The organism is Streptosporangium sp. NPDC001681 (assembly GCF_040298085.1).
In the GTDB taxonomy this organism is placed as follows: Bacteria; Actinomycetota; Actinomycetes; order Streptosporangiales; family Streptosporangiaceae; genus Streptosporangium.
The window spans coordinates 1-54,935 of the sequence record NZ_JBEOZN010000031.1 but is presented as its reverse complement, the minus strand read 5'-3'; the positions used below and the strand labels follow the sequence as shown (position 1 = coordinate 54,935).

Below are 54,935 nucleotides of genomic sequence, written 5' to 3'. Positions count from 1 at the left end.
TGGACGAGGCCGCGGTCCTGCGCGCCTTCCACCGGATGGACGGTGCGTCGCTGATCAGCGTCGAGCTTTCGCTCGGCAAGGCCAGGACGGCGTCGTCCACAGGTCGCGCCACCCATCAGTGGGCTGACCTGCTGCGCGACGACAACGACCTCCGCCACCAGGCGACGACCAGCATTCCCGGCCTCGTCCTCTTCGGCGGCGGACTACCGATCAAGGACCACACGGGCGCGTTGATCGGCGGCCTCGGCGTGAGCGGGGCCCGTCAGGACCAGGATCTCCAGCTGGCGAAAGCCGGTCTTGAGGCAATCGAACTTCGTGAACGGAGCAATGTATGACCTCGAACCCGTACGCGGGCGTCGATGTTTCGGGCCAGCGGGTCCTGGTCGTCGGCGCCGCAGCCGGTATCGGCCGGGCAACGGCGGAGTTGCTTGCCGCCCGCGGAGCCCAGGTGATCTGCGCCGACCGCGACGCCCCGCGGGCGGCGGCTACGGCCGCGAACCTGCCTGGCGCGAAGGCGGTGGAATTCGACATCACCGACGACCTGCGTATGCAGGATGAGATCGCGACGCTGCTCAGCGACGGCCAACCCCTGCAAGCCATGGTGAATTGCGCAGGTGTCACCGGTGTCACCGGCGCGCCGAGCCACGAGATCGACGTCAAGGATTTCGACCGCGTTCTCGATGTGAATCTCCGTGGCGCGTTCGTGCTCTCCCAAGCCGTTCTGCCCCACATGACACGGCACGGTTACGGCAGAATCCTGCACGTGGCATCGATCGCCGGCAAGGAAGGCAATGCTGGCATGGTGTCCTACTCGGCATCCAAAGCCGGCCTCATCGGCATGGTCAAGGCGATGGCCAAGGAGTACGCCGAAACTGGCGTGACGATCAACACGATCGCTCCCGCGGTGATCAGGACTCAGATGGTCGACGCCATGCCTGCCAGCCAGGTCGACTACATGACCTCCCGGATCCCGATGCGCCGTTGCGGGACTCTCGACGAGATCGCTGAGGCGATCGCCTGGGCAGTTTCTCCGGCCGCCGGTTTCACGACCGGGTTCGTGTACGACCTCAGCGGTGGACGGGCCGTCTACTGACAGACAACCCGGTCGGTCCCACCACTCCAAGGTCACCGGCGCACGCATCCCCCGCCGGGCGCAATCTCGCAGCAGGTCCGCCCACGACTCCGTGGACTCGCGGTAGCCGTCGGTCAGCGCGATCAGCTCCTTGCGGCCGTCGGCGCGCACCCCGATCATCACCAGCAGGCACAACCGCTGCTCTTCCAGCCGGACGTTGACGTGGATGCCATCGGCCTAGAGGTAGACGTAGTCCGCCTCCGACAGGCCCCGGCCGGCGAAGGCGCGCTGCTCGGCCTTCCACTGCTCGGTCAACCTGGTGATCACCGCCGCGGACAGTGCGGATGCCGAATATTCATCCGCACAGGTCATAGGCATGATGGGCGATCTCGGCCCGGCGGGTGTCCCGAGCGCTGCGCCGGTGAGCGGCCATGATGCTCGGTTGTGGTGCTGCGCTTGGCCTACCGCACGATGATCACTGCCCGCTCGGCCGCAATCTCGTGATGGACCTGCAGGAAGCCGGGAGCACCGCCAGATTCCTGATAGGTGACCGGGACGCGAAGTTCACCGCGGCCTTCGACGCCGTGCCGGCCGATGTGTCCTTTCCCAAGGACGGGAAGATGTCGGCGGGGGTGGCCCGCCAGTGGTGCGAGGCGCTGGGCAAGCGGGCCAACTGCCAGGTCGCGGTCAGCCTGCACGCCGCCTGTGACACCGCGTCCGTGCCGATCTCCTGGCGGCTGTTCCTGCCCAAGGAGTGGGACGAGGACGCCGGACGCCGCTCCAGGGCCGGGATACCGGATGAGGTGAGGCACCGGGAGAAGTGGCGGCTGGCCCTGGATCTGATCGACGAGGCGATCGGCTGGGGCCTGGCCCCGAAGGTGATCGTCGCCGACGCCGGCTACGGCCAGATCACCGCGTTTCGCCACGGCCTGGCCGAGCGCCTGGCCAAAATGCGCTGGCGTATCGAGCACGACTACCGGGAGATGAAACACGGTCTGGGCCTGGACCACTTCGAGGGCCGTACCTGGCGGGGCTGGCATCACCACGCCACCCTGGTCACCGCCGCTCATGCCTTCCTCACGCTCCGGCGCCTGGACCCAAAAGCCCCAGCGCCGGCCTGACCTTCTACCAAGTCCTGGCCGCGCTCCAGGACCTCATCCGCGCATGGACCGGCGCGTGCCCCACCTGCCACCGCGACATACCCGCCGCAGTACGGCCAGAACACCACCCACCCGAACAACCTAACGAAGTACTACTAGCGGGTTCTCAGCCAGGCTACTGCTGTACTTCGTAGCTGTACGGACGACAAAGGGGTCACCTACGCCACCTGTAGGTGGCCTCTGACCTGCACAGGGGCCACGCGATGGGCCGTGACGGCACTGTCCGGACAGGTTCATGCGGTCGGCGGCGCGTTAGAGGGTCTGTGCGACCCTCTGCGTGGTTCCGCCCTCTCAGCCCGGTCACGCCCGAGCTCCCGCGGTAGATAATTCGCGCCGTTTATGCCATTTATTCCTTTCTTGGCAAGGACCGCCTCCTCGATGGACGTCGACTCAGGCCCCCGAGCCACTGAGACCGCTCAGGCCACTCAGGCCACTCAGGCCACGAACGGGTCCTGACCGCTCTCGGCGACCATCGAACGCCCCGCCATCTCCCAGGACTGCATACCGCCGCCGACGTTGATCGCGTCCCGGCCCACGTGGTTGAGCCAGGCGGCGGCGTTGGCGGAACGGCCGCCGACCCGGCAGATCACGTAGACGGGCGCGTCCTTGGGCACCTCGTCGACCCGGGACTGCAGCTCACCCAGCGGGATGTGGACGGCTCCCGGCGCGTGCCCGGCACGCCACTCGTCGTTCTCGCGTACGTCGAGCAGGAACGCGTCATCCGGCACGGCCCGTGCCTCGACCTCAGGAACACTCATGCGCCCATTGTTCCAACTCCCACACCTGATGGGTGCACAAAGCCTCTCGGACGCCCTCATCCGGACTCTCAATTTCCCCTGATAGTGAGCTAATTCACCACAACTGACCGACTGGATCGGCCAACCTTCGGCGCCCCGCGGCCGAAGGACCGGCGAGACCGCCGCCAAGGAGAGCGGAGCCGAAGGCGAGGGAGGTCAGGAGGCCGGGAAAGACGAAAGCCGGCCACGAGAGGACGGGCTCAGGGCACGTCCCAGAAGGCGAGTTCGTGGGCCATTCCCTCGGTGAACAGCTTTCCCGCCCTGCCGGGATCGGGTGCCGCCTCGTCGATCATCACGGCGATGCGCTCGGTCAGCTCGGCGAAGGCCGGGTGGGCGTAGGTGTCGACCCAGGCACGGTATCGCGGCTCGTCGGGCGGGTTCTCGGCCAAGGCCCGGCCGAGCGTGGAGTAACCCCACATGCAGGGGTAGAGCGCGGCCAGGCCGTCGGCGTAGACGGCCGCGGAGTCGAGCAGGAAGGAGGTGTAGGCCGCACAGGCAGGCCCCTTTCGCACCCCGCCGAGATCGGCGCCGAACTCCGCGGACAGTGAACGGTGCAGGTTCAACTCCTCGTGGAACGTGGCGTGGGCCAGATCCACCAGGTCGCCCAGGTGCCCGTCAGGGGCCTGCCAGGCGAGTCGCGAGAAAACCCGGACGTAGTCGAGCAGGAACAGGTAGTCCTGCTCCAGCCAGGACCGGAACACCGGCTCGGGCAGGTCCCCTCGCGCGATGCCGACCACCGTCGGGTGCGCGAGCTGCACCTCGACGAGCGGGCGGCCAATGGCATGCAGTTCCTTGGAAACACTCATAATCCGGGCATTGTGTCAGGTGAGGGCGGCGGCGCCGAAGGAGACGCCGAAGCGCTTGCACCAGATGGTGACGCTCTTCAGGCTGTCGAGGTCGGCCCCCGCGGGGATGGCGTAGTTGGCGTTACCCCGGTTGCCCTTCAGCTCGCCGAGTTCGAGGTGCTTGCCGTCGTCCAGGTTGAACCATCCGGCCCTGCCCTCCTTGACGGGCTGGTCACTCAGCCAGACCCGCAGATCCGGGCCGTCGGAGGTGTCCAGGTCCTCGATCCGCAGGACCCGGCTCCCATCCGGGAGCTCCAGCACCCTCGCCTTGCCCGTGGTCTCGTGCTCGTGGGAGATGAACGTGCCCTTGGCCAGGTTTTTCGGCCCCTCGGGTGCCTTGGCGGGCTCGCTCGCCCCGTCTTCCACCACCGGGGTCGCCTCCGGCCCGGAGGTCACGGCCACGGCCGGCAACGCCTCGTTCACCTCGACCGTGGTGAACAGGCGCCAGGGCTGGAACAGGTAGAGGGCGACGCCGAGCACGACGGTACCGACTGCCAGAACGCCCCACGTGGCGGGGTGTCGGAGCAGTCTTTTGATCCTCATCGAATACCTCCGGCGTGGGGGCCCCGGCTCTGGTCCTCGAGGCCGAGACCGGCCTCGGGATCGACGCTACCGGTGCCGTGGTCGCGCGCCGCTTACGGAGTGCTTACGACCACGGCGGGGGCAGCGGCCCTACTTGGCGAGGACGTCCTTGGGGACGGGCTTGTCCTCGGCCAGCGCGTCGAACAGGCGCAGCGCCTTCTCCCGATCCCACTTGACGACCGCCTGACCGTTGATGGTGGGCAGGGAGCCGACCGGGACGACGGTGGTGACCGGGTTGTCACCCATGGCGAGACCGAGGGAGAGCAGGTCGAAGGCGCCGGTCTCCTCGCCCACGGACACCGAGTCGGCGGCGCTCAGCGCGAGCGGCACGGAGGTGAAGGGGTTGATCAGGACCCCGGGGCTGGCCGCCTTCTTCACCACCGCGGAGAAGAACTGCCGCTGGCGCTGGGTCCGGTCGAAGTCCGGGATGGTGCCGGTGGCACGGGTACGGACGTAGCCGAGGGCCGTCCCGCCGTCCATGAGCTGGAGCCCCTTCTTCAGGTTGATCCCGGCCTTGGGGTCCTTGATGGCCTGCTTGACGTCGATCTCGACCCCGCCGATGGCGTCGACGATGCCCACGAAGCCGCCGAAGCCGATCTCCATGTAGTGGTCGAGCCGCAACCCGGTCACCTTCTCCACGGTCTTGGCGAGCAACTTGGGGCCGCCGTCCTGGAAGGCGTAGGCGGCGTTGAGCTTGTCGCTGCCGTGGCCGTCGATCGGCACGTAGGAGTCACGCGGCAGGCTGACCAGGGTCGGGCGGCCGTCACCGTCGGGGATGTGCAGCAGCATCATCGTGTCGGTCCTGCGGCCCACGGCCTTGCCCGTGGCGAGCTTCTTACGCTGTGCCGCGGTCAGGCCCTCCCGGCTGTCGGAGCCGACCAGCAGCCAGTTGGTGCCGGGGGTGTCGGCGGGCCGGCCCTCGTAGTCGGTGAGCGCCTCGATCCTGGTCAACCGGGAGTTGATCATGAAATATCCGCCGATGGCCACGACCAGCAGCACGACGAGCAGCCCGGCGAGGATCCGCACGATCAGCCTGCCTGGACGCTTCGGGCGCCAGCCCGACAACCGCGGCCCGCCGCCACCCGGGCCGCCGGAGCCGACGCGGGAGCCGTCGGAGGAGGCGTTCAGCGGTCTGACCGGGCTGGAGCCCGACCTGGCCTTGCCGTACACCCGCGAGCCTCCCCGGGGGGGCGGCACCTCCTCACCCGCGGACGCCCCCCGTCGGGTGGACCCCGCCGGCCCGCCCGGCAGGGGGTGGGCGGGCTGCCCGGCCGCTCGCTGCGGCGCGGGCCCCGGCGTGGGCGACCGCAGCGCGCGAGTGCGATCGTCGTCTTCGGGCCAGTCAGCCACGTCGTGTCCCGCCACTTCTTGATCTCATGGTGAAAACGTCATTATCGACGCTACGTCGCGGCTCACGCGCATGCCGCAGGGTCCCCAAGGTTTCCCTATGTAAATGTACTCAGACAGGTTGTTAGCCACCGACAATGCGATCGTCTGCTGATCCGGAAACATCAACCCCTACCCGGATCGTTACGGTAGAGAACTACCTCTGCTCGAAAGGATGATCGTGTCCACTCCGGACTCGTGGAGTACCTGCCCGTGCAAACGCACGGGAACCGCTGAACCGACCGGGAGAGCTACCCGGTGAACACGGCTCTGGGCCTGCTGGCCGTACTTCTGCTCACCCTCGCCACCGGCTATTTCGTCGCCCAGGAGTTCGCCTTCGTCGCGGCGGACCGCGGTGTACTGCGTGAGCAGGCCGACTCGGGCGACGTGGCCGCGGAACGGGCGCTGAAGGTGACAGGACGCCTGTCGTTCATGCTGTCGGGCGCGCAACTCGGCATCACCGTCACCGCGCTGCTCGTCGGTTTCATCGCCGAACCCGCCATCGCCACGGTCATCCGCCCCTGGCTGGAGGCCGCGGGAGTCCCATCGGGCGCCGTGCCCGGCATCGCCGTGGCGCTGGCCGTCGCGGTCGCCACCGTCATCCAGATGGTCCTCGGCGAGCTCGCCCCCAAGAACCTGGGCATCGCCCGTCCCGAGCCGGTGGCGAAGTTCCTCGCCCGCTCGACGTTGATCTACCTGCGGATCGCCGGACCGGTCATCCGGCTGTTCGACTCCGCCGCCACCGGCCTGTTGCGCCGGGTCGGCGTCGAGCCGGTGGAGGAGATCGAGCACGGCGCCAGCCCCGAGGAGCTGTCCCGGATCATCTCCGAGTCCGCCAGCACCGGCGACCTGCCGCCACGGCTGTCGGAGCTGCTTGAGCGCGCGCTGGAATTCGGCGACCGTACCGCCGAGGACGTCATGGTGCCGCGTCCCCGCGTGGTGCTGCTGAGGGAGGAGCGCCCGATCTCCGACCTGATCGACGCCGTCCGCAGGCACGGTCACTCCCGCTACCCGGTGCTCTGCGACCAGAACGGCGACGACGTGGTCGGCGTCACCGGCGTGCGCGAGCTGCTCAAGTCGGGGCTGAGCACCGGGACGCTGGAGAGGATCACCCGTCCCGCGCTCCTGGTGCCCACCTCCCTGCCGCTCCCCGTCGTGCTGGAGCGCATGCGCGCCGCCCGCGACGACCTGGCGTGCGTCATCGACGAGTACGGGGGCCTGGCCGGCGTGGTCACCGTCGAGGACCTCGCCGAGGAACTCGTCGGCGAGCTCGTCGACGAGAACGATCCGGAGCCCGCGGGGGTCGTCGCGGGTGAGGAGGGCACCTGGGACCTGCCGGGCACGCTCAGGCTGGACGAGATCGAGCGGGCCATCGGGCTGCAGCTTCCGGAGAGCGACGACTACGACACCGTCGCGGGCCTCGTGCTCGCCGTCCTCGGCCGGATGGCCGAGCCCGGTGACAGCGTGACCGTCACGCTGACCCTGCGGAACGACCCCCTGGAGAACGACGGCGCCGACGAGAAGGACGCGGTGCTCACCGTGCTGTCGGTGCACCGCAGGGTCCCCGAGTGGGTGCGGCTGTCGCTCGCCGTACCGCAAAAGGACGATCCCGAGGGGGACGCGACGCCGGGAACGGCGGGGAGAGAGGATGATCCGGCGATGACCGCGCCGCAGATGATCGAGCCTGTCCCGGAGACTTCCATGATCGAGCGGAGCGGGGTGAAGCGACGATGAGCACCACCGCCGCCCTGCTACTCGGTGTTGCCCTGCTGATCGGCAACGCCTTCTTCGTCGCCGCCGAGTTCGCGGTGATCTCAGCCCGCAGGCACCGTCTGGAGGAGCTCGCGGGCAAGGGCGGCCGGTTGACCCGGATCGCCGCCCGCGCCGCCGTGCGCGGCGGCAGGGAGCTCTCCCTGATGCTGGCCGGTGCGCAGCTGGGCATCACGCTCTGCTCGCTCGGGCTGGGCATGGTGACCGAGCCTGCCGTCGAGCACCTGCTGGAACCCGTCTTCGGCGCGGTCGGCGTGCCCGAGTCGCTACGGGTCCCCATCTCGCTGATGATCGCACTGGCGATCATCACCTTCCTGCACATGGTGGTCGGCGAGATGGCGCCCAAGTCGTGGGCGCTGACCCATCCCGAGATCGCCGCGATGGGTCTGGCCCTGCCGTTCCGCGGCTTCACCTGGACCGTCAGGCCGGTGCTCGCCTCGCTCAACGGCCTGACCAACGGGATCCTGAAGCTGTTCGGCGTGCATCCCAGGGACGAGCTGGCCACCACCAGGACCCCTGTCCAGCTGGCGATGCTGGTCGGTGAGTCGGGCCGGATGGGACTGCTCGACCGGGACGAGCACGACCTGCTCACCCGGGCCCTGCGAGTCCACCAGCAGCCGGTCGAACGGTTGATGCTGCCGCTGGCCAAGGCCACCTCGGTGCCCGGCGACGCGACGGGCACGCACATCCGCGAGGTGGCCGCGCGCGACGGGCACCTGCGCCTGCTGGTCACCTCCGGCCAGCCGCGCGACGTCCTGGGCGTGGTGCACGTCAGGGACATCCTCGTCCGGCCGGATGCCAGCCCCGCGGAGCTCGCCCGGCCGGTGCCCCGCCTGGACAAGGCCACCACGATCCCCGACGCCGTCTCCGCCCTCCAGGACGCCCACGCGCACCTGGGCCTCGTCACGGACGGCGGCGGCGAGGTGATCGGCATGGTGAGCCTCACGGACCTGCTCGGCGAGATCCTGGGCGTCCGGGTGCTCGCGACCCGCTAGTGCGGCGGCCGGGGCCCCTCACCGGCCTCCTGGGCACTCCGTGCCGAGGTCGTCTCCGAGGCGCCCCGCCGTCGCCCCCGGTGAACACCGGTGGGCGCCGGGGGTGCCGGTGGGCGCCGGTGGGCGCCGCACCTCCGGGACCCCCTCGTCCCGGATCGGCCCGCCGATCCATCGACTCGGCGGGCCGGGGGAGATCCTCCCCCTCGGCCCGTTTTCTCTGTCAGCGTAATAAGTCAACCGGCGAACCCATGCAAGTCATCCGAAAGCGATCAGCAAGCGTGGCCGGGTAGAACGGGAAGGCGTGCCGCACCACCCCAAAAACCACAAGACCCATACGCAAGCCCCGAGACTTCTCTATAACGGAGCAAGCGGCTACCTTGATCGATGATCGACTCGGTCCGCCACGAGACCTCATGGATGGCTCAGATGAATGCGCGGTTTCCCAGGAAACGACAAGACCCCGGTCGCGGTATCCGCGTAACCGGGGTCATGATCTTGTGGGCGAGGAGGGATTTGAACCCTCACGTCCTTTCGGACACACGGACCTGAACCGTGCGCGTCTGCCGTTCCGCCACCCGCCCTTGTTGGGTGCGGTCGAAACATTAGCACGTATCAGCCGGTACCCACGAACCCGGATACGATCCTCCTAGATGCGAAAGCGGAGCAGCTGGGTGCGAGAGAGCGAGGACCGAGCCAACGAGCCCCCAAGCGGCCGCGACCACATAGACGGAGGAGGGGAGGTACCCGGTGGGAGTCCTTCAGCGTTTCGAGCGGAGGCTCGAAGGCTTGGTTGAAGGGGCCTTTGCGCGGGCGTTCAAATCTGACCTTCAGCCGGTAGAGGTCGCCAGTGCGGTCCAACGAGAGATGGACGAGCGGGCGGCGATCGTCGCCCAGGGGCGCACTCTCGTGCCCAACGACTTCGTGGTCGAGCTGTCCACGACCGACAGCGAGCGACTGGAGGTCTACGCGGACAGCATCAGCCACGAGCTGGCCAACCTCGCCAGGGAGTACGCCAAGGAACAGGGATACTCCTTCGTGGGACCGGTCAGGGTCCGCTTCGAGACGGCAGACGACCTCGCGGTCGGTCTGTTCCGCATCCGCTCGGGCGTGATCCGTGGCGCGACGGTCGAGCAGGACGAGATCCGCCAGCCGGTGAGCGACGTGCCCACCGCCAAACCGCACGCGTTCGGAGGCCGCCCCCGCCTGCTGGTGTCCACCCAGGACGACCCGCAGGGCCAGCGGTCCTTCGACCTGACAACCCCGGTGACCCTGCTCGGCAGGGGCACCGACTGTGATCTACGGCTGGTCGACCCGGGTGTGTCCCGGCACCACGCCGAGCTACGGGTGGAGGGTCCCCAGGTCGCGCTCGTCGACCTCGGCTCCACGAACGGCACCTTCGTCAACGGCCAGCCGGTTCGCCGGGTCGAGCTCCAGAACGGCACTCGCGTGACGCTGGGGCGAACGACTCTGGTTTTCCGGCGCGATTAAAGGTAAATAGACGGTCCATGTCCGAGCTCACGCTGCTGCTGATCCGGCTCGCTTTCCTCGCGGTGCTGTGGTTCTTCGTGATTGCCGCGGTCGGCGTGATCCGGACGGACTTGTTCGGATCACGCACGGCCGCCGTCGTCCCCGCGCGCAAGGTTCCCAAGCCGGTGAAGCCCGCGGCCAAATCCAAGAAGGGGGAGCCACGGCAGATGGTCGTCACCGGTGGCCCCCTGCAAGGCACCACCATTACCCTCTCGGAGACGCCCATCACCATCGGCCGGGCGAACGACGCGACGCTGGTAGTCAGCGACGACTACGCCTCCAGTCGGCACGCCCGGCTCTTCCCCCAGGACGGTCAGTGGATCGTGGAAGATCTCGGCTCGACCAACGGCACTTATCTCGACCGCTCAAAAGTCACCCGTCCGACTCCGGTGCCGCTCGGTGTTCCGATCCGCATCGGTAAGACCGTCATCGAATTGCGCAAATGACCATCGCACTCCGTTACGCCGCCCGCTCTGACGTCGGCCTCCTCCGCGAAGGCAACGAGGACTCCGCCTACGCCAGCGGCCGCCTGCTCGCCGTCGCGGACGGCATGGGCGGCCACGCACACGGCGAGGTGGCCAGTTCGGTCGCCATCGCCGCGATGTCCTCACTCGACGTGGACGCCCAGGGAGGTGACCTGCTCAGCACCATCGAGGCAGCGGTACGCGACGCCAACCGCAAGCTGCACGAGATGGTGGGCCGTGATCCCAGCCTCAAGGGCATGGGCACCACCCTCACCGCCATGCTCTGGTCCGGGACGAGGGTCGCCCTGGTCCACGTCGGCGACTCCCGGGCCTACCTGCTGCGCGCGGGAGAGCTCTACCAGATCACGCACGACCACACGCTGGTGCAGTCGCTGGTGGACGACGGCCGGATCACCGCCGAGGAGGCCGCCACCCACCCACAGCGGTCGATCCTGCTCCGGGCGCTCGACGGCAGCGGTGAGGTCGACCCCGACCTGTCCCTGCGCGAGGCCCAGGTCGGCGACCGCTACCTGCTCTGCTCCGACGGCCTGTCCGGGGTGGTGAGCGCGGAGACCCTGCACCACACGCTCTCCACGATCGAGGACCCCGACGGGGTGGTCCGCACCCTCATCGACCTGGCCAACCGGGGCGGTGGTCCGGACAACATCACCTGCGTCCTGGCGGACGTGCTGGAGGTGGACGAGAGCTTCGCCCCGCGCACCGAGGCGGCCGTGGTCGGTGCCGCCGGCTCCGGCATGCCACGGTCACAGCCACCGGACACCCCGGCGGGACGTGCCAGCGCGGTCACCATGCCGCAACCGGTCATCGCCGACGACGATCCCGACGAGCCGATCATCAGGGCCACCGCCAGGCCGGCCAAACGTCGCCGGCTGTGGCCCCTTGTGGCCGCGGCGGGCGGTGTCATCGTCATCGGAAGCGGCCTAGGCTGGTACTTCGGCGGGCAATGGCTGGACGATCAATACTTCGTAGGGGCCAGAGGTAACGAAATCGTGGTTTTCCAAGGCGTGAAGACCAACCTCGGCCCCTTTGAGCTTTTCGAGGTCGCCAAGAGCACCGCAGAATCGATCACGACCCTTGGCGCGTTCCAGCAGGGCCAGGTCCGCGACGGCATCCCCGTCCCCACCGTCGAGGCGGGCCTGAAAAAGATCGAAGAGCTGAAGTCGTCCGCGGCCAAGCCCGACGACAAGGCCGCCGACAAGCCCGACGACAAGGCCGAGCCGACCACGTCGCCGAGTGCCACCGCGTCCTCCACGCCCCCCGTCCCCAGGGCCCCCGAACCCACAAGGTCACAGTGAACACATGAGCACCCCTAGCGCCGAGCCTGTCCCGCTTCCCGCCAAACGGCGGTTGGCCCAGCTGGCGATGCTCGCATTCGCGGTCGCCATCGTGATGCTGGCGTACGCCAATGTGGGGCTGGCGCTCGACAACCAGGTCCCCGCGGGCATGCTCACCTACGGCCTCGGCCTGGGCGGTCTCATGCTGGCCGCCTACCTGGTGCTGGCCAAGTTCGCGCCCTGGGCCGACCCGCTGATCCTGCCGCTGGTGACACTGATCAACGGCCTCGGGTTGGTGATCATCTATCGGCTTGAGGCGGCCGGCATGGACGGAGCCTCGGCCACCAACCAGCTTCTGTGGACCGCCGTCGGGGTCGTCATGTTCTCCGTGACGCTGATCGTGCTGCGCGACCACCGTGCGCTACAGCGCCTGACCTACACCGCGGGTGCTCTCGGCCTGGCCCTGCTGGTCTCGCCGCTGCTGCCGTTCCTCGGTCAGGAGATCAACGGCGCCCGCATCTGGATCGGCATCGCCGGCTTCAGCCTCCAGCCGGCGGAGTTCACCAAGCTCGCCCTGGTCGTCTTCTTCGCCGGTTACCTGGTCGCCAAGCGCGACGTGCTGGCCCTGGCCGGGCGGCGGCTGCTCTTCATCGACCTGCCCCGGGCCCGCGACCTCGGCCCGGTGCTCATCACCTGGGGCCTCAGCCTGGGCGTGCTGATCCTGCAGAAGGACCTCGGCTCCTCGCTGCTGATCTTCGGCACCTTCATCGCGATGCTCTACATCGCCACCCAGCGCACCTCGTGGGTGCTCATCGGCATCCTGCTCTTCGTCGGCGGGGCAGTGCTGGCGGGGCTCATCTTCGATCACGTCGCGGCCCGCTTCGAGGTCTTCCTCAACCCGGAGGACCCGGAGCTGTACGACCGCACGTTCGGCGGCAGCTACCAGCTCATGCAGGGCCTGTTCGGCATGGGCCAGGGCGGCGTTCTGGGCACCGGTCTCGGCCAGGGCCACCCCAACCTGATCCCGCTCTCCTTCTCCGACTTCATCTTCACCGCCGCGGGCGAGGAACTCGGCCTGACCGGGCTGATGGCCCTGCTGATGGTCTACGCCCTGCTGGTGGAGCGCGGCCTGCGCACCTCGATCGCGGCCCGCGAACCGTTCTCCAAGCTGCTGGCGGGCGGCCTGTCGTTCATCCTGGCATGGCAGGTCTTCATCATCGTCGGTGGCGTGACCAACCTGATCCCGCTGACCGGCCTGGTCACCCCGTTCATGTCCCAGGGCGGATCGGCGTTGCTGGCTAACTGGATCCTTATCGCGCTGCTGGTACGCATGTCGGATACGGCGAGGAAGCCTCCGCCCCAGGCCATCCAGGACGAAGGAATGACGCAGGTGTTCCAGCGATGAACGGTCCCCTCAAGCGCGCGGCCCTGGCCTGCCTGCTCATGTTCGGCCTGCTCATGATCAACGTGAACTACCTGCAGGCCGTGCGCGCGGAGGACCTGCGCGCCGACTCGCGCAACACCCGCAACTTCTACGCCCAGTACGAGGTCGAGCGCGGCCGGATCACCGCGGGCGACAAGGTCCTCGCCGAGTCCGTCGACACCGGCGACACCAAGTTCCGCTTCCAGCGGCGCTACCCCGAGGGCAAGCTCTACGCGCCCATCACCGGGTTCTTCGCACCCGAGAGCCAGCGCGACATCGAGCGGACGGAGAACCGCCTGCTCAACGGCACCAGCGCCGACCTGCTGATCCGGCGGAGCATCGACCTGTTCACCGCCAAGCGGAGCAAGGGCGCCAACGTCGACCTGACGATCAACCCCAGAGCGCAGGAGGCCGCCTACAAGGCGCTGGGCGCCAGCGGCAAGAAGGGCGCGCTGGTCGCGATCGAGCCGAAGACCGGGGCGATCCTCGCCATGGTCTCGATCCCCACCTACGACCCCAACCCGCTCTCCAAGCCCGACAAGGCCACCGTCAACGAGGCCTACAACAAGCTGGACAAGGACAAGGACAAGCCGCTGGTCAACCGGGCCATCGAGCGCACCTATCCGCCGGGCTCGACCTTCAAGGTGGTCACCATGGCGGCCTATCTGGAGAGCGACGACACCCTTGGCCCGGAGACCCAGGTCGACGCGCCGCAGGTGCTCGACCTGCCCAACACCACCGCCGACCTGCCCAACTACGGTGGCGCGGCCTGCGGTGCCGGGCGCGTGACGCTCTCGTTCGCGCTGGAGAAGTCCTGCAACACCCCGTTCGGCAAGATCGCCATGGAGCTCGGCTACGACGCGCTGCGCGACCAGGCCGCCAAGTTCGGCATCGGCGGCGAGCCGTTGTCGATCCCGCTGCCGGTCGCGGGGAGCGGGATCGGCCCCGAGGAGGACCTGGCGGCCCTCGCCCAGGCGTCGATCGGCCAGCGCAGCAACCAGATGACCCCGCTGCAGATGGCCATGGTCGCCGCCGGCATCGCCAACAACGGCGTGGTCATGAAGCCGTACCTGGTGAACAAGATCGCGGACGCCGAGGGCGGCGAGATCGAGACCGCCGACCCCGACGAGCTGGACACCGCGATGAGCGAGGACAACGCGCGCAAGCTCCAGGAGATGATGGTCAACGTCGTCAACAAGGGCACGGCGAGCGCGGCGCAGATTCCGGGCGTGACGGTCGCCGGCAAGACCGGCACCGCCGAGACCGCCAGGGGCCAGGCTCCCCACGCGTGGTTCATCTCCTTCGCTCCCGCCGAGGACCCCAAGGTCGCCGTCGCACTGATCGTCGAGTCCGGAAGCGCGGGTGACGACGCCTCAGGTGGCCACACCGCCGCCCCGATCGCCAAGAGCGTGATGGAAGCGGTGCTGGGTAGATGACCGCGTTGCTCGGGGGCCGATACCGCCCGCTGGGGCGTATCGCGTCGGGCGGCATGGGCGAGGTGTGGCGGGCCAGGGACGAGTTGCTCGGCCGCGAGGTCGCGGTGAAGCTGCTCCGTGCGCACGTGGCGGAGGATCCCGCCTTCCGGCAGCGCTTCCGCTCCGAGGCCCGCATCGCGGCCGGGCTGTCCGACCCGGGTATCGCGCAGGTCTTCGACTACGCCGAGAGCGACGGCGTCGCCTACCTGGTGATGGAGCTGGTGCCCGGCGAGTCCCTGGCCGGCATCCTGGCCAGGGACGGCGCGCTGAGCCCCAAGGTCACCCTCGACGTGGTCCATCAGACCGCCAGGGCCCTGCAGGCCGCGCACCGCGCGGGGGTCATCCACCGGGACATCAAGCCCGGCAACCTGCTGGTGACCGAGGCGGGCGTGATAAAGATCACAGACTTCGGCATCGCCAGGGTGCTGGAGGCCGCGCCGGTCACCCAGACGGGAGTCCTGCTCGGCACCGCCCAGTACGTCAGCCCCGAACAGGCGTCCGGCGAACCGCTGACGCCCGCCACCGACATCTACTCCCTCGGGGTGGTCGCCTACGAGTGCCTGGCCGGCCGGGCGCCGTTCCGCGCCGAGACGCAGGTGGCGATCGCTCTCATGCACATCGGCGAGCCCCCGCCGCCGCTCCCGGAGAGCATCCCACCCGCGGTCCGTGACCTGGTCATGGCGTGCCTGTCCAAGGACCCGCTGCGGCGCCCGGCCGGCGCCAGGGAGCTGTCGGAACGGGCGGACGTGCTGCTCGACGCGCTGGCCGCCACCGACGCCACCGGTCTTGGCATGCTCACCGACCCCTCGGGCTGGCGCGCCGAGCCCGCGACCGAGTGGCCGCAGGAGATCACCTCGGCCATGGCCGCACCCGTCGGCCCCGCCGCAGGTGCGGGCGCGGGTTCCGGGGCGGGCTCCGGGGCACACGCCGGTGCGGGCGGAGGTTCCGTGGAGGGCGCCGGCGGGGGTGCCGGGGCGGGCGGGACGCCCCCGGGTACCGGGCCTGCGCCTCATGGGCGCCGTCGCCCGCGCAGGAGAACAGTGATCGTCGCCGTGGTCGCGGCGTGCGCCGCCGCGGTCGGGTTGGGCTCTCTGGCGGCCTACGAGCTGACCGGCCGGCCGGGCGGCAGCGAGCCGGAGAAACCGGTCGTACCGTCGAGCCCGGCTATCGAATCGCCGACGGCCACGCCGAGCCGGAGCGCGTCTCCGGCGAGCAGACCACCTGTCTCGCCGACGAAGACGGTCCGCCCCTCGGTCACGCCGTCGGCTACGGTAAGCACATCGGCCACGCCCACCGCAAGGCCGAGTACGCCACCACCGCCCAGCCCCAGCCCCAGCCCGACGATTCCCACCCCGACGCCCACCACCCCGACGGTGACACCGAGCCCCACACCGAGTACGACTCCCGAACCCGGCGAGACAGACCAGCCGAATGGGGAGACGTGATGCGGCAACGGGTCGATGATGGACACCGGTGGCCCAAGAGCCCACCGGCACCCAAGATGAACGGTAAGGGACAGTGCAGGAAATGACTCAGCCCCGACGCCTCGGCGATCGCTACGAGCTTGACGGCGTCGTCGGGCGTGGCGGCATGGCCGAGGTCTATCGCGCCCGAGACATCCGGCTGGATCGGATCGTCGCCATCAAGACCCTCCGCGCGGACCTGGCCAGGGATCACATCTTCCAGGCGCGGTTCCGCCGGGAGGCTCAGTCCGCCGCGTCGCTGAACCACCCGTCCATCGTCGCGGTCTACGACACCGGCGAGGACGTCTCAGAGGGTGCTCCCGTTCCCTACATCGTGATGGAGTACGTCGACGGCCGCACGCTGCGCGACCTGCTCCGGGCCGACCGGCGGTTGCTGCCCGAGCGTGCCGCCGAACTGGTCGACGGGATCCTTCGGGCGCTGGACTACAGCCACCGTGGCGGCATCGTCCACCGGGACATCAAGCCGGCGAACATCATGATCACTCGCAACGGCGACGTCAAGGTCATGGACTTCGGCATCGCCCGCGCGATGGCCGACTCGGCCGCGACCATGACACAGACCGCCCAGGTGATCGGCACCGCCCAGTACCTCTCGCCGGAGCAGGCCAGGGGCGAGCGGGTCGACGCCCGCAGCGACCTCTACTCCACCGGTTGCGTGCTGTACGAGCTGCTGACCGGACAGCCCCCGTTCACCGGCGACTCGCCCGTCGCGATCGCCTACCAGCATGTGCGCGAGGAGCCGATCCCGCCGTCGCAGATCGACCCCGACATCCCCCAGTGGGCCGACGCCATCGTGCTCAAGGCGATGGCCAAGGACCCGGCGCACCGCTACCAGAGCGCCGGGGAGATGCGGGCCGACATCCAGCGGGCGATGTCCGGCATCCCGACGGACGCCCAGACCATGGCGCTGTCCAACAACTACGGCTCGGCCACCCGGACGATGCAGGCTCCCGGGCCCGGCGGCCCGGCCACCCAGCGCACCACCGCCGTCCCGGCGTACGAGTACGGCGAGGAGGGGGGCGGGCGCACCGGCGAGCGCGGCCGGCGCCGGCAGCAGAGCAGCAACACCGCGGTCAAGACCGCGGCGTGGATCCTCATCCCCCTGCTGGTCATCGGCGCCTTCGTCGGCGTGGGCTACATGTTCCTCAGCTCCCCCGGCACCCCCACCGCCTCGGGCAAGGTGAAGATCCCTCCGCTGGCCTCGCAGACCATGGAGGCGGCGACCAAGGCGCTGACGGACCTCGACCTGAAGGTGAAGACGGTCCAGGCGTTCGACGAGGAGATACCGAAGGGTTCGGTGATCGACACCGAACCGGCGGCCGACACCGAGGTGGACAAGAACACCGAGGTGACGCTCAAGGTCTCCAAGGGCATCGAGAAGGTCGAGGTGCCCTCCGTGCTCAACATGACCGTGGAGGACGCCAAGCAGACCCTTGAGGACGCCGGCTTCCAGGTCAGCCTGCAGAGCAAGCCCTCCAGCCGGAAGCAGGGCATCGTCTTCGAGACCCTGCCCGAGGCGGGCAAGAAGGCCAACAAGGGCAGCACCGTGCGAATCTACGTGCCCAAGGAGGCGGTGGAGGTCCCGAGTGTGGTCAACCTCACCGTCGGGGACGCCAAGAACATGCTCAAGGAGGCGGGCTTCAAGTGGAAGGTCGTCGAGCAGCCGAGTGACCTGCCCAAGGACACCGTGCTGAGCCAGTCTCCCGAGGCGGGCGGCAAGTACCAGCCGGGGACGACGATCACGCTGATCGTGTCGAGCGGGCAGGCGCCCCAGCCGACCGAGCAGCCGACCTACCCGTCCGACGAACCGACCATTCCCGACGAGCCGACGGACGACACGCCCACGCAGCCCGACGACGGCACCATCTTCGACGAGTCGCCGCCCGACGGGACCTGACCCGGAACACATGGCGAGCAGATGAGAAGGCCCCCGCGATCGCGGGGGCCTTCCTCGTTCCCCGTGACCTTCCGGCATCGCCTGTGCGAGAGCCCGGAAACGGGGAAGAGTCCTTCCGCCACTCGGGGGCGATGGCGGAAGGACTCTCACTGGTCAATCGCCCAGGAAGGGCGCCGCGTTACAACAATCTTTCCAGCCAGTTTCCGAGCAGCCGATGACCGTGTTGGGAGATCACCGACTCGGGGTGGAACTGCACACCCTCGACGGGGGCCGTACGGTGGCGCAGGCCCATGATCACGCCGTCACCGGTGGTCGCGGTCACCTCAAGGATCTCAGGAACCGTCTCGGGCAGGACGGCCAGTGAGTGGTAGCGCGTCATGGTCGTCGGCGACGGCAGGCCGGCGAAGACGCCGCGCCCGTCGTGCGTGATCTCACTGGTGCGGCCGTGCACCAGTTCGGGGGCTCGCGAGACGGTCGCGCCGTGGGCGATGGCGATGGCCTGGTGCCCCAGGCAGACGCCGAGTAGCGGGATGCCGTGGGCCTCGCAGTAGCCGACGAGCGGGACGCTCACGCCCGCGTTCTCCGGGGTGCCGGGACCGGGGCTGATCAGAACCCCGTCGAAGCCGGCGGCGTCCTCGACCCTGACCTGGTCACGCGGCCGCACGTCGCAGGTGGCGCCGAGCTCACGGAGGTACTGGACGATGGTGTGAACGAAGCTGTCGTGGTTGTCCACGACCAGGACGCGGCTCATCAGCCCACGCCGGTCGGGTCGAGGGAGATGCGGGGTTCGATCCAGGGGAACACGAAATACCAGAGTACGGCCGCGACCAGGGCGACCAGTACGGCGGCGGTGAACACCCTGACCGCGAGGTTTCCGGGAAGCAGCCGCCAGATCCAGCCGTACACGAGACTCCTTCTCCGGGTTGTCGGGGTTGGTCGCCGGGGCTATTCGGGGCGTCCGAGGCGGTCCTGGCTCTGGTCCAGCGCGCCGAAGACGACGAGCCGCTGGGCGGCCGAGTACTTCGGGTGGCAGGTGGACAGGGTGATCGTCGCCCTGGTGGGCGTCTTTCCCGGCTGGTCGGGGACCGGGGCGATGACGCCGAGCTCGGTGGGGTCGACGACGCGCCTGCCGGTGACCCGGTAGGTGTAGCGGGCCTCGCGGGCGTCGACCACGATGTGGTCGCCCCGCTGGAGCTCGTCGATGCGGCCGAAGGGAGCGGCATAGGTGGTCCGATGGCCCGAAAGAACGAAATTACCGATTTTTCCTGGCATGGCGGTTCCGGGGTAGTGCCCCGGTCCCATCCGCAGCCGGTCCTGGTCGACGCCCTCCACGACGGCGTACCGGTAGTCGTCGCCGAGCCTGGGAATCGACAGCAGCGCGACCGCCCCGCCCAGCCGGACCGGGCCGGGCCCGTGTCCCCGGCCGGCCTTCCCACCCTCGATGAGCTGCCTTTGCAACAGCACCTGCTGCTCCGCGGTGTAGGAGCCGGTGCCCCACAACAGGTAGGCGCAGAAGAGCAGGATGACCAGGCCGGCGGTGATGCTCAGATCGCCCATGACCCTCAACACGGCTCTCACGAAGGGCAAGGCTAGCGACGGGACACCCGCCCGACGGGAACGAATCACGGGTCCGGCAGAACATTTGCCGCAGTATGGTGCCTCACGGAATCGCCATGGCCCACCTGCGCGGACTATCCTTACACGGGACTTCACCCACCAGCGACTACGCTAATCGACATGGCCTGCGCACGGTCCGGATCGCGCAGGGTTGACGCAGGAGAAGAACCCCAGTGCCCAAGCCCAAGACTCGCAAGAAGCCGGTCTACACCCCGCCGCAGACCGCACAGCAGATCAAGATCAGCCCGCGCTGGCTGGCGCCGGTCATGGTGACCTGCTGGATCGTCGGCATCCTGTGGATCGCCGTCTACTACGTGGCGCCCACCGCGCCCGTTCTCGGCGCCCTCCAGAACTGGAACCTGCTGGTCGGGTTCGCCTTCATCATCCTCGGTGTGATCCTGTCCACCCGCTGGCGTTAGCCTTTTCCACAGGCATTATCCACACCCTGGGGAAGCATCAGGGTGTGGATCAACCGTAGATGCCGAGTTCGGCCTGGACGGCGAACGGCGGCAACGCCAGCACCAGCGCGACCAGAACGACCAGCATCGCCGCGCAACCTCCCCACTGGACGGCGCTGCGGCTCCTGGCCGGGGCGAAGGCGAACACCGCCGCGACCAGGGAGCCGGCGATCAGGCCACCGAGGTGTCCCTGCCAGCTGATGCCGGGGATCACGAAGGTGATCACAGCGTTGATGCCGATCAGCCAGAGCACACCCTGGACGTTGTAGCCGAGCTTCCTGCCGAGCACGAACAGCGCGCCGAACATGCCGTAGATCGCGCCCGAGGCACCGACCGCGGCGATGCCGAACAGGTAGACCGCGACGGACCCGCCGATCGCCGCGAGGAGATAGAGCGTCAGGAACCTGGCCGAGCCGAGGCGCCGCTCCAACTCGGGGCCGATGACGTAGAGAGCCCACATGTTGAACACGATGTGGGTCAGGGCCCAGCCGCCACCACCGAGCGGCATGTGCAGGAAGGCCCCGGTGATCAGGCGCCACCACTCACCGTCGTAGGCGACGGCGTAGGAGTTCATCGCGAAGTTGGCCAGCACCCAGTCGGTGCGCACGGTCTCGGCGAAGTAGGCCAGGACGTTGAGAACCAGCAGCGCCCAGGTGACCCGGGGCGTGACGACCGCCCGGCCGCCGAACACCGACTGCGCCTGCCGCATGCCCCTGTTGCCCTCCGCCACGCACTCGGGGCACTGGAAGCCCACCGCGGCCTCGCGCATGCAGTCGGGGCAGATGGGGCGCTCACAGCGCTGGCAGCGGACGTAGGTCTCACGCCCTGGATGCCGGTAGCAGTTGGGGACAACGGTGTCGGGGTCGCTGGACGGCTGGGTGGTCATGGTCTGTGGCTGGCCCCTTCGCGCGTTCTGTTATCCCCAGACTGCCAGCCTATTCACGATCCCGAGTGCCCGTACACACATAAACGGCGGCTGAGCGACGCCGGCCGGAAACGCGAACGGCGGCCTCCACAGGAGGCCGCCGGGCGAGAGATCAGCTCTGCACGCGCTCGATGGTCACCGATTCCAGGACCACGGGCTCGGTGGGACGGTCGCGGGCGTCGGTGTCGGTCTTGGCGATGGCGTCCACGACGTCCTGACCCTCGATCACCTCACCGAAGATGGTGTGCTTGCCGTTCAGGTGCGGCGTGGGCACCACGGTGATGAAGAACTGGGAGCCGTTGGTGCCGCGGCCCATCTGGATGCCCGCGTTCGCCATGGCGAGCAGGTACGGGCGGTTGAAGTAGAGGTCCGGGTGGATCTCGTCGTCGAACTTGTAGCCGGGACCGCCGACACCCTGACCCAGCGGGTCACCACCCTGGATCATGAAGCCCGAGATGACCCGGTGGAAGATGGTGCCGTCGTACAGCTTGGCGGTGGACTTCTGGCCGGTCTCCGGGTGCACCCACTCGCGGGTGCCCTCGGCGAGCTCGACGAAGTTGCGCACGGTCTTGGGCGCGTGGTCCGGGAAGAGCTGGACCTTCACGCTCCCGCGGTTGGTGTTGAGGTTCGCGATCAACTTCTCAGCCATGATCGGACTGCCCCCTTCAGGTTGTGGCAATGCCTATGCAACGTATTGCTTTTGTAGCGCTTTGACGATTTCGGCCGGAGCCGATCCCTCATGCATCCTCCCACGGGCCGTCATGATTGAGCCGTCTTCGAGCGGGAAGGGGTGGCGACGGGGCCCCAACGAATGGGGAGGTTGTTGTGCCTCTAGCACTGTTTGGAAAGCGCCACATGAAGATCGTGGCTCCGGAAAGGCGGCTGCGCCACGCGAAGGCTCAGGCTGTCCTCGTCGTGGATCGGGTCAGCCCGCTGGCCAGCCAGGCCCGCGACGTGGCCGGCCAGGCCTTTGAGATGGCCGATCATGCTCGCAACGTGGCCGGTGAGAAGATCATCGTCGCACGCGGGTGGGCGGCACCGAGGCTTGACGCCGCCGCGCACTCGATCGAGGAACAGCTCGCGCCGAAACTCAGCGCCGCGCTGTCCCAGGCTGCCGCGAGGATTGATCCCAAGCCCACCAAGTCCCGCGGATGGCCGATGGTCCTGCTGGTCACCGGCGTCGCGATCGGAGCGGCGGGCTACGCGCTGTATCGCAAGAACGCCGACCAGTGGGCGGACACCCTGAAGGACAGCACCTCCGACGCGTCCCAATGGGTGGGACACAAGATGGGGGCGACGGCGGGCAAGGCCTCCGACGTGACGGACGACGCCACGTCGAAGGCCGAAGAGATCGGCGGCAGGGCCGACGCCAAGGCGGAGCACACGTCCAAGAAACTGCCCTAGCGGTACGACGTACCCGGGTCGGCCGACCACGGCGTACGTCACCTGTCAGCGGTATGGCCCGCGCCTTCGAAGGCGCGGGCCATACCGCTGTGCGGACCGCGCGCCATTGACCGATTCACCAAGCGCTTGTTAGAACGTGTTCCTGAGACAGAAGGAGCACCCGATGACGCTGTCGCCCCTCGACGACCATCCCGTACACCAGTCACCCGAGGTGATGCGGCACGTCACGACCTCGGACCGTAACTTCTACGACCGGTACTACTTCAACTGTCACGCCGGATCCGACGAGCTGATGCTCATCGTCGGCCTCGGGCAGTATCCCAACCTCGGGGTCACCGACGCGTTCGCCTGCGTACGCCACCGGAACCTGCACCGCGTGGTCCGGGCCTCCCGGGAACTCGGCGACGACCGGATGGACACCCGGGTCGGCCCGTTCCGGGTCGAGGTGATCGAGGGACTCAGGCGGTTGCGGGTGGTGCTCGACCCCACCGAGCACGGCCTCTCCTTCGACCTCAGCTGGGAGGGCACCATCCCGGCCACGCTGGAGCCCCGACACTTCTTACGCCGGCAGGAGCGCGTGCTGTTCGACTCCTCCCGGCTGGCCCAGACCGGCAGGTGGAGTGGGCACATACTGATCGGCGACGAGCGCGTCGAGGTAACCCCGGACCGCTGGCAGGGCACCCGCGACCGCTCGTGGGGCATCCGCCCGGTCGGCGAGCCCGAGCCCCCCGGCATCCAGGCCCGCGACGCCGGTACCTTCTACTGGCTCTACACCCCGATCCAGTTCGACGACCACGCCATCCTGTGCATCGTCCAGGAGGACGAGAAAGGCCGCCGGGTGCTGGAGGAGGCGGTGCGGGTGTGGGGGTTCGGCACCCCGAGGCAGGGCGAGGAGGAGTATCTCGGCCGTCCCGAGTACCGTCCGACGTACGCGGAGGGCACCCGGGACGTACGAGAGGCGACGATCTCCTTCTCTCCGCCGGGTGGCAAGCCCTTCGACGTGCACTGCACCCCGATTCTCCCGGTGCACCTGATGGTGGGCACCGGATATGGCCTGGAATCGGACTGGAGGCACGGCATGTACCAGGGGCCGGAACCGGTGGTCCAGGGCGTCACCCACACCCTTCCGGAGGACGCCGCCATGATGTGGGGCCTGGTCGACGCGGTCGGCCGCTTCGAGTACGACGGCCACGTCGGTTACGGCCTGTACGAGTACTGGGCCCTGGGCCCGCACCCGACCTTCCCCGAGGGCTGAACCGCACCGGCCCCCCAACACGGTACGGCCTCCCGGGACGCTCCCCGATCGTCCCGATCGGCTGCGAGCCGGCCGGAGTCACTCCCGCACGGGTTTCCCCGGCCGGCTCGCAGGTCTTTGGGATCACCCCCGCGGAGCTACTCCTTCTTGGCGCAGGTGACGACGGGGGCGCCCTCGGCGGGCGTGCTCGTGACCTTGAACGCGGCACCTCCGGGCCCCTCGGCCCCCTCGACCTTCTCGGCCTTCCTGGCCCCCTCGACCCTCTCGGCCCCCTCGGAGACGTCATCGAGGATCACGGTCATCGCCACGGCCTCCGGGTCCCCGGGCACCGCAGGCACCGAGGGAGCGGCCATGACCTTGACGTCCTTGCCGGGAGTCACGCCCTCGGGAAGCGGAGGGAGCACCTTCGCGTCCTCCCCTTCCGCCCGGGTGCCCCTGAAGACCTTGACCTGGCCGCTCGGCACCCCGGCCTCGTCGGCCCGTACCAAGGGCGCGGCGGGCGACGATCCGGCCTTCGCCAACTCCTTGATCTCGGCCTCGGTCAGCCGGCGCGTTATCAGGGTCGCCTGGCCGCCACCCTCGCACTGGATCTGCACGGTGCCCTCCTTGGGACCCGGCGTGGGCGTGTCGTCGGCGTTGGCGGCCCCGGTCAGGGTGGCCATCAGTGCCCCCGCGGTCACCACGGCGGCGGCGAGCATGCGGATACGCATGGGTGTTCTCCTTGTCAGGCGGATCTGGAGATCACAGACTCCCGCCCGCTGCCTGAACCCAGCCTGAAGGCAGCAGAAATCATCTTCAGGTTGGCTTTAGGCGGAGTGCGGCACTCTGAGCGGTATGCGTGTGCTGCTGGTTGAGGACGAGAAACGTCTGGCCCATCTGCTGAAGGATGGGCTGGCGGGCGAGGGGTTCGCCGTCGACGTGACGTACGACGGGCGCGACGGGTTGTGGATGGCGACCGAGAACCCGTACGACGTGATCGTGCTGGACGTCATGCTGCCCCGGATGAACGGTTACACCGTCTGCGCCAGGCTCCGCGACGCGGAGAACTGGACGCCGATCCTGATGCTCACCGCCAAGGACGGGGTGCACGACGAGGCCGAGGCCCTGGACACCGGCGCGGACGACTTCCTGTCCAAGCCGTTCTCCTACGTGGTGCTGCTGGCCCGGCTGCGCGCGCTGGTACGCCGGGGCGGCCACGCCAGACCGGTGTCCATCGTGGTCGGCGACCTGACCGTCGATCCCGCGGGGCTCCGCTGCCGCCGCGGGGAGGTGAACATCCCCCTCACCCCCAAGGAGTTCGCGGTGCTGCACGGCCTGGCGCGCAGGCAGGGCGAGGTGGTCTCCAAGAGCGAGCTGCTGGCCCAGGCGTGGGACTTCTCCTACGACGGCGACCCGAACATCGTGGAGGTCTACATCAGCGCGCTCCGCCGCAAGATCGACTCCCCGTTCGGCCGCTCGTCGCTGGTGACGGTGCGCGGCGCCGGCTACCGGTTGGAGGCCTGAGGTGGCGTCGCGTCTGTCGGTGCGGCTCCGGACGACCCTCGCGGCCACCGCCATCGTCGCGGTCGCGCTGGGCGTGGCGGCCGCGGTGCTCGTCGGCGTGCTGACCGGGAGCCTGGCGCGGAGCGCCTCCAACGAGGCCGTCCGCCGTGCCGACGCCACCGCCAAGGTGCTCGCCGGCGGCGTGGCGGTCGCCGGAAAACCCGCCGATGTTGTCAGTCTGGCGAAGACGACTCTCCTCGACCCCGACGTCAAGATCCTCACGTACCCCGCACCGCTGGTTTCCGAGCTTTCGGTCCGAAGCCCGGCCGCCACCGCATCACCCGGGGAAAAACCCCCAGTAGTCGTGCGGGACTTCCAGGGCGGCACCGCGGCCCAGCCCGCCGAGGTGGCGCAATGGGCGCCCGGAGACGACTTCGCCCTGGCCACGATGCCCGTGGACGCCGCCGACGGCGTGCTGGTCGTGCAGGCCAGGGCGTCGCTGGAGCCGACGGGAGACGCGCTGCGGGCACTGTGGGGCCTGCTGCTGCCCGGCATCCCCGCGCTGCTCCTGCTGGTCGCCGTCCTGACCTGGCTCGCCGTCGGCCGGGCACTGGCACCGGTCTCGGCCATCCGTACCGAGATGGCCGACATCACCGCCAGCGACCTGCACCGGCGGGTCCCCGTACCGCGGTCGCGCGACGAGATCGCCCGCCTCGCCGAGACCATGAACCGCACGCTCGACCGCCTCGAACTGGCGGTCAGCCGGCACAAGCGCTTCGTCGCCGACGCCGCCCACGAGCTCCGCAGCCCGCTGGCCATCCTGAGGACGCGCCTTGAGCTGGCACCGCCGGGGCCGCTGGCGGCCGAGGCGCTGACCGACGTGGAACGGATCCAGGTGCTCACCTCCGACCTCCTCCTGCTCGCCCGCCTGGACGCGGCGGAGCCCGTCTGCCACGAGGAGGTGGACCTCGGCCAGGTGACCGCCGAGGAGGCGGCCCGATCGCGGCCCAGGCCGGAGATCAGGGTGACGCTGGAGGTGGCGGCCGACACGGTGGTCCTCGGCTCGGCCGGGCAGTTGCGCCGCCTGGTGGCCAACCTGGTGGACAACGCCGTACGTCACGCGAACTCCGCGGTCACCGTCCGGCTGGCATCCGACGGCGGTGAGGCGGTGCTCGACGTGTGCGACGACGGCCCCGGCATCCCCGCCGAGCACCACGAGGCGGTCTTCGACAGGTTCACCCGGCTGGACGAGGCCAGGGACAGGGACGCGGGCGGATCGGGCCTCGGGCTGGCCATCGCCAGGGACATCGCGGTACGGCACGGTGGCAGCCTGCGCATCGCCGGGGAGGATCGCGGAGCCTGCCTGCAGGCCCGCTTTCCTGTGATATGAACCACACACGCGATCCATTCGTCCCCCCGGGAGGCCCGCCATGCCCACCCCCACCCGTCGATTAATGATCTTCCGAGGCCTCGCGGGCGGCGCCGCCGCCGCGATCGCGTCGGCCGTCGCGTTGGTACGCCCGGCCGAGGCCGCCGAGGAGGCCGGAGAGACCGCCGGCCCCGTGCTCGCCAAGACCAGCAGCATCCCCGTCGGCGGTGGCCGGATCATCAACGGCAGATGGGTGGTCACCCAGCCCGTCAAGGGCACCTTCCGTGCCTTCAGCGCCAAATGCACCCACCAGGGCTGCGCGGTCGCCACCATCCGCGGCGGGATCATCAACTGCCCCTGCCACGGCAGCAGGTTCCGGATCGCCGACGGCTCGGTGGCCAGGGGGCCGGCCACCCGGCCGCTGGCCCGCAGGAAGATCAAGGTCTCCAAGGGCGTCATCCGGCTCGGCTGATCGGCCGGTGCCCCCCTGGATCCCGTACGGGGATGTCTTCGTGACGTCCGCGAGCATCCCGTGCGCCCCAGAGGGGCACACCCGGCGTTCTCCGGCTCTCACCGCGGGAGCCGGTACCGGAAACACCGTGCGCTCAGAGCAGGCGTGTACGGCAGCCCAGTTCATCGCCGATCCGCCGGAGTCCCGCGGTGAAACCGTCGCGCGTGCTCCTGTCGAAGCCCATGAAGAAGCGGTTGGCGAGCGGCACGCCCCACCGTCCCCAGGTCGCGACGTTGCGGACCCGGTGGGTGAGCAGGGCGCCCTCCGAGTGCGGCTCGACGGCGTACTCCCCGCGGTACCACCAGCCGCCCTGGAAGGCGATGGTGTGTTCGCCTACCTCGACGGTCATGGTGTGTATCGGCGTGCTGAGGGTGAACCGCTCCGGGCCGCCCGCCACGACGCCGCCGTGCTCCGCCAGCAGCCAGACGTTGTCCGCGCCGACGGGTCCGGGACGCACGGCCAGCAGCAGCCGCTCCACCCGGCCTACCGGGGCCTCGATCACCCCGGCCGCCTCGAACAGCGGAGTGGACTTCACAGTGAGCTCCCAGGGGTGTTCAGTCGTGCGGCGTCGTCTCCGGAGAGACCGGGCGGTTCTTGGTCCTTCTCCTGCTCTTCGCGCGGATGGGGCGATTCATCGTCCTCGTCGATCCGGACCGGCAGCTCACGGTTGATGCTGCCGGTCCAGGTGATCTCGCCCGACTCCAGCCGGACGAGGAGACCGCGTACCCAGTCGAGCTCGGCGGCGCGCAGGGCGCGTTCGCATTCGAGCTCCAGCAGGAGCACCGGGGGCAGCCCACTCTCGGTGAGCCCTTTCAGACTGGCGTCGGCCGCGACGACCCTCCCTTCGAGGGTGGCCGCCCTGACCCGCAGCGCCCGCTCCACCTCGGCCTTCGGCAGGCACCCCATCAGCGAGATCGCCGCGGTGAAGGTGAGGCTGTCGGGCCCCACCTGCTCAAGCAGCCGCCGCAGCCGGGTGGCGAGCTCCGCCCTGCCCTCATCCGTCAGCTCGTAGACGGTGCGCTCCGGTCTCCGCCCCTCCCTGCTGGTCTGGACAGCCGCGATCAGCTCGTCCCTGACCAGACGGTCGACCGCGTGGTAGAGGCTGCGCGGCAGCCCGGTCACGTAGTCCTTGTGGGTGTCGACGACGAAGCGGTGCATCTCATAGGGGTGGCTCGGCCGGACCGAGAGCAGCGCGAGCACGGTCAGCCGGACCAGATCGACGCCCCGTGCCATGGCCACTCCCCACGCTCCGTGTAGTGCAAAATTCTTTATTGCAATCTGCACTATATAGGTACACCGCACGCCGTACCAGACCCTGCGTTCTCGTACGGCTCGCGAGCGGATCGGCGGGAGCGAGGACCGGCGTTCAGGTTCCGTGCTTCTCGTACGCCCCAGGGCGCACCCGCACGCGAGCGCGAGCGGTGCGCGGCAGTGCACCGTTCGCGCTCAACGGCTCCGAAAATATCTTATATATGTCCCTAAAATCATCACATAACATCACCTGAAAACACATATCTGTTTTCTCGGGAAAATCCCTCCACATTAACCGTCGGGTCGCACGTAGCGGTATAACTCTTACTTTCTGGCAAGCGGCATTACAGGGTTAATCCCTCCTGCCAGCGGATAGGCGTCACATATGCGAAGCACCGTCCACCGCTCCCTGATCGCAGGCGCCATCTTCGCCCTGGCCACAACCCTCCCCGTCGGCGTCGCGCACGCCGCGATCGACCCCTCCCCGGATTTCCAGCAGGCCCCCCTTCCCGACCAATTCACGATCCTCAAAATGGGCAGCAGGGGAATCGAGGTACATAATGCGAAGAAAAGGCTTAGAGATCTGGGCTTCACCCCGGGAAATCTCAGCTCCACGTATGATTCCGCGCTGCGCATGACCGTATGGGCCTTCCAGAAGGCCAACGGGTTGAGGCCCGTCGACAGGATCGACCTGCCGACCTGGCAGGCCCTCCTGCGCCCCAGGCGCATCAGGCCCCTGGTGGGGTACGGAGGGCCCGAGCGGGCCGAGATCGATCTGCGACGCCAGCTCCTCACGGTGTGGAAGGAAGGGAAACCCGTGCTGGTGACCCATATCTCGACCGGTGCCCGCATGTCGTACTGCGAGAAGGGCCACTGCGGGTTCGCCGACACCCCGGTCGGCGACTACCGGGTCGGAGCGCGGGTCCCCGGCTGGTCCACCGGGATCCTGGGATCGATGTTCTACTCCGTCTACTTCAACGGCGGCATCGCCATCCACGGCTCCACCCTCGTTCCCCGCTTCCCCGCCTCCCACGGATGCGTCCGGGTCCCGCTGCACAACGCCGTCCCCCTCTACCGGCTCCTCCAGCCGGGTGATCCGGTGTACGTCCGCCGTCCCGAGGTCCGCGTCGAACGCCGCCCGGAGGCTCACCCGGAACGCCCCCGGCGAATCCCCAGGGCTCGGTACCCCGAGGCCCCCCGTATTCCGCGCGGACACGCCACGTCCGCACGCCCCGCGCACGGCTCGCGGGGAAGGTGAGACCTCAGCTCGGCGAATCCTGGGCCGCTCCCGTACCGGCCGCCGGCCTTTCGCGTGCTCAGGCGGCGAAGGCGTCGAGGGCTGAGAGGATCTCCGTCCTGAACGTGTCGCTGCCGGTGTGCCCGGAGTCGTCGACCACGACCAGCCGGGCGTCGGGCCAGGCCTGAGCGAGTTGCCATGGCGTGTCGAGCGGTCCACCCAGGTCCAGGCGGCCGTGGACGAGTACGCCGGGGATCCCGGCCAGCCGTCCGGCCTCGCGCAGCAGGACCCCCTCCTCCAGCCAGGCGGCGTTGGAGAAGTAGTGCGCGCAGATCCGTACGAAGGCCAGCAGGGCGGCGGAGGGCCGGTCGCTGTAGGCGTTCGGCGTGCCGTTGGGCTCCAGGGAGATCACCGCGTCCTCCCAGGCGGTCCAGTCGTGCGCCGCCCTGGCCCGCACCTCGGGATCGGGGTCGGCCATGAGCCGTGCGTAGGCCGCGAGCAGGTCACCGTCGCGGTCGGCCTCGGGGACTCCCCGCCTGAACCGCTCCCACTCCTCGGGAAAGAACCGCCCGACCCCCCGGTAGAGCCAGTCGATCTCGGAGCGGCGCGTCATCGTGACGCTGGCGACGACCATCTCCGACACCCGCTCGGGGTGGGTCTCGGCGTAGGCGAGCATCAGCGTGGAGCCCCACGATCCGCCGTACAGCAGCCACCGGTCGATGCCGAGGTGCTCGCGCAGGCGCTCCATGTCGGTGACCAGATGATGGGTGGTGTTGGTGCTCAGGTCGGTCGCGGGGTCGCCGGCGTGCGGCAGGCTGCGGCCGCAGTTGCGCTGGTCGAACAGGACGACCCGGTACCGCGAGGGGTCGAAGAGGCGACGGTGGCCGGGCCCGCACCCCGACCCGGGGCCGCCGTGGACGACGACCGCGGGCTTGCCGGCGGGGTTGCCGCAGACCTCCCAGTAGACGAGGTTGCCGTCACCGGTGTCGAGCAGGCCGTGCTCGTGGGGCTCGATAGGGGGGTACAAGGCGAGTTCCTCTCCGGAGATATAACAGCACTGGTACATTAGTGGCATGTCAACTCCCGAGCTACTCGGTACGCGGCTGCGCCATCTCCTCGACCAGCTGGACGCGGGGGTCGCCGCCGTCTACACCGACCTCGGCCTGGACGGCTTCCGCCCGCGCTACACACCGATCCTGCGAACACTGGCGACCACCGGGCCCAGCTCCATCCGTGACCTGGGCAGAGCGATCGGTGTCACGCATTCGGCGGCCAGCCAGACGGTCGCGCAGCTGGCCAAGGAGGATCTGGTCACTCTCACCCCCGGCGCCGACGCGCGCCAGCGGATCGTCAGGCTGACCGCCAGAGCCGAGTCACTGATGCCCCTCCTCGACAAGGAGTGGGCGGCGACCAGCGCGGCGGCGGCCGAACTGGAGGCTGAGCTGTCCTACCCGCTGAGCAGGCTCGTCGACGAGGCGCTGGAGTCGCTGAGCAGGCGGCCGATGCGGGACAGGATCGCCGGGGCGGTCGATCTGTAGACCGGGCCGTCCCTATTCCGGCGCCCGCACGCTGCCGATGCCCAGGGTGCTGACCATCGGCAGCATCCCCGACTCGAACACCGCGCCCAGCAGAGGCTGGTTGAGCAGGGCCAGCCGTTGGGCCGACTCGGTCCCGAGCGCGCGCCACGGCCCGGCGGCCAGTTCGTCGGTGATCCGCTCGACCTGGTCACGGAGCGCCTGGCCCGCCGGGGTGGCGACCCCCTCCGCGTCGACCAGGCCACGGGTGGCCAGCCGGTCGCGGGCGGCCGCCCATTCCTCGTCGCTCCAGCCGCGGCCCGCGAAGTTGCTCACCGGTGCGGCCCCGATCGCGGCGAACGAGACCAGCGCCTCGCACCCGTCCAGTTCCGCGGTCGCCAGGGCTGCCAGGTGCCCGTCGCCCCTGTGCTCGCGCAGCACGGTGTAGGCCTGCCAGAGCGCCAGGTGCGGCTCCTCGGGCCAGGGCAGATCGAGGTTGGCGGCGGCCAGGGGCCGGTGGACGACCTCGGCGCTCTCGGCGGCCCTGACGGCCAGCTCGGCCGCCTCGGCCAGCTCGGGCGTGGCGACCTTGTCACCGAGGAGGGTGCGCAAGGTGCGGTCCACCGCCCGCAACCGGGCCTGGAGCACCGCCTCGGGCCGTGCCGTGGCCCAGATGCCCGGCACGTACTCGGCGACGGCCGCCGGGCTGAAGCTGTAGTAGGTGCCGGTGACCAGCTTCGGCCCGGCGGCACCGAGCGGCGCCGTACGCCAGGCGAAGTAGCTCGGCCAGCGCGACTCGATGTCGTAGCCGAGCCGCGCCGCCTCGTCGAAAGCCTCGGGGGAGAAGTAGAGCGACGCGTGCACCGGCTCGATCTGGTGCCACATCTGCCGTGCCAGCTTGGAGAACTCCGACATCATAAGCCCCGTTCATCACTACCTATGTAGAATATGACAGTGACAATAGATCCTTGGCGCATCACTCGTCAACCTCAAATAGACAGTTACGTCGGTAGCAGGATCGAGTTGGCCGCTCTTCTGGTCAACCGCCTCACCGCCACCTCGGCGCACGGCCGCGAGGTCACGCCACCGGCCTCGAGCGCCGAGCGACTGGCCGCGATCAACAAGGAGGGCGTCGTGACCGACCGGGCTCCGCGTGCCCTCACCGTCGCGGAGGCGGATCGGCTGGCCGGGATCGCCGCCCGGCTACGGCCGGCGTTCGGCGCGGGCGAGACCATCACCGAGGTCGCGGCCGCACTCAACGATCTGCTGGTACGGCACGCCGCCGTCCCCAGCCTGCGCGTCGATCCGGGTCAGCCCCACCGGCTGGCCTTCCACCGGCCCGACGCGCCCCTCGTGGACGCCTGGGCGGCCGACATGGGCACGGCGCTGGCCATGGTCATCGGCGTCGGCCAGGCCACCCGGCTCGGCGCCTGCCAGGCCGACGGGTGCGACCTGGTCTTCTTCGACACCACCCGCAACGGCTCGCGCAGATTCTGCGACCTGTCCTGCCAGAACCGGGCCAAGGCCAGCGCCTACCGCGCCAGACGGCAGGCCGCCCGCCACCCCGCGCGGGACGCGACGTCCGGCACGGACCCCGGATAGATCCTGATTCGGGGTGTGGGCCGCTCGCGGCGGAGCACAGGCGACGGCCGGCCCGCCGGGCATGTACGCCCCGCGTGGATGACCGAAATCTTCGCCGCGACGCGTGACCACCGATTCAGCAGAGGACTTGACGGTCACCGCGGGCGGTGGAGACTGATGCGGTGATTAAAACACTGTGTCCCCGGGACTACAACGAGGCCCTCTACGTGGGGCATTTCTTTCGTACCGGTACCCCCGTGGTGATGGACCTCACCAAGCTGCCGGACAGCGAGGCCAAGCAGTTCGTGGATTTCGCCGCCGGCCTGGTGTTCGGCAGGGGCGGGAATATGGACCGCCTGTCTCCCAAGGTGTTCCTGCTGATGCCTCGCGGAATGGCCGAGCGGCCATCGGCCGCTCACGAGGCACGGTAGGCAGCCGACCCGGCGGCGTGCTCCCCCCGAGTTCCCGCGACCGACCACCGTCGATCGCTCCCGGGCAGACCGGCGGTCATCACCCGGAGGCATCGGCCAGAGCGATCGCTCGCAGCAGCCCGCAGAGATGCGCGAGATCATGCCACAGGATCACGGGTTCGTCCGATGCACGAGCGAGCAGAGCGTGAATCTCGTCGAGGTCGTCACTTACCTGACCGACCCCTATCTCCGCGGCCGGGTCATTCGACATGTCGAAAGCCACCGCAAGAGGCAGGTCCCAGTAGTGGTCCACCGCGAGTGATTCCAACTCAACGTGTTCGCCGTATTGCCTCTCCACCGCGTCGAGCAGTAGAGCACATGCCCGACGGAGATCGGCAAGGCCAAGAAGCATGTCGCTCATATGAGTCATCGTCGCAGGAAATGCACTAATTATCGTGCGGATATTCTCTCACTGACTATCGAAAGCGAACTTTTCCGTCAGGCACAGCGATCATCTGGCGGCCGTCAACGACCTTTGCAGATAATCCAGAACAGAACTAATCGCTATGCTGGGGACATGACCGCCATGGCACCCGCCCGCACCGAGCCCGATCTGTCGTTCCTGCTGGACCATGCCGGCCACGTGCTGAGAACCCGGATGGCGGCGGCGCTCGCCGAGATCGGGCTGACGGCGCGGATGCACTGCGTGCTGGTGCACGCCCTGGAGGAGGAGCGCACCCAGATCCAGCTCGCCGAGATCGGCGACATGGACAAGACCACGATGGTGGTCACGGTGGACGCCCTGGAGAAGGCAGGGCTCGCCGAGCGCCGCCCGTCCAGCACGGACCGGCGGGCCCGGATCATCTCGGTCACCGAGAAGGGCGCCGAGGTCGCACGGCAGAGCCAGGAGATCGTCGACGGGGTGCACCGGGCGGCACTGGGATCGCTGCCCGCCGATGAGCGCGAGGTGCTGGTACGGGCCATGAATCGCCTGGTGACCGGCCATCTGGCCGTCCCGGTCGAGGCGCCACAGGCGGTCCGGCGGGCACGACAGCGGGCAAAGTAGTTCCACAAGGGATCGTCTACAACAAAACTATCTGCTACGGTCACTCCTGTTCCCTTCCGGACAGGAGATGACCCATGCCGCAAACCCTGCCTTCGCTCCAACCAGCCCGATCACGCTGGTCGGCACTCGCCGTGCTGTCCGCCGCGGCGCTGATGACGATCCTGGACGGCAGCATCGTGACCGTGGCGATGCCGGCCATCCAGCGGGATCTGGGCTTCTCACCCGCCGAGCTCAGCTGGACCGTCAACGCGTACCTCATCGCCTTCGGCGGGCTGCTCCTGCTGGCCGGTCGGCTGGGCGACCTCATCGGCCGTAAGACCATGTTCCTGGCGGGCAACGCGGTCTTCACCGTCGCGTCGCTGCTGGCCGGAGTGGCCGCCGGGCCCGGCATGCTGATCGCCGCCCGCTTCCTGCAGGGCGTCGGCAGCGCCATGGCCTCCGCGGTCGTGCTGGGCATCCTGGTGACGCTGTTCACCGAGGCCGGGGAGCGCGCGAAGGCGATCGGCGTCTTCAGCTTCACCGGTGCCGCCGGAGCCTCGATCGGCCAGGTTCTGGGCGGAGTTCTCACCGACGCGCTCAGCTGGCACTGGATCTTCTTCATCAACCTGCCCATCGGACTGGCCACGATCGCGCTGGCGATCAGGGCACTGCCGGGCGAGCGGGGGGCGGGGCTCGCCGCCGGGGCCGACGTCCTCGGCGCCGTGCTGGTCACCGGCGGGCTGATGCTGGGCATCTACACCGTGGTCAAGATCGAGCAGTACGGCTGGCTCGCGACGCACACCCTCGGGTTCGGCGCGGTATCGCTCGCCCTGCTGGCCGCGTTCCTCATCCGTCAGGCGACCGCGAGGACCCCGCTCATGCCACTGCGGGTCTTCCGCTCGCGCAACGTCTCCGGTGCCAACCTGGCCCAGATGCTGGCGTTGTCCGCCATGTTCGCCTTCCAGATCCTCGTCGCGCTCTACATGCAGAAGGTCCTCGGCTACGGCGCGCTCGACACCGGCCTGGCGATGCTCCCCGCGGCGATGGCCATCGGCGGCGTGTCCCTGTTCGTCTCCGCCCGGCTCAACACCCGCTTCGGCGAGCGCGCCGTCCTGCTGGCGGGCCTGGCGCTCCTGCTCGGCGCGATGGGCTGGCTCACCCGCGTCCCGGTCGACGCGAACTACGTCACCGACCTGCTCCCGGTGATGCTGCTCATCGCGGGTGGCGGGTTGGTGCTCCCCGCGCTGGCCACGCTCGGCATGTCCGGTGCCGGGGCCGACGACGCGGGCCTGGCGTCCGGGCTGTTCAACACCACCCAGCAGGTCGGCATGGCCACCGGCGTCGCGGTACTGTCCACGCTGTCCGCCTCGCGTACCGAGGAACTGCTGTCCGCCGGCGAGAGCCAGGCGGCCGCGCTGACCGGCGGCTACCAGCTGGCCTTCGGCACCGCCGCCGCTCTGCTCGTGGCCGCCTTCACCGTCGCGCTCATCGTGCTGCGGCAGCCCAGGCCGGACACCACCCGCCAGGACGAGCCCTCCGCCGCACCGACGGTCCGGTCCGGGATCGCCTGATCACCACCGCGGCCGGTTCGGCCCCGGCTCCGGATGTGCCACTCGATTTTACCCTCGCGGAATCTTGACCCGCACCTGGAGGGTCGGTACTTGGTCTCCTCGTCACCGCTGGTCACGCTGGGAGCGTCGAACACCACGTGAGCTGGGAGATGGTCTGGATGAAGCGGCTTACGAAGTGGATGGTCCTCGGTTCGGCGTTCCTCGCTGCGACGGCCACGCTCAGTGCGTCACCCGCCGGCGCTGATTCACTCGGTGACCCCAGGCCGGGTGCGTCCAATGTGTCGGGAGACGAGTTGTCAGCCCGGGCGCTGGTGCTGACGCTCACTCAGGGGTCGACCGTCCTGCCGTCGACTCGGGCGGTGGTGTTGCAGTGTTCACCGGTCGGCGGAGGGACGCACCCGAGAACACGGGAGGCGTGCACGGCTCTGGAGCCCGCGAGTGGTGACGTGCGTAAGTTCAAGCCCGCGGCGGGGCTGGTCTGCCCGCTGATCTATGAGCCGGTGACGGTGTCGGCGGTCGGTGTGTGGAAGAGCCGGTTCACCATGTCGTCTCAGACCTTCGGGAACAGCTGCCAGATGCGCAATGCGCTCGGAGCCGTGGGCAGCTTCTGACCACGCTGAACCTGCGCGGTCAGAAGAGGGTCAGCGGCTCGGTCGGCATGGGCTCGGGCAGCGGCTCGACCTCGGGCAGCCGGGCCCTTACGTCGTCGTGAAAACGGCGGGCGAGCATCGGCGCATCGGCGTTGTCGGGGGTATGGATGAACACGGTCGGCGAGCGGCCCTCACGTAGCCATTCGGTGACCGTGTCGATCCACTGCCGCCAGCCCTCGATCGTGCGCTCCGTGGCGTCCCGGCCGAGGTAGCGCACGATCGGACGGTCGGTGAGCGCGACCGACCGGCGCGGCACACGCGGTTTCTTCGTCCACGCGTCTCGTTCGGCGTCACTGGTCGGAGGGCTCTGGAAGAGGGTGACGGTGTCGAAGGGAACCCACTCGGCACCAACGCCGGCGAGAACCCTTTCGAGAAGCCGTTCGGATCGCTCGTCGTCGAAGAACGCGCGGTGGCGGACCTCGACGGCGCATCTGTACGAGCGGGGAAGCCTGCGCAGAAAGCCCGCCAGGGTGCCGAGGTCGGTCGGAGCAAATGATCCCGGCAGTTGGATCCAGAGGGCGTGAGCGCGGGGCCCGAGTGGCTCGATCGCCTCCAGGAACGATCGAAGTTCCTCCTCGACGCCGGTAAGGCGACCCTCGTGCGTGATCGACTTGGGCAGCTTGACCACCAGGCGGAAGTCCGGGCCGGTCTGCCGCGCCCACGACTCCACCGTGCTTCGCGTCGGTGTCGCGTAGAACGTCGTGTTGCCCTCCACCGCGTTGCACCAGGTCGCGTAGGCCCGCAGGCGCTCCCCGACCGGGAGCGGATGAGGCAGAAAACGCCCCTGCCATGACTTGAGAGTCCACATCGCGCATCCCACATGAAGCCGCATGACCTCGACGCTATCCAAGGCCGGTAGGAGAGAGAACCGGCAGATCGACGAGGCGGGTGATGAGCCCTGATCATCGGAGCTGGACAGGCCGGGTCGTCACCGCACATCCGGGTGGACGATCAGTCGGGTACCCGTGAGGACCGGGCGACGGCTGCCAGCTGGGATCGGGAGGTGATCCCCAGCTTGGGGAACGCCTTGTAGAGGTGATAGCCGACGGTCCGCGGGCTGAGGAAAAGCTGGGCGGCGATGTCACGGTTGGAGGCGCCGTTGGCCGCCAGCCGTACGATCTGGCGCTCCCTGGGGGTGAGCACGCTGAGCGGGTCGTCGGCCTTGCGCGGCGCCGCCGGAACGTCTCCGGTCGCGCGCAGCTCCACCCGGGCGCGCTCGGCCCACGGCTCCGCGCCGAGCCGGTCGAAGATCTCCAGCGCGCCGCGCAGTTGCGACCGGGCATCCGCTCGCCGCCGTGCCCGTCGTAGCCACTCGCCGTAGGCGAGTCGCGTCCTCGCCTGCTCGTACGGCTGACCGGCTGCCTCATGGCAGCGCACGGCATGCGCGAAGTGCGCCTCGTCCCCCTCGACGAGGGCACGGCAGCGCAGCGCGATCGCGTCGGGTGACGGCTGACGGACGTGCCGCGCCCAGGCCAGGTATCGGGCGAGTGGCTCCTTCGCCCGCTCCGGCCGACCGGCACGAACGGCCGCCTCGACCTGGTCGGCGGCGGAGAGGACGGCGATGCCCGTCAGCGAGATGGCCTCCAACTGCCGCAGGGCGGCGTCCGGGCGGCCCAGGCCGAGTTCGAGCAGGCCGAGTGCCCAGCGTCCGATGGCCGCGGCAAGGGCCTGTCCTTGGCCGTCGGCCCTCGCGACGCCCTCCTCGGCGGTCGCTCGACACCTCTCCACATCCCCTTGGTGGGCGAGCACCCATCCGAGAGAGCACATGAGGTGACTGACCCGGTGCTCATGGCCCAGGTCCACCGCCAGTCGCAGCCCCGCGTCCAGGGCCGCCCTGGCCTCTCCGTACCGGCAGAGCCACCCCTGCGCGAGACCATGATCCTGGAATGCGAAGGCGAGCCAGCCGATCATTCCGCTCTTCTGGCACTCCGCCAAGATCTGGCCGGTGATCTCCTCGTAGTGGACGGCACGGCCCAGCGGAAGGCACAGAGAGGCGATGAAGGTCAGCCCGGGCACCCCCAGTCCGGCGAGCGCGTGTCCGTCGACCGCCTCGCCCATGAGCCTGGTCCCCCCTTCGATGTCACCGCTCAGCAGGCGGGTCAGCCCGAGCGCCCCGCTGACCAGTGGCGAGCCGGTCTCGGGAAGCGCGCGGAGACTCGCGGCCGCCTCCTCGGCCAGCCGCGCGTCACCGGCGAACCAGGCGCAGCGGACGGTCTCCACCAGTAGCCAGGTGGCCCACTCCGAGGAGCGAGCCGCCACCCGGGGAACGCCGTCCAGGATGATCCGGCCCGCCGCGAGCGGTGTGCCCAGCTCGAATTCGCGATGGGCACGCACCTGGATCAGCGCGGTGATCACATCAGGGTCGTCCACATCGGACGTGACACTGTCGGCGAGCGCGGCGGCGCGGCCCGTCAGCCCGGCGTCACTCGCCGCCAACGAGGCGGCGGCCAGCCGTCCGGATCGTCGTACCGGATCGGCGGTGAGCTCGGCGGCTCGCTCGTAGGCGGCCGCGCTCGCGGCGTAGCCGCTGCGGGTACGTGCCCGTTCCGCCGCTTCCCCCAGTTCCCGTGCGACCCCCTCGTCAGATCCGAGCACGGCGGCGGCCAGGTGCCACGCCCGCCGGTCGGCCGCGTCCACGGCGGCCGAGCCGGTGAGGGCGTCGGCGAGGGCCCGATGTACGGCAAGGCGCCGAGTGACCGGCGCGCTCTGGTAGGCGGCCGACCTGATCAGGGGATGACGGAAGCCGATGGTCATTCCCCTTATCTCGATCAGGCGGCTCCGCTCGGCTGACTCAAGGCCCTGCAGGGAGGCGCCCGCGGCCGCCACCGTCTCAAGCTCGCCGGAGCCGTCCGCCGCCGCGATCAGCAACGCGGCCCGCGCCGGCTCGGGAAGCGCGGCTATCTGTTTTTGGAACGCCTCCCGAACTCGATCGGCGACGGGCATCGCACCCACCGGTGACAATCGTCCCGCCCGCTGTTCCGCGGTGAGCGCGGCAGGCAGCTCGACAAGCGCCAGGGGATTGCCGTCCGACTCCTCGATGAGGCGTTCTCGCACCTGCGGTGGCAGGTCGGCGGGGAGCAGGGCGGCGGCGGCCGCACCGTCCAACCCACCCAGCCGGAGCTCGGGCAGCCCCGCGGCGTGGAAACCCGCGCGGGCGGCGAAGATCATAACGACACCTTCGGCCTCAAGACGGCGGGCGGCGAACACCAGCGCGTCGATGGACGCCCGGTCGAACCACTGCGCGTCGTCGATGAGGCAGAGCAGCGCGCCATCCCCTGCGAGTTCGGAGAGAAGACTCAGCGTGGCCAGCCCGACCAGGAACCGGTTCTCCGGTGCGATGTCGCCCAGGCCCAGGGCCCCGCTGAGTGCCGCGGCCTGCGCATCGGGCAGTGCGCGGATCCGGTCGAGCCCGGTGCGAAGGAGCAGATGAAGCGCGGCGAAGGGCAACTCGGCCTCGGATTCGATACCGACACCGCGCAGCACTCGCATGCCTTCCGCTCGCGTGGCGGCATAGCGCAGCAGCGCCGACTTACCGATCCCCGCCTGCCCCCGAATGACGAGAGTCCCGCTCTGGCCGGCCCTGGCCTCCGCCAGGAGCCGTTCGATGTCCGTTTGTTCACTGGATCGCCCGTACAGCACGGTCAGGAACCTACCGTCACGATGACTGATTCGGGATGGCGCGGACCTGCGTAACTTCGTGATCACACGCACGTCAGCACCACGAAGGGATCTTCGAAATGGCTACCATCGCCGGCACCGTCAAGACCACCGACGCCAAGCTGCTCCGCTTCGCCCTCAGGCAGGACGCGGTGGGCACGGGCGCCAACGGAGTCGTCTACGTCGTCGTCGCGGCGATCTTCGGCGAGATGTTCGGCCTCCCCGCCGCCTTCCTCTACCCGATCGGCGCGTTCCTGGTCGCTTTCGCGGCCGCCCTGCTCTTCCTCGCCTCGCGGCCGACGGTGAGCAAGGCCGCCGTGGGCGTCGTGATGGCCGTCAACATCGCCTGGGTGGCCGCGAGCGCGGAACTGCTCATCGCCGGCTGGTTCCCGCTGACCGGCCTGGGCACCGCGCTGGTGATCGTACAGGCGGTAGTGGTCGCCGGCTTCGCCGGCCTGCAGTTCGCCGGCCTTCGCAAGGCCGCGTGAACCCGCCGCGATCCAACGGAGGCCGGCGTCGTGTCCCGGCCGATCCTTGACCGGATCCGAGCGCGCAGCGGCTCGCGTACGTTCGCGACCCGTAGGGTCGCAAAATCATTGGACAATGCGTATACCCATGGCGATCGTTGGAGGCATGCAACAGGAGGAGCTCTGGGACGTCGACACCGCCCGGCGCTATGACACGCCGGGCACCGGCATGTTCGCGCCCAAGGTCCTGGGGCCGACCGTGGACCGCCTCTCCGAACTCGCAGGCGACGGACAGGCGCTCGAGTTCGCCATCGGAACCGGCCGGGTGGCCGTCCCGCTCGCCGAGCGAGGGGTGCCCGTCACCGGCATCGAACTGTCACCTCCGATGATCGACCAGCTGCGCACGAAAGTGGACGAAGCGACGATCCCAGTAATCGTCGGCGACATGGCGACTGCCGTCGCCCCGGGCGAATACACGCTCGTCTACCTCGTCTACAACACGATTTCGAACCTGCTCACCCAAGCCGAGCAGGTCGCGTGCTTCCGCAATGCCGCCCGCCACCTCATACCCGGCGGCCGCTTCGTGATCGAGCTCTGGGTGCCTGAGCTGCGCAAGCTCCCACCGGGGCAGCAGGCCACGGTGTGGCATTCCGAGCCCGGCTACATCGGCTTGGACACCTACGACGTTCTGCGCCAGCACGTCGTGTCGCACCACTTCAGGTTCGATGAGAGCAGGCAGGCTCAGCTGTTCCGCAGCCCGCACCGCTACATCTGGCCGGCCGAGCTCGACCTCATGGCTCAGTTGGCCGGGTTCGAGCTGGAGACCAGGCATGCGGACTGGGCCGGGGCCGACTTCACCGCCGAGTCGCGTTCCCACGTGTCCGTCTACCGCATCCCGCCGGAGCACCAGCCTCCTCCGAGTACGAAACAGAGAGAACACGAGTCAGCCCAAAGCCGAAGCGTTCGTTGACTCTCTCCGACCCGAGCCTTCGATTGCGGCTGTTCCGACTACCCGGCTGCGCAAAAAATCTTGATGTGAACCTGTAGTAGCGGGCCCTGCCTGTTCGTCATCCATGACCACCACCGATTCCGCGACAGGAGCAGCCCGATGAAGTACCTGATGCTGGTGTGCACCGACCCGAGCTACTCGCCCGGCCAGGACGACGGCGCCCCGGATGTGGAGGACTGGGTCAAGGAGATGGACGGCAAGGGGATCCGGCTGATGGGCAACCGCACCCGGCCGGCGAGCGACGCGACCACGGTTCGCGTCCGCAACGGTGAGGTGCTGCTGACCGACGGCCCGTACGCGGAGACCAAGGACCAGATAGCCGGCTTCGACATCCTCGAGTGCGCCGACCTCGACGAGGCCGTCGACGTCGCGTCCAGGCACCCGATGGCGTGGGCCGGGATGATCGAGCTGCGTCCGTTCTGGCCGGACGACGAGGACTAGTGCGACGTTCCTTACCGGAAGTACAGATCCCCCCGGCCCTGGCGCCAGGAAGGCGGGCCCGACGGTCTCGGTTTCCCTGCAGCGCGTTCGCAACCTCCGTTGAGGAACAGAGCACTAGCAGCCAAGACGGACGACGCCGGTGACAGGTCAGGTGGAGGACCGGATCGCCGGGATCTACGCCGACGGATGGAGCCGGATCGTGGCCACCATGATCCGGTTCACCGGCGGCGACTGGGACCTGGCCGAAGAGTGTACGCAGGACGCGTTCGCGAAGGCACTCCAAAGGTGGCCGGAATCAGGCGTACCGGACCAGCCACTGGCGTGGCTGACCACCACGGCACGCCACCGCGCGATCGACCGGATGCGTCGCGCGTCGACCGAGGCGGCGAAGCTACGGGAGGTGGCCGCGATGGACCTGGAGCCGTCGCCCTACCTGAGCGACAGCGAGATCCCCGACGAGCGCCTGGAGCTCATGTTCACCTGCTGCCATCCGTCGCTGAGCCTCGACGCCCAGGTGGCGTTGACCCTGCGGAGCCTGGCCAGCATGAGCACCGTGGAGATCGCGCGTGCGTTCCTGGTGCCGGAGCGCACCATGGGTCAGCGCCTCTTTCGAGCGAAACAGAAGGTCGCACACGCGGGCATCCCGTTTCGGGTGCCGCCTGCGCACCTGTTACCAGACCGCCTTCCCGCCGTACTCCACGTGCTCTATCTGCTGTTCAACGAAGGATACGGAGACCCGCGGAAGGCCCGGCTGTGCCGGGAAGCCATCCGTCTCGCGCGGGTGGTGACGGTGTTGATGCCCGACGAGCCCGAAGCTCATGGCCTGCTCGCGCTGATGTTGCTGCACGATGCCCGGCGGCCGGCGCGTGTGGACGCGGCCGGCGAGCTGGTCACCCTGGCCGAGCAGGACCGCTCGCTGTGGGACCAGGCGCAAATCGCGGAGGGTGCCACGATCTGCGAACAGGCACTACGCCGGCGCCGCGCCGGGCCGTTCCAGCTCCAGGCGGCCATCGCGGCGTGCCACGCGACCGCGCCGGTCGCGGCCCGGACGGACTGGCCACAGATCGTCGGGCTGTACACACAGCTCGCGCGCATCGCACCAAGCCCGATCGTGGATCTGAACCGTGCCGTAGCGATCGGCATGGCCAACGGTCCCGAGGCGGCGCTACCACTGGTCGACGCGATCACCGAGACCGGACAGCTCAACGACTACTACCTGCTGCACGCCACCCGCGCCGACCTGCTGCGACGCGCCGGCCGCACGCAGGAGGCGACCGACAGCTACCGCGCGGCGCTCGACCTCGCACCCACCGACGCCGAGCGTCGTTTCCTGCGCAACCGGCTGCGGCTTCGCTGACGGCATGCTCGGCCCCCCGCATCGCCCGCCGGGGAATCGAGTTCGGTCAGAGATCGGACCGCCACCGCCGGATCGTCGAGCGTGGGAGTACGACCAGGCCACGGGAACCGGAGCGCCGTCCTCGTTCGTCACTACCCATGTCGACTACACCCGTCAAAGGGAGCCTCATGCGCAGCGCGCTCTTCGGGAACCTGGACTCCCAGCAGGTTCCCGCCAACTTCGCCCTGCAGAACCCCAAGATGCTTCGCGTCCGGCTACCGCACGAGGTGCTCGCCAGACAGGGCTCGATGGTCGCCTTCCAGGGCCAGATGGAGTTCGACTACGAGGGATCGGGCGGGGTCGGAAAACTGTTCAAGAAGATGGTGACCGGCGAGGGCGCCCCGCTGATGCGGGTCAGGGGGCAGGGCCTGCTGTTCCTGGCCGACAGCGCCGACGACATCCACCTGTTCTACCTGGAGAACGAGGCTCTCACCGTCAACGGCCGCAACCTGCTGGCCTTCGATCCCCAGCTCACCTGGGACATCCAGCGCGTGCAGGGCGCGGGGATCGTCGCGGGCGGCCTGTTCAACATGACGATCAAGGGCACCGGCTGGGTCGCGGTCACCGCGCACGGCACGCCGGTGCTCCTCGATACCTCCCAGATGCCGACCTTCGCCGACGGTCAGTCCGCGGTCTGCTGGAGTGCCGGCCTACACGTGGGCGTCAACCGAACCATGAAGGTCGGCGCGCTGATCGGCCGTGGCAGTGGCGAGGCCATGCAACTCGCCTTCCAGGGCCAGGGATTCGTCCTCGTCCAGGCGAGCGAGGGCCCGCCGGTGGTACAGGCACAGTAGGCCCGCGGGGAGCGGCGGAGCCAGAACGTCCGCTGAGCCGGCAGTGCGTCCGTGATGAGTCGCTACATGCCGTGGCGGATCTCGTGTGACGCCTTGGGAGCGAGCAGGTCCGGCAGGCCGCCGCCCTTGACGGTCAACTCCTCACGATCGAACGCGGACAGCGGTGCGAAGGGGGCGGCGGGTCAACGTCGGCATGCGGGCACTCCCGAAGGTTCAGATCAGAGGTACGGGTGGCGGACGCTCGCCACCCGTACCCGGTCGGCCGAGGTCAGCGGAGCCGACGGAAGAAGCCGCGGATGTCGTCGACCAGCAGGTCGGGCGCGTCGTGCGCGGCGAAGTGGCTGCCGGTGTCGTAGACGTTCCAGGACAGGATGTTCTTGTGGTCACGTTCGGCGAACGGGCGGATCGACTGGAAGTCCCCGGCGAAGTTCGCCAGCCCGAGCGGCACGGTGGTGGGTTCGGCCGGCTTGCCGGTGGAGTGGAAGTCCTCGTAGTAGAGGCGGGCGGATGACGCGGCGGTGTTGGTCAGCCAGTAGATCATCGTGTTGGTCAGCACGTAGTCGGGGTCGAGGTTCGGGCCGAGCAGCTGCGCGTTCCAGCCCAGCTGCCCCACCGGCGAGTCGGCCAGCGCGTGGGCCAGGGTCTGCGGCGCGGTGGACTGCAGCTTGTCGTACGCGCCGCCGTTCTCCAGCCACCATTGCAGGAATTCGACCTTCTTCCGGTCCTCTTCGGACAGGTCGGCCAGCTCGGCCGGGTCGCCGGACGGGAACGAGAAGACCTGGGTGACGTGTACACCGATGACGTGCTCGGGATCGTGACGGCCCACTTCGGGCGAGATGAGCGAGCCGCCGTCGTTGCCATGCGCGCCGTACCGTTCGTACCCGAGGCGACGCATCAGCTCGGCCCACGCCTTCGCGATCCGGTACCGGTTCCAACCCCGCTCCGTGGTGTGACCGGAGAAGCCGAAACCGGGCACCGACGGGATCACCAGGTGGAACGCGTCGGCGGGGTCGCCGCCGTGGGCTCGCGGGTCGCTCAGCGGGCCGATCACATCCAGGTACTCGACGATCGTGGTCGGCCAGCCGTGCGTGAGCAGCAGCGGCGTGGCGTCCGGCTCGGGCGAGCGGACGTGCAGGAAGTGCACGTTCTGCCCGTCGATGACCGTGGTGAACTGCGGGTACTCGTTGAGCTTCGTCTCCCAGGCGCGCCAGTCGTACCCGTCGCGCCACCGCTGGACGAGGCTCTGCAGGTACTGCAGCGAAACGCCGTAGTCGCTATCGGCGTCGGGCAGCTCGTTGGTCCAGCGGACCCGGGCCAGGCGCTCGGTCAGCTCGTCCAGGTCGGCCTGCGGGATGTCGATGCGGAATTCGCGGATCTCGGTCATGTCATCGACTCTGTCGGACCATTAGGATGAGTTTGTTCCTAATTGTCGGAGAACCTTGAGCAATGTTGGAAACCTCGGCCCGTCTCCTGCGGCTGCTCTCCCTCCTGCAAACCTCACGCGACTGGACCGGTGCCGAACTCGCCGAGCGCCTCGGGGTGAGCGGGCGGACCGTGCGTACCGATGTGGAGCGCCTGCGCAGTCTCGGCTACCCGGTACTGGCCACGCGCGGCGCCGTCGGCGGCTACCGTCTCGGTGCCGGCGCGGCCCTGCCGCCGTTGCTGCTCGACGACGAGGAGGCGGTCGCCGTCACGGTCGGCCTCCGGACCGCGACCGGTGGCGCCATCGCGGGAATCGAGGAGGCGTCCCTGCGAGCGCTGGCGAAGCTGGAGCAGGTACTGCCGTCCCGGCTGCGGCGCCGGGTCAACACCCTGCAGACCTACACGGTGCCGGTTCCCCGCGACGACGCCGGTCCCAGCGTCGCCCCTTTGATCCTGACCACCCTGGCCGCGGTCTGCCGCGACCGGGAACAGCTCCGGTTCGACTACCACGACCATGCCGGTACGGCCACTTTGCGCATCGTCGAGCCGTACCGGCTGGTCAACTGGGGCCGCCGCTGGTACCTGCTGGCGTGGGACGTCGAGCGGGGCGACTGGCGCACCTTCCGCGTCGATCGGATATGGCCCCGTACCCCGACAGGCCCCCGCTTCACACCGCGCGACCTGCCCGACGACGACGTCGCCGGGTACGTGTCACGCCGGGCGTCCGCCGCCGCCTGGCGCTACCGGGCACAGGTCACCGTGCACGCGCCGGCCGATGTCGTCGCCGATCGGATCAGCCCGGCGGTCGGCACGGTCGAACGCATCGACGAACGCACCTGCGTCCTGCACACCGGCGCGGACACGGTCGAGACCCTCGGCGTCTACCTGGGCCTGCTCGGCGAGGATTTCCACGTCACCGGGCCACCGGAACTCCTCGCGCACCTGCGCCGTCTCGCCGGCCGATACGCGCGAGCGACTGCCTGACGACCCGTTCCACCTGATCACCACCAAGCCTGGCAAAGGATGGGAGCCTGCGCCACGTGCCGTCGACCGCGCTCACGCGACGGGCTGATGGTCCACTTTCGGCTCGATGGCCGCAGACAGATCCGTACGGAGCGCGTACGGTACAAAGACGCCCAGCACGACGACGGCGAGCCCGGTGGCCAGGACGAACACCACCCGTACCCCCCATAGCTCCGCCGCGATTCCGGCCAGCGCCGCGCTGGCGGGAATCACGCCCCAACTGAGCACCCGAGACGCGGCGTAGATACGCCCCAGCAACTCCGGCGGCGACAGGTTCTGCCGGATCGTGGCCACCAGGATGCGCCAGATGCTCGACCCGGCCCCAGCGATCACTGCCCCTGCGGCCACGGTCCACACCGGCCCGTCCAGCGCCACCGGCGCCACCAGCAGAACGGTCCCGGCGGCGTCGGCGATCAGCAGCCTGGTCACCCCGAACCGGCGCCGCAACGGCTCCACCACCGCCGCCGCGAGCAACCCGCCCACGGCCATCGCCGTCAACACCAGGCCGTACTGGGCTGCGGTGAGATCGAGCGGGCCAGGGCTGACGGCGTACACGACGAGCAGGGCCGTCGCGACTGCCCAGGGGATGTTCATCACGGCGGTGAAGAGGGTCAGCGTTCGCACCACCGGCTGCCGCCACAGGTACCGGAAGCCGGCGACCACGCCGCCGCCCGCTGAGGTTCGGGCCTCGGCGGGCGCCCGGCGCAGGGCCATCATGGCGATGCCTGCGACGGCCAGAACGTAGAGGGCCGCGCTCGCACCGGCGGCCAGGGCGAGGGTGAGGCTCGCCAGCAGGCCCGCGAGCGGTGGGCCGGCGAGTTGGTTCGTGACGTTGATGGTCGCCTCGATGCGCGCGTTGGCTCTGTTGCGACCGGCGGGCTCGACGACCATGGGGATGGTCGAGGTCAGCGCGGTGTCGACCAGCGTCTCGGCCACGCCGAGCAGCACCGCCACGGCGAGGAGCAGCGGCAGCGACAGGGTGCCGGTGAAGTGGCTGATGGTGAGGCCGGACAGCACCAGCGCGCGGACCAGGTTGACGCCGCTCAGCAGTATCCGGCGGTCGATCCGGTCGACGATCCAGCCGGCATGCAGGCCGAAGACCGGCCATGCCAGGGTGAGCGCCGCCGTCACGGCCGCCACCCCGCCGGGCGAGGCGTCGGCGGCGATGGCGAGTAGTGGCAGGACGAACAGCGCCATGCCGTCGCCGAGGTTCGCGGCACCGGTGCCGAACCACAGCGCGTTGAACGGCCGACCCAGCGACAAGGGGAGGAGGCGCATCCGTTTCTTACCTTTCAAATATGTTTGATCGGTCATAGCGTGGCCCGTGCCACTTGACCTGTCAATGGGATTTGATCGGTGAGATACTCGATGCCGTGACTGCCATCGAGCTGGTTGGGAACGCGCTGTGCCTGGACTTCGCCAACACGGTCAACGCTCGTCCGGTGGCTCGGCGAGACTGGCTGGGTACGCCGGAGGAGGCTGTGGCCTGGGCCGCGGCGACGGGGCATCCGATCGAGGAACCGGACGGGCTCGCAGCGACCCTGCCGGATGCCCGCGAGCTGCGTGAGGCGATGTTCCGGGTGTTTCAGCCGCTTGCGCAGGGGGGTCCGGCGCCGCGGCCAGATCTTGATGTCGTCGTCGCGCTGCACGGTGACGGCATTGCCCATGGTCGGCTGGAGGAGGCCGGTGGGAACTTCCGGTTCTCGTGGGGTGGGCCGCGTACGGTGCGAATCCTGCTCTGGGAGGTCGCGGCTTCGGCGGTCGAGCTACTCACCCACGGGCCACTGGATCGGCTCGGTGAGTGTCCGTCGTGCTGCTGGTTGTTCCTGGACGTCAGCAAGAATCGTCGCCGCCGGTGGTGCAGCATGACCACCTGCGGCAGCCGCGACAAGTCGCGGCGCTACTACGCGGGACGCTCCTCCTGAGGGCCTCGGTCGTGTTGGGACGTGGCGGTACGCCAAGGACCATAGGCCTCACGCTCGGAAGGTCCGCCGGTAGGCGTCCGGCGGTACGCCGATCGTGCGGTGGAAGTGGCGGCGCAGTGTCGTCGCCGTGCCCATGCCCGCGGCCGAGGCGATGGCCTCGACGCTGTCGTCCGTGGTCTCCAGTAGTTCCTGCGCGCGGCGGATCCGCTGCGTCAGCAGCCACTGCAGTGGGGTGGTGCCGGTTACCGAGCGGAAGTGGCGGGCCAGGTGGCGCGAGCTCATGTTCGCCTGGCGGGCCAGGTCCTCCACGGTGAGCGGCTGGTCCAGCCGCCGCATCACCCAGGTGAGCAGCTCGGCCAGGGGATGGCCGTCCTGGGCGGGCACCGGTGTGGTGACGAACTGAGCCTGGCCACCGGCCCGGTGGGGCGGCACGACCAGGCGGCGGGCGACCACGTTGGCGACCGCCGAGCCGTGGTCGCGGCGGACCAGATGCAGGCACAGGTCCATCGCCGCGGCCTTGCCCGCGGACGTGAGCACGCTGCCGTTGTCGACGTACAGCACATCCGGGTCGACCTGCACCCGCGGATAGCGCGCCGCCAGTTCCTCGGTGTGGGCCCAGTGGGTCGTCGCGCGCAGCCCGTCCAGCAGGCCGGCGGCGGCGAGCACGAACACGCCCGTGCACAGGGAGACCACCCGCGCGCCCGACTCGTGGGCCACGCGCACCGCCTCGACCAGGTCGGCCGGCGGGTCCTCGTCGACGTCCGCCAAGGCGGGGACGATCACGGTGTCGGAGTGCGCCAGCCGGTCGAGCCCGCAGTCCGGCTCCAGCAGGAACCGGCCGACCCGGGCGGCGTGCGTGCCGCACACCCTGACGTCGTACCAGGGGCCTGGCAGGGCGGCCGGGGCGGAGCCGAACACCTCGTAGGCCAGGGCCAGCTCGAAGTGCAGCATCCCGTCGGTAGCGGCGACCGCGACAGAGCGCGGGACAGGACTCATGTCGGAAATTGTACGAGTCATGTCATTTCGGACACTGTCACCGATAGGCCGACCGGGACAGGATTTCCGCAGTGGATCACTTCGAGCACGAGGGAGCAGACATGGAATCGGGTCGGAACGTGGCGGTGTTCGGCGCCTACGGGCACACCGGGCGGTTCGTGGTCGCGGAGTTGCGCGAGCGCGGATATGTCCCGCTGCTCCTCGGCCGCGACCAGGACAAGCTGCTGGCGCTGGCGCAGGCCCAGCCGGGGCTTGAGGCGCGGCAGGCGTCGGCCGACGATCCGGCCTCGCTCGACCGCGCGCTGAACGGCGCGGCTGCCGTGATCAACTGCGCCGGGCCCTTCGCCACGACCGCCGCCCCGCTGGTCGAGGCGGCGCTGCGGGCCGGCATCCCGTATGTCGACGTGGCGGCCGAGATCGAGGCGAACCTTGACACGTTCGCGCACTTCGCGGAGCGTGCCCGCGCCACAGGCACCGTGGTGGTCCCGGCGATGGCCTTCTACGGCGGCCTCGGCGACCTGCTGGTCACCACCGCGATGGGCGACTGGGCGGCGGCGGACGAGGCGCACATCGCCTACGGCCTGAGCAGTTGGCACCCCACGGCCGGAACACTCGCTTCGGGCACGGTCTCAGGGCAGCGGCGGGGTGGCCGCCGTGTCCGCTACACCGGCGGACGGCTGGAGTACCACGACGACGCCCTGCCGACCCTGGAGTGGCCCTTCCCGGCTCCGCTCGGCCCCCAGAGCGTCATCGGAGAGTTCACCATGGCCGACGTCGTCACCGTTCCCAGTCACCTGGCCGTCCCGGAGGTGCGCACCTACATGACCGCCAAGGCGGCCGCGGACCTGTCCGCTCCTGACGCCTCGGCACCGGCCGCCGTCGACGAGCTCGGCCGATCCGCGCAGACCTTCGTCGTCGACGTCCTGGTCCGCTCGGGCGGCGCGGAACGCCGCGTGGCCGCCGCCGGTCAGGACATCTACGCCATCAGCGCGCCGCTCGCGGTGGAGGCCGTCGACCGCATCCTCACCGGCCGGACCAGGACCATCGGCGTCGCTTCCGCGGGCGCGGTCTTCGACGCCCCGGACTTCCTCCGCGCCCTGTCCGCGCACCTCTCGGTGCACGTCCCGCTCGACACACGCGGCTGACCGACGACCCGTACCGGGATTCAGACCGTGGTCAGTGCGGTCGATGCCGGCGCCGACTCCGACAGACGGGAGCCCCCGTGGAGATCAACCAGCGGCAACCAGCAGCCCACCGGGTTCCGGATAGAACGGGTACGGACATTCGTCGGGATACCTCTCACGGAAAGACCGCTCTCTGTCCAGCAGGTCGTGGGCACCAAACGGAGTCAGCGGCGTGATGAAGTCAACAAACTGGCCGTGCCCATATTGCTCGATGAGCGTCTTGAAGTCAGCGGGCGGCCCAAGCCCGAGGGTGGCCTCGACCTCACTCCAGTCGCCGTGCGCGTCGACCGGTTCCGTGGGCGGCGACACAAGGCGGATCAATTCCTCCATCGCCGTCATGGCCGGCAAGTGTGGTGAGCCGACGATCAGGTTTCTCGCGCCCATCAGCGTCACGTAGGCCGCGAGCTCGGACCGCGGCGGATACCTCGCCGGTGCTGCGTTTCGCACCGGAAGTCGAGAACCCAAGGTCATTGGAAGCAGTTCTGCGAACGGGGTCCATGTGTCAACGACGTCTGAATCTTCGTCGTTGACACTGCTTGCAAATCGGTCCGATCTCCGGCCGTACGGGCCGCAAGCTGGGCGGCGACCTCCCCGCGAGTGACCGTGACTGCCCCCTGTTGACCACCCTTAATGGCCCGCTAATGGCCCGGCCGGTCGTCTTGGCCCACCTCCACGAGATCACCAGATCGGCTTCATCATGCGGATACGGCGTTGCGAGTCTGCGCAGAGCCCTGAATGATGTGTCACCACACGGACGAAGGCGGCATAGTGGACTTCACAGTCAGATACGAGCCCACTCCCGACGAAGTGGCGCGGGCGCTCGGACAGGGCGTCAGGCAGCAGCTCAAGATCGCCTATCTGGCGTTGCCGTCGGTCCTGATTGTGTCAGGGCTTGTCTGCATCCTGGTCGACGCCACATACATGGGCGTCGCCATGCTCATTGGAGCAGTCGTCTTCCCGCTCACGTTGACCTGGTCGATCCGACGTACCGGCAAGCGGCAGCTCGCCTACCTCTGCGTGCCGACCACGCTCCGGGTGACCGACGACGGGTACGAGTGCCGAACCGACCAGTCCACCACCACGATGCGATGGTCACTGTTCGAACGGGTCGTGACCGGCACCGATTTCTGGTTGTTCTTCATAGGTAGGCAGTTCACGGGCTTCCTCCCCAGGCGTGCCTTCAGCAGCGAGCAACAGGCCGAGCTTGATGGCCTGCTGGCTTCCCGGCAGAACGCAGGGGCTGCCTGATCGCAGGTTGCCACCTCCTCCTTTCACTCTCCCGGCGGGCCACGCAGCGGGCACGGTCTGACCTTCTGCCGTAAGTCCGGGAAGACGTCGACCTCGACAACGCCGAGATGACCATCGGCCGGCAGATCCAGCGGGTCGCCGGTCGGCTCCTCCACCAGCAGACCAAGACCGACGCCCCGGACGCCATGTTGCCGTGCCCGTCGACGGGCACGCGACGTCGTGGCAGGAGACCGGCTCGTCGAAACGTCGATGGTTCGGCCGCCAGGGGCTGACCGTCGGGTGTCGCGGGTTGAGGGCGGGCGTACCAGGCGCGGGCGCGGTGTCAGTCGTCGATCGTCTGGTAGAGCATGGTCCAGAAGTCGCGGATAACCTGCGGCGCTCATGATCCGGCTCTACTTCCCCGCCCTATCCCCGGCGACCGGCAGGATCGCCGACCGCCAGGGGGCGGGAGTTGGTGTGGAATGCCTGGCCGGCTCGGCCCCGTCAGCCCGCGGCCTTCCCGCCGCAGAACACCTCCTTGAGGAGCTTGTCCAGCGCCTTCGGGAACACCTGCGCCGGGTCGGTTGCGGCGTCCCCGGTGGTGATCGAGGCGGCCATGGTCTTCTTGCCGTCGGGCGTGCTGTAGATCAGCGCCCCGTAGCCGTTGTTGCTGCCGTTGTGGTTGAAGACGGTGCCGACGCAGCCCGGGCCCAGGTCCTGCACGTACAGCCCGAGGCCGTAGCTGCCGAAGAGGCCGCTGCTCTTGGGGTGCGGCTTGCGCATCTCGGCCAGCAGCGGGGCCGGCAGGAGCTTGCCGCCCTGCAGCGCGGAGAAGAACGTCTGAAGATCCTCGGTGGTCGAGATCATCTCACCGGCGGCGGAGATCCAGGAGGGGTTCTGGCGGGTGACGTCGATCGTCTTCCACTGGCCGGCGTCCTCATACCGGTAGTAGGCGTGGGCGTATGGCCTGGGCATCTCCGGCGAGGTGCCCGGCACCACAGTGCGCCGCATCTTGAGCGGCCCCAGGATCCGCCGCTCCATCTCCGTGGCGTAGGAGTGGCCGGTGACCTTCTCGATCAGCAGCTTGGCCAGCACGTAGTTGGTGTTGGCGTAGCTCCAGTTCGTCCCCGGCGCGAACTTCGCCGGCTTGGACAACGCCAGCCGTACCAGTTCCTCGTCCTGGTAGGTGTGGAACCGCTTGTCCACCCACTCCTGGCCCGCCCAGGGGATCCCCGGCACGATCGTCCCGTCGTCGTAGTACTCGCCGGTGAAGTTGAACAACCCGCTGGTGTGCTGCAGCAGCATCCGCACCGTGATCTGCCGGTCCAGCTTGAACTTGGGCAGGTAGTCGGCCACCGGGCTGTCCAGCCCGATCTCGCCGTCGGCCACCAGTTGCAGCACCAGGGTCGCGGTGAAGGTCTTGGTAGTGCTGCCGATCCGGAAGTGGCCGTTGGTCGGCGGTTTGGCGCTCTGGCCCAGCTTGCGCACCCCGGCGCTGCCGACCCACTCGCCCCGCTGATCGTTCACGCGCATCTGCACCCCGGCGTAACCGGCATCGACGAACTCCTGGATGGCCTTCTGCAGCTCCGGGCGGTCCTGCCCGGCAGCGGCTTTCGGCACGGCCACACCCGCGGCGGCCGCGGGTGTGGCCGCCCCGGCCAGCAGCGTGGCCGCCAACGCCGTGACCGCCACTCGCCGGGAGGCCCGCGGCGTCCGGGCTCCGGTGTTCTCGGTGATGTGGAGGGGTTCACTCATGGTCGTTCCTCGTTTCGCGATAGTATGCATTCGGCTTGACTCGAAAGCTACGTTGCATTCGAAATTCAGTCAATCAATAGAAACGCACTTCCCCAGGTGAATGACGTTAAATTGATGCAATGACGTTGGCCTCGAATGCAATTCTGAGTTGCAATGAATGATGGCGAAGGCAATACTGGCGGCATGCCAGGAGGACGATTGACCCAGCAGGACCGCGAGCGCATCGCGGCCGGACTCGCCGACGGGCTCTCCTACGCCGAGATCGCCAGGCGGCTCGACCGGCCGACCTCGACGATCACCCGGGAGATCGGGCGCAACGGCGGCCCCGGCGGCTACCGGCCCCAGCAGGCACACCAGGCGACGATCCAGCGGGCGCGGCGCGGCACGCCGGCACCCCCGCGCGCAGGCGGACCGCCGGGCGGCACGATGGAAGAGGAGCTCGTCGAGGTAGCGGTCAGAACGGGGCTGCCGAGGATGAGCGCGCGCGTGCACTTCGATCTGTTGCTGTCCGAGGACGGCAGGCGCACCGCGGCCGAGCTGACCCACAGGCTGAAGATCAGCCCGGCCTCCGTCTCCGTCGCCGTGAACTTCCTGGTCGAGCAGGGGTTCGTCCGGCGCGAGCGCGATCCGCAGCGGCGTCGCGACATCTACGTGGTCGACGACGACGCCTGGTACCACTCGATCGTGACCGGCAGGCGGCAGACGCTCGATACGGTGCAGGCCACGATGGCGGCGGCCGAGACCTACGGGCTCGACAGCCCTGTGGGGCAACGGCTGGCCAAGACAGCAGCGTTCCTGGAGCGGGTCAGCCTGGACATGATCGAGTCGGCCGACCGCTGGCGCGCCCTCCTGACGTGATGGGTCTCAGCCGAACCATCTGAGGAGCCGGCTGACCAGTTCCTGCTGATCGTCACCGCCCGACGCCGCTTCCCGTACCCCGCAAGCCCGGCAGTCGCGCGGGATCGGCCCCCAGGCCGCACGCGCAGCGCGGGAGCGGCGGCGCTTGTGCCGCCTTGACGGCATCGCCCGTGGTCCTGGCGAAGGGATCGGGCACGCAACGGGCACGGGAGCGGAAGAAGGCCGAATGAAGATCAAAGCCCAGGTTGCGGCAACCATGCCTGACCTGGGCTTTTTCGTGTCCGTGAGGGTGGTGGAGCCTAGGAGATTCGAACTCCTGACATCCTGCT

General features: G+C 69.1%; 56 protein-coding genes, 1 tRNA gene and 2 pseudogenes (1 of these 59 running past the window's edge). 35 read left to right on the top strand and 24 right to left on the bottom strand.

Going from position 1 to position 54,935, the window contains the following annotated elements:
* Together ABT130_RS16805 and ABT130_RS16800 are read left to right on the top strand one after the other, a co-directional pair.
* Positions 1-335 carry the 3' portion of a GlcG/HbpS family heme-binding protein gene (locus ABT130_RS16805; RefSeq protein WP_350956328.1) on the top strand. The gene continues 127 nt to the left of window position 1, outside the view, so the window shows 335 of its 462 coding nt (coding positions 128-462); the start codon falls outside the window, past its left edge; it ends in the stop codon at positions 333-335.
* Positions 332-1,093: an SDR family oxidoreductase gene (locus ABT130_RS16800; RefSeq protein ID WP_350956326.1), complete on the top strand. Its 762-nt coding sequence runs from the start codon at positions 332-334 to the stop codon at positions 1,091-1,093. Before ABT130_RS16805 ends, ABT130_RS16800 begins: the two co-directional genes overlap by 4 nt.
* 33 nt (positions 1,094-1,126) lie before the next feature.
* Here ABT130_RS16800 and ABT130_RS16795 read toward each other — a convergent pair.
* Positions 1,127-1,423, bottom strand: a pseudogene (locus ABT130_RS16795) (transposase); the annotation flags it as partial.
* Positions 1,424-1,665: 242 nt separating this feature from the next.
* Between ABT130_RS16795 and ABT130_RS16790 the strand changes: the two are divergent.
* Positions 1,666-2,193, top strand: a pseudogene (locus ABT130_RS16790) (IS701 family transposase); the annotation flags it as partial.
* Between the two features lie 473 nt (positions 2,194-2,666).
* On the opposite strand, the gene ABT130_RS16785 reads toward ABT130_RS16790, so the two are convergent.
* The 4 genes from ABT130_RS16785 to ABT130_RS16770 form a co-directional block, all read right to left on the bottom strand.
* Positions 2,667-2,990: a rhodanese-like domain-containing protein gene (locus ABT130_RS16785; protein ID WP_350956324.1), complete on the bottom strand. Its 324-nt coding sequence runs from the start codon at positions 2,988-2,990 to the stop codon at positions 2,667-2,669.
* 239 nt (positions 2,991-3,229) lie between these two features.
* Positions 3,230-3,835, bottom strand: a complete 606-nt coding sequence (locus tag ABT130_RS16780) for a TenA family protein (RefSeq protein WP_350956322.1) — start codon at positions 3,833-3,835, stop codon at positions 3,230-3,232.
* Positions 3,836-3,850: 15 nt separating this feature from the next.
* The gene (locus tag ABT130_RS16775) at positions 3,851-4,417 is read right to left on the bottom strand and encodes a DM13 domain-containing protein (protein ID WP_350913975.1); all 567 of its coding nucleotides are present in this window, start codon (positions 4,415-4,417) and stop codon (positions 3,851-3,853) included.
* A 129-nt stretch (positions 4,418-4,546) separates the two neighbouring features.
* Complete coding sequence (locus ABT130_RS16770) at positions 4,547-5,806, bottom strand: LCP family protein (protein ID WP_350956320.1); 1,260 nt, start codon at positions 5,804-5,806, stop codon at positions 4,547-4,549.
* Between the two features lie 294 nt (positions 5,807-6,100).
* Here ABT130_RS16770 and ABT130_RS16765 point away from each other — a divergent pair, with 294 nt between their 5' ends.
* Together ABT130_RS16765 and ABT130_RS16760 are read left to right on the top strand one after the other, a co-directional pair.
* Entirely contained in the window at positions 6,101-7,576 is a 1,476-nt protein-coding gene (locus ABT130_RS16765; RefSeq protein WP_350913971.1) for a hemolysin family protein, read from the top strand.
* Positions 7,573-8,607, top strand: coding sequence for a hemolysin family protein (locus ABT130_RS16760; RefSeq protein WP_350913969.1), 1,035 nt, complete (start codon positions 7,573-7,575; stop codon positions 8,605-8,607). The genes ABT130_RS16765 and ABT130_RS16760 overlap by 4 nt, the downstream gene beginning before the upstream one ends.
* A 498-nt stretch (positions 8,608-9,105) precedes the next feature.
* Here the strand turns inward: ABT130_RS16760 and ABT130_RS16755 are convergent.
* Positions 9,106-9,188: transfer RNA gene (locus tag ABT130_RS16755), tRNA-Leu, on the bottom strand.
* A 166-nt stretch (positions 9,189-9,354) separates the two neighbouring features.
* Here ABT130_RS16755 and ABT130_RS16750 point away from each other — a divergent pair.
* The 7 genes from ABT130_RS16750 to pknB all read left to right on the top strand — a co-directional run bounded on the left by ABT130_RS16750 (position 9,355) and on the right by pknB (position 18,172).
* Complete coding sequence (locus ABT130_RS16750) at positions 9,355-10,095, top strand: FHA domain-containing protein (RefSeq protein ID WP_350913967.1); 741 nt, start codon at positions 9,355-9,357, stop codon at positions 10,093-10,095.
* Positions 10,096-10,112: 17 nt separating this feature from the next.
* The gene (locus ABT130_RS16745) at positions 10,113-10,580 is read left to right on the top strand and encodes an FHA domain-containing protein FhaB/FipA (RefSeq protein ID WP_350913965.1); all 468 of its coding nucleotides are present in this window, start codon (positions 10,113-10,115) and stop codon (positions 10,578-10,580) included.
* The gene (locus tag ABT130_RS16740) at positions 10,577-11,914 is read left to right on the top strand and encodes a PP2C family protein-serine/threonine phosphatase (protein WP_350956318.1); all 1,338 of its coding nucleotides are present in this window, start codon (positions 10,577-10,579) and stop codon (positions 11,912-11,914) included. Before ABT130_RS16745 ends, ABT130_RS16740 begins: the two co-directional genes overlap by 4 nt.
* Positions 11,915-11,918: 4 nt before the next feature.
* Positions 11,919-13,298: an FtsW/RodA/SpoVE family cell cycle protein gene (locus tag ABT130_RS16735; protein ID WP_350956316.1), complete on the top strand. Its 1,380-nt coding sequence runs from the start codon at positions 11,919-11,921 to the stop codon at positions 13,296-13,298.
* Positions 13,295-14,752, top strand: a complete 1,458-nt coding sequence (locus ABT130_RS16730; RefSeq protein ID WP_350913959.1) for a peptidoglycan D,D-transpeptidase FtsI family protein — start codon at positions 13,295-13,297, stop codon at positions 14,750-14,752. The genes ABT130_RS16735 and ABT130_RS16730 overlap by 4 nt, the downstream gene beginning before the upstream one ends.
* On the top strand, positions 14,749-16,236 hold the full coding sequence (locus tag ABT130_RS16725) for a serine/threonine-protein kinase (protein ID WP_350956314.1): 1,488 nt from the start codon (positions 14,749-14,751) through the stop codon (positions 16,234-16,236). The genes ABT130_RS16730 and ABT130_RS16725 overlap by 4 nt, the downstream gene beginning before the upstream one ends.
* A gap of 82 nt (positions 16,237-16,318) precedes the next feature.
* Complete coding sequence (gene pknB, locus ABT130_RS16720) at positions 16,319-18,172, top strand: Stk1 family PASTA domain-containing Ser/Thr kinase (protein ID WP_350956312.1); 1,854 nt, start codon at positions 16,319-16,321, stop codon at positions 18,170-18,172.
* Between the two features lie 178 nt (positions 18,173-18,350).
* Here the strand turns inward: pknB and ABT130_RS16715 are convergent, their stop codons facing one another.
* Genes ABT130_RS16715 through ABT130_RS16705 form a run of 3 tightly spaced genes read right to left on the bottom strand, consistent with a single transcriptional unit; the run spans position 18,351 to position 19,750 of the window.
* On the bottom strand, positions 18,351-18,923 hold the full coding sequence (locus ABT130_RS16715) for an anthranilate synthase component II (RefSeq protein ID WP_350956310.1): 573 nt from the start codon (positions 18,921-18,923) through the stop codon (positions 18,351-18,353).
* Positions 18,923-19,078, bottom strand: coding sequence for a hypothetical protein (locus ABT130_RS16710; RefSeq protein WP_350913951.1), 156 nt, complete (start codon positions 19,076-19,078; stop codon positions 18,923-18,925). The genes ABT130_RS16715 and ABT130_RS16710 overlap by 1 nt, the downstream gene beginning before the upstream one ends.
* Positions 19,079-19,117: 39 nt before the next feature.
* Positions 19,118-19,750 (bottom strand): class E sortase, encoded by a 633-nt coding sequence (locus ABT130_RS16705; RefSeq protein WP_350956308.1) that lies wholly within the window; start codon positions 19,748-19,750, stop codon positions 19,118-19,120.
* 212 nt (positions 19,751-19,962) lie between these two features.
* Between ABT130_RS16705 and ABT130_RS16700 the strand changes: the two genes are divergently transcribed.
* The gene (locus ABT130_RS16700; RefSeq protein ID WP_350913948.1) at positions 19,963-20,208 is read left to right on the top strand and encodes a cell division protein CrgA; all 246 of its coding nucleotides are present in this window, start codon (positions 19,963-19,965) and stop codon (positions 20,206-20,208) included.
* 49 nt (positions 20,209-20,257) lie between these two features.
* On the opposite strand, the gene ABT130_RS16695 is transcribed toward ABT130_RS16700, so the two are convergent.
* Both ABT130_RS16695 and ABT130_RS16690 read right to left on the bottom strand, forming a co-directional pair.
* Positions 20,258-21,133: a rhomboid family intramembrane serine protease gene (locus tag ABT130_RS16695; RefSeq protein WP_350956306.1), complete on the bottom strand. Its 876-nt coding sequence runs from the start codon at positions 21,131-21,133 to the stop codon at positions 20,258-20,260.
* A gap of 151 nt (positions 21,134-21,284) precedes the next feature.
* Positions 21,285-21,821: a peptidylprolyl isomerase gene (locus ABT130_RS16690; protein ID WP_343970656.1), complete on the bottom strand. Its 537-nt coding sequence runs from the start codon at positions 21,819-21,821 to the stop codon at positions 21,285-21,287.
* Positions 21,822-22,027: 206 nt separating this feature from the next.
* On the opposite strand from ABT130_RS16690, the gene ABT130_RS16685 reads away from it, so the two are divergent.
* Both ABT130_RS16685 and ABT130_RS16680 read left to right on the top strand, forming a co-directional pair.
* Positions 22,028-22,576, top strand: coding sequence for a hypothetical protein (locus ABT130_RS16685; RefSeq protein ID WP_350913942.1), 549 nt, complete (start codon positions 22,028-22,030; stop codon positions 22,574-22,576).
* Between the two features lie 163 nt (positions 22,577-22,739).
* The gene (locus ABT130_RS16680; RefSeq protein ID WP_350956304.1) at positions 22,740-23,831 is read left to right on the top strand and encodes an Rv3169 family protein; all 1,092 of its coding nucleotides are present in this window, start codon (positions 22,740-22,742) and stop codon (positions 23,829-23,831) included.
* 137 nt (positions 23,832-23,968) lie between these two features.
* On the opposite strand, the gene ABT130_RS16675 is transcribed toward ABT130_RS16680, so the two are convergent.
* A complete protein-coding gene (locus ABT130_RS16675) occupies positions 23,969-24,541 on the bottom strand; it encodes a hypothetical protein (RefSeq protein WP_350956302.1) in 573 nt (190 codons plus the stop codon).
* A 124-nt stretch (positions 24,542-24,665) separates the two neighbouring features.
* Between ABT130_RS16675 and ABT130_RS16670 the strand changes: the two genes are divergently transcribed.
* From ABT130_RS16670 to ABT130_RS16660, 3 genes are all read left to right on the top strand, one after another.
* A complete protein-coding gene (locus ABT130_RS16670) occupies positions 24,666-25,334 on the top strand; it encodes a response regulator transcription factor (RefSeq protein WP_350913937.1) in 669 nt (222 codons plus the stop codon).
* 1 nt (position 25,335) lies between these two features.
* Complete coding sequence (locus tag ABT130_RS16665) at positions 25,336-26,703, top strand: sensor histidine kinase (protein ID WP_350956300.1); 1,368 nt, start codon at positions 25,336-25,338, stop codon at positions 26,701-26,703.
* A 64-nt stretch (positions 26,704-26,767) separates the two neighbouring features.
* Complete coding sequence (locus tag ABT130_RS16660) at positions 26,768-27,154, top strand: Rieske (2Fe-2S) protein (protein ID WP_350956298.1); 387 nt, start codon at positions 26,768-26,770, stop codon at positions 27,152-27,154.
* Positions 27,155-27,287: 133 nt separating this feature from the next.
* Here the strand turns inward: ABT130_RS16660 and ABT130_RS16655 are convergent, their stop codons facing one another.
* The gene (locus ABT130_RS16655; RefSeq protein WP_350913931.1) at positions 27,288-27,728 is read right to left on the bottom strand and encodes a hypothetical protein; all 441 of its coding nucleotides are present in this window, start codon (positions 27,726-27,728) and stop codon (positions 27,288-27,290) included.
* Positions 27,725-28,426 (bottom strand): PadR family transcriptional regulator, encoded by a 702-nt coding sequence (locus ABT130_RS16650; RefSeq protein ID WP_350956296.1) that lies wholly within the window; start codon positions 28,424-28,426, stop codon positions 27,725-27,727. The genes ABT130_RS16655 and ABT130_RS16650 overlap by 4 nt, the downstream gene beginning before the upstream one ends.
* A gap of 403 nt (positions 28,427-28,829) precedes the next feature.
* Between ABT130_RS16650 and ABT130_RS16645 the strand changes: the two genes are divergently transcribed.
* On the top strand, positions 28,830-29,702 hold the full coding sequence (locus ABT130_RS16645; RefSeq protein ID WP_350956294.1) for a L,D-transpeptidase family protein: 873 nt from the start codon (positions 28,830-28,832) through the stop codon (positions 29,700-29,702).
* 58 nt (positions 29,703-29,760) lie between these two features.
* Here ABT130_RS16645 and pip read toward each other — a convergent pair whose 3' ends face one another.
* On the bottom strand, positions 29,761-30,747 hold the full coding sequence (pip, locus tag ABT130_RS16640) for a prolyl aminopeptidase (protein ID WP_451935698.1): 987 nt from the start codon (positions 30,745-30,747) through the stop codon (positions 29,761-29,763).
* Positions 30,748-30,754: 7 nt separating this feature from the next.
* Between pip and ABT130_RS16635 the strand changes: the two genes are divergently transcribed.
* On the top strand, positions 30,755-31,219 hold the full coding sequence (locus ABT130_RS16635; RefSeq protein WP_350956290.1) for a MarR family winged helix-turn-helix transcriptional regulator: 465 nt from the start codon (positions 30,755-30,757) through the stop codon (positions 31,217-31,219).
* Between the two features lie 12 nt (positions 31,220-31,231).
* Here ABT130_RS16635 and ABT130_RS16630 read toward each other — a convergent pair whose 3' ends face one another.
* On the bottom strand, positions 31,232-32,110 hold the full coding sequence (locus ABT130_RS16630; RefSeq protein WP_502992156.1) for an SCO6745 family protein: 879 nt from the start codon (positions 32,108-32,110) through the stop codon (positions 31,232-31,234).
* Between the two features lie 108 nt (positions 32,111-32,218).
* On the opposite strand from ABT130_RS16630, the gene ABT130_RS16625 reads away from it, so the two are divergent.
* Together ABT130_RS16625 and ABT130_RS16620 are read left to right on the top strand one after the other, a co-directional pair.
* Complete coding sequence (locus ABT130_RS16625) at positions 32,219-32,797, top strand: CGNR zinc finger domain-containing protein (RefSeq protein ID WP_350956286.1); 579 nt, start codon at positions 32,219-32,221, stop codon at positions 32,795-32,797.
* Positions 32,798-32,958: 161 nt separating this feature from the next.
* Positions 32,959-33,207 (top strand): cell division protein SepF, encoded by a 249-nt coding sequence (locus ABT130_RS16620; RefSeq protein ID WP_350913916.1) that lies wholly within the window; start codon positions 32,959-32,961, stop codon positions 33,205-33,207.
* 79 nt (positions 33,208-33,286) lie between these two features.
* Here ABT130_RS16620 and ABT130_RS16615 read toward each other — a convergent pair whose 3' ends face one another.
* The gene (locus ABT130_RS16615) at positions 33,287-33,607 is read right to left on the bottom strand and encodes a hypothetical protein (RefSeq protein WP_350956285.1); all 321 of its coding nucleotides are present in this window, start codon (positions 33,605-33,607) and stop codon (positions 33,287-33,289) included.
* Between the two features lie 156 nt (positions 33,608-33,763).
* On the opposite strand from ABT130_RS16615, the gene ABT130_RS16610 reads away from it, so the two are divergent.
* The 3 genes from ABT130_RS16610 to ABT130_RS16600 all read left to right on the top strand — a co-directional run bounded on the left by ABT130_RS16610 (position 33,764) and on the right by ABT130_RS16600 (position 36,413).
* Positions 33,764-34,252, top strand: coding sequence for a MarR family winged helix-turn-helix transcriptional regulator (locus ABT130_RS16610; RefSeq protein WP_350956283.1), 489 nt, complete (start codon positions 33,764-33,766; stop codon positions 34,250-34,252).
* 74 nt (positions 34,253-34,326) lie between these two features.
* The gene (locus ABT130_RS16605) at positions 34,327-35,802 is read left to right on the top strand and encodes an MFS transporter (protein ID WP_350956281.1); all 1,476 of its coding nucleotides are present in this window, start codon (positions 34,327-34,329) and stop codon (positions 35,800-35,802) included.
* Between the two features lie 158 nt (positions 35,803-35,960).
* Positions 35,961-36,413 (top strand): SSI family serine proteinase inhibitor, encoded by a 453-nt coding sequence (locus ABT130_RS16600; RefSeq protein WP_350956279.1) that lies wholly within the window; start codon positions 35,961-35,963, stop codon positions 36,411-36,413.
* 19 nt (positions 36,414-36,432) lie between these two features.
* Here ABT130_RS16600 and ABT130_RS16595 read toward each other — a convergent pair whose 3' ends face one another.
* Positions 36,433-37,284, bottom strand: coding sequence for a DUF72 domain-containing protein (locus tag ABT130_RS16595; RefSeq protein WP_350913903.1), 852 nt, complete (start codon positions 37,282-37,284; stop codon positions 36,433-36,435).
* Between the two features lie 119 nt (positions 37,285-37,403).
* Complete coding sequence (locus ABT130_RS16590; protein ID WP_350956277.1) at positions 37,404-40,091, bottom strand: helix-turn-helix transcriptional regulator; 2,688 nt, start codon at positions 40,089-40,091, stop codon at positions 37,404-37,406.
* Between the two features lie 98 nt (positions 40,092-40,189).
* Between ABT130_RS16590 and ABT130_RS16585 the strand changes: the two genes are divergently transcribed.
* The 5 genes from ABT130_RS16585 to ABT130_RS16565 all read left to right on the top strand — a co-directional run bounded on the left by ABT130_RS16585 (position 40,190) and on the right by ABT130_RS16565 (position 44,216).
* Entirely contained in the window at positions 40,190-40,597 is a 408-nt protein-coding gene (locus ABT130_RS16585) for a hypothetical protein (protein WP_350913899.1), read from the top strand.
* 127 nt (positions 40,598-40,724) lie between these two features.
* Positions 40,725-41,546 carry a class I SAM-dependent methyltransferase gene (locus ABT130_RS16580; RefSeq protein ID WP_350956275.1) on the top strand — a complete coding sequence of 274 codons (822 nt, stop codon included), beginning with the start codon at positions 40,725-40,727 and terminating at the stop codon, positions 41,544-41,546.
* A gap of 138 nt (positions 41,547-41,684) precedes the next feature.
* Positions 41,685-42,026, top strand: coding sequence for a YciI family protein (locus ABT130_RS16575; RefSeq protein ID WP_350913895.1), 342 nt, complete (start codon positions 41,685-41,687; stop codon positions 42,024-42,026).
* A gap of 151 nt (positions 42,027-42,177) precedes the next feature.
* Entirely contained in the window at positions 42,178-43,383 is a 1,206-nt protein-coding gene (locus tag ABT130_RS16570; protein WP_350956273.1) for an RNA polymerase sigma factor, read from the top strand.
* Positions 43,384-43,550: 167 nt separating this feature from the next.
* Positions 43,551-44,216: an AIM24 family protein gene (locus ABT130_RS16565; RefSeq protein WP_350956271.1), complete on the top strand. Its 666-nt coding sequence runs from the start codon at positions 43,551-43,553 to the stop codon at positions 44,214-44,216.
* Between the two features lie 268 nt (positions 44,217-44,484).
* On the opposite strand, the gene ABT130_RS16560 is transcribed toward ABT130_RS16565, so the two are convergent.
* Positions 44,485-45,600: an epoxide hydrolase family protein gene (locus ABT130_RS16560; protein WP_350956269.1), complete on the bottom strand. Its 1,116-nt coding sequence runs from the start codon at positions 45,598-45,600 to the stop codon at positions 44,485-44,487.
* Between the two features lie 62 nt (positions 45,601-45,662).
* Here ABT130_RS16560 and ABT130_RS16555 point away from each other — a divergent pair, with 62 nt between their 5' ends.
* Positions 45,663-46,622 (top strand): helix-turn-helix transcriptional regulator, encoded by a 960-nt coding sequence (locus ABT130_RS16555; RefSeq protein ID WP_350956267.1) that lies wholly within the window; start codon positions 45,663-45,665, stop codon positions 46,620-46,622.
* A gap of 72 nt (positions 46,623-46,694) precedes the next feature.
* On the opposite strand, the gene ABT130_RS16550 is transcribed toward ABT130_RS16555, so the two are convergent.
* Positions 46,695-47,939 carry an MFS transporter gene (locus ABT130_RS16550; protein WP_350956265.1) on the bottom strand — a complete coding sequence of 415 codons (1,245 nt, stop codon included), beginning with the start codon at positions 47,937-47,939 and terminating at the stop codon, positions 46,695-46,697.
* 95 nt (positions 47,940-48,034) lie between these two features.
* Between ABT130_RS16550 and ABT130_RS16545 the strand changes: the two genes are divergently transcribed.
* Complete coding sequence (locus tag ABT130_RS16545) at positions 48,035-48,586, top strand: CGNR zinc finger domain-containing protein (protein WP_350913883.1); 552 nt, start codon at positions 48,035-48,037, stop codon at positions 48,584-48,586.
* Positions 48,587-48,634: 48 nt separating this feature from the next.
* On the opposite strand, the gene ABT130_RS16540 is transcribed toward ABT130_RS16545, so the two are convergent.
* Positions 48,635-49,582 (bottom strand): helix-turn-helix domain-containing protein, encoded by a 948-nt coding sequence (locus ABT130_RS16540; protein ID WP_350956263.1) that lies wholly within the window; start codon positions 49,580-49,582, stop codon positions 48,635-48,637.
* 101 nt (positions 49,583-49,683) lie between these two features.
* Here ABT130_RS16540 and ABT130_RS16535 point away from each other — a divergent pair, with 101 nt between their 5' ends.
* Positions 49,684-50,727: a saccharopine dehydrogenase family protein gene (locus ABT130_RS16535; protein WP_350956261.1), complete on the top strand. Its 1,044-nt coding sequence runs from the start codon at positions 49,684-49,686 to the stop codon at positions 50,725-50,727.
* An 84-nt stretch (positions 50,728-50,811) separates the two neighbouring features.
* On the opposite strand, the gene ABT130_RS16530 is transcribed toward ABT130_RS16535, so the two are convergent.
* Positions 50,812-51,159, bottom strand: a complete 348-nt coding sequence (locus ABT130_RS16530) for an SMI1/KNR4 family protein (RefSeq protein WP_350956259.1) — start codon at positions 51,157-51,159, stop codon at positions 50,812-50,814.
* Between the two features lie 375 nt (positions 51,160-51,534).
* Between ABT130_RS16530 and ABT130_RS16525 the strand changes: the two genes are divergently transcribed.
* A complete protein-coding gene (locus ABT130_RS16525; RefSeq protein ID WP_350956258.1) occupies positions 51,535-52,014 on the top strand; it encodes a YcxB family protein in 480 nt (159 codons plus the stop codon).
* A 483-nt stretch (positions 52,015-52,497) separates the two neighbouring features.
* Here ABT130_RS16525 and ABT130_RS16520 read toward each other — a convergent pair whose 3' ends face one another.
* Positions 52,498-53,748 carry a serine hydrolase domain-containing protein gene (locus ABT130_RS16520; RefSeq protein ID WP_350956256.1) on the bottom strand — a complete coding sequence of 417 codons (1,251 nt, stop codon included), beginning with the start codon at positions 53,746-53,748 and terminating at the stop codon, positions 52,498-52,500.
* 198 nt (positions 53,749-53,946) lie between these two features.
* Here ABT130_RS16520 and ABT130_RS16515 point away from each other — a divergent pair, with 198 nt between their 5' ends.
* Complete coding sequence (locus tag ABT130_RS16515) at positions 53,947-54,606, top strand: GbsR/MarR family transcriptional regulator (protein ID WP_350956254.1); 660 nt, start codon at positions 53,947-53,949, stop codon at positions 54,604-54,606.
* The last annotated feature ends 329 nt before the right edge of the window (positions 54,607-54,935 follow it).

Coding starts and splice junctions, on each gene's coding strand:
- ABT130_RS16735 (WP_350956316.1), top strand. CDS start 11,919: ATGAGCACCCCTAGCGCCGAGCCTGTCCCGCTTCCCGCCAAACGGCGG.
- ABT130_RS16595 (WP_350913903.1), bottom strand. CDS start 37,284: ATGCGGCTTCATGTGGGATGCGCGATGTGGACTCTCAAGTCATGGCAG.
- ABT130_RS16670 (WP_350913937.1), top strand. CDS start 24,666: ATGCGTGTGCTGCTGGTTGAGGACGAGAAACGTCTGGCCCATCTGCTG.
- ABT130_RS16685 (WP_350913942.1), top strand. CDS start 22,028: ATGAAGATCGTGGCTCCGGAAAGGCGGCTGCGCCACGCGAAGGCTCAG.
- ABT130_RS16520 (WP_350956256.1), bottom strand. CDS start 53,748: ATGAGTGAACCCCTCCACATCACCGAGAACACCGGAGCCCGGACGCCG.
- ABT130_RS16635 (WP_350956290.1), top strand. CDS start 30,755: ATGTCAACTCCCGAGCTACTCGGTACGCGGCTGCGCCATCTCCTCGAC.
- ABT130_RS16740 (WP_350956318.1), top strand. CDS start 10,577: ATGACCATCGCACTCCGTTACGCCGCCCGCTCTGACGTCGGCCTCCTC.
- ABT130_RS16690 (WP_343970656.1), bottom strand. CDS start 21,821: ATGGCTGAGAAGTTGATCGCGAACCTCAACACCAACCGCGGGAGCGTG.
- ABT130_RS16580 (WP_350956275.1), top strand. CDS start 40,725: ATGGCGATCGTTGGAGGCATGCAACAGGAGGAGCTCTGGGACGTCGAC.
- ABT130_RS16730 (WP_350913959.1), top strand. CDS start 13,295: ATGAACGGTCCCCTCAAGCGCGCGGCCCTGGCCTGCCTGCTCATGTTC.
- ABT130_RS16800 (WP_350956326.1), top strand. CDS start 332: ATGACCTCGAACCCGTACGCGGGCGTCGATGTTTCGGGCCAGCGGGTC.
- ABT130_RS16575 (WP_350913895.1), top strand. CDS start 41,685: ATGAAGTACCTGATGCTGGTGTGCACCGACCCGAGCTACTCGCCCGGC.
- ABT130_RS16650 (WP_350956296.1), bottom strand. CDS start 28,426: ATGGCACGGGGCGTCGATCTGGTCCGGCTGACCGTGCTCGCGCTGCTC.
- ABT130_RS16615 (WP_350956285.1), bottom strand. CDS start 33,607: ATGAGCGACATGCTTCTTGGCCTTGCCGATCTCCGTCGGGCATGTGCT.
- ABT130_RS16725 (WP_350956314.1), top strand. CDS start 14,749: ATGACCGCGTTGCTCGGGGGCCGATACCGCCCGCTGGGGCGTATCGCG.
- pknB (WP_350956312.1), top strand. CDS start 16,319: ATGACTCAGCCCCGACGCCTCGGCGATCGCTACGAGCTTGACGGCGTC.
- ABT130_RS16785 (WP_350956324.1), bottom strand. CDS start 2,990: ATGAGTGTTCCTGAGGTCGAGGCACGGGCCGTGCCGGATGACGCGTTC.
- ABT130_RS16540 (WP_350956263.1), bottom strand. CDS start 49,582: ATGAGTCCTGTCCCGCGCTCTGTCGCGGTCGCCGCTACCGACGGGATG.
- ABT130_RS16605 (WP_350956281.1), top strand. CDS start 34,327: ATGCCGCAAACCCTGCCTTCGCTCCAACCAGCCCGATCACGCTGGTCG.
- ABT130_RS16780 (WP_350956322.1), bottom strand. CDS start 3,835: ATGAGTGTTTCCAAGGAACTGCATGCCATTGGCCGCCCGCTCGTCGAG.
- ABT130_RS16645 (WP_350956294.1), top strand. CDS start 28,830: ATGCGAAGCACCGTCCACCGCTCCCTGATCGCAGGCGCCATCTTCGCC.
- ABT130_RS16695 (WP_350956306.1), bottom strand. CDS start 21,133: ATGACCACCCAGCCGTCCAGCGACCCCGACACCGTTGTCCCCAACTGC.
- ABT130_RS16610 (WP_350956283.1), top strand. CDS start 33,764: ATGACCGCCATGGCACCCGCCCGCACCGAGCCCGATCTGTCGTTCCTG.
- ABT130_RS16775 (WP_350913975.1), bottom strand. CDS start 4,417: ATGAGGATCAAAAGACTGCTCCGACACCCCGCCACGTGGGGCGTTCTG.
- ABT130_RS16760 (WP_350913969.1), top strand. CDS start 7,573: ATGAGCACCACCGCCGCCCTGCTACTCGGTGTTGCCCTGCTGATCGGC.
- ABT130_RS16585 (WP_350913899.1), top strand. CDS start 40,190: ATGGCTACCATCGCCGGCACCGTCAAGACCACCGACGCCAAGCTGCTC.
- ABT130_RS16630 (WP_502992156.1), bottom strand. CDS start 32,110: ATGTCGGAGTTCTCCAAGCTGGCACGGCAGATGTGGCACCAGATCGAG.
- ABT130_RS16550 (WP_350956265.1), bottom strand. CDS start 47,939: ATGCGCCTCCTCCCCTTGTCGCTGGGTCGGCCGTTCAACGCGCTGTGG.
- ABT130_RS16680 (WP_350956304.1), top strand. CDS start 22,740: ATGACGCTGTCGCCCCTCGACGACCATCCCGTACACCAGTCACCCGAG.
- ABT130_RS16555 (WP_350956267.1), top strand. CDS start 45,663: ATGTTGGAAACCTCGGCCCGTCTCCTGCGGCTGCTCTCCCTCCTGCAA.
- pip (WP_451935698.1), bottom strand. CDS start 30,747: ATGTACCAGTGCTGTTATATCTCCGGAGAGGAACTCGCCTTGTACCCC.
- ABT130_RS16660 (WP_350956298.1), top strand. CDS start 26,768: ATGATCTTCCGAGGCCTCGCGGGCGGCGCCGCCGCCGCGATCGCGTCG.
- ABT130_RS16535 (WP_350956261.1), top strand. CDS start 49,684: ATGGAATCGGGTCGGAACGTGGCGGTGTTCGGCGCCTACGGGCACACC.
- ABT130_RS16675 (WP_350956302.1), bottom strand. CDS start 24,541: ATGCGTATCCGCATGCTCGCCGCCGCCGTGGTGACCGCGGGGGCACTG.
- ABT130_RS16715 (WP_350956310.1), bottom strand. CDS start 18,923: ATGAGCCGCGTCCTGGTCGTGGACAACCACGACAGCTTCGTTCACACC.
- ABT130_RS16560 (WP_350956269.1), bottom strand. CDS start 45,600: ATGACCGAGATCCGCGAATTCCGCATCGACATCCCGCAGGCCGACCTG.
- ABT130_RS16600 (WP_350956279.1), top strand. CDS start 35,961: ATGAAGCGGCTTACGAAGTGGATGGTCCTCGGTTCGGCGTTCCTCGCT.
- ABT130_RS16565 (WP_350956271.1), top strand. CDS start 43,551: ATGCGCAGCGCGCTCTTCGGGAACCTGGACTCCCAGCAGGTTCCCGCC.
- ABT130_RS16745 (WP_350913965.1), top strand. CDS start 10,113: ATGTCCGAGCTCACGCTGCTGCTGATCCGGCTCGCTTTCCTCGCGGTG.